General features: G+C 59.8%; 59 protein-coding genes, 2 pseudogenes and 1 riboswitch (1 of these 62 cut by a window edge). Of the genes and pseudogenes, 29 read left to right on the top strand and 32 right to left on the bottom strand.

Annotated elements, in window-relative coordinates; translation table 11 throughout:
• From purL to RGCCGE502_RS10445, 3 genes and pseudogenes are all read right to left on the bottom strand, one after another.
• Positions 1 to 498: the start of a phosphoribosylformylglycinamidine synthase subunit PurL gene (purL, locus tag RGCCGE502_RS10455; RefSeq protein WP_016554132.1), read on the bottom strand. It extends 1,737 nt beyond the left edge of the window; 498 of the gene's 2,235 nt are visible here — the first part of the coding sequence; its start codon is at positions 496 to 498; the stop codon falls past the left edge of the window.
• A 125-nt stretch (positions 499 to 623) separates the two neighbouring features.
• A pseudogene (locus RGCCGE502_RS35265) lies at positions 624 to 845 on the bottom strand (acyloxyacyl hydrolase); the annotation flags it as partial.
• Between the two features lie 192 nt (positions 846 to 1,037).
• Positions 1,038 to 2,456, bottom strand: coding sequence for an aminotransferase-like domain-containing protein (locus RGCCGE502_RS10445; RefSeq protein ID WP_016554130.1), 1,419 nt, complete (start codon positions 2,454 to 2,456; stop codon positions 1,038 to 1,040).
• A 78-nt stretch (positions 2,457 to 2,534) separates the two neighbouring features.
• Here RGCCGE502_RS10445 and RGCCGE502_RS10440 point away from each other — a divergent pair, with 78 nt between their 5' ends.
• Complete coding sequence (locus RGCCGE502_RS10440; RefSeq protein ID WP_016554129.1) at positions 2,535 to 2,792, top strand: YjiS-like domain-containing protein; 258 nt, start codon at positions 2,535 to 2,537, stop codon at positions 2,790 to 2,792.
• Here RGCCGE502_RS10440 and RGCCGE502_RS10435 read toward each other — a convergent pair whose 3' ends face one another.
• From RGCCGE502_RS10435 to RGCCGE502_RS10405, 7 genes are all read right to left on the bottom strand, one after another.
• Entirely contained in the window at positions 2,793 to 3,191 is a 399-nt protein-coding gene (locus RGCCGE502_RS10435; protein ID WP_016554128.1) for a hypothetical protein, read from the bottom strand.
• 46 nt (positions 3,192 to 3,237) lie between these two features.
• Positions 3,238 to 3,909, bottom strand: coding sequence for a phosphoribosylformylglycinamidine synthase subunit PurQ (purQ, locus tag RGCCGE502_RS10430; protein ID WP_016554127.1), 672 nt, complete (start codon positions 3,907 to 3,909; stop codon positions 3,238 to 3,240).
• An 8-nt stretch (positions 3,910 to 3,917) separates the two neighbouring features.
• Positions 3,918 to 4,163, bottom strand: coding sequence for a hypothetical protein (locus RGCCGE502_RS10425; RefSeq protein ID WP_016554126.1), 246 nt, complete (start codon positions 4,161 to 4,163; stop codon positions 3,918 to 3,920).
• Between the two features lie 21 nt (positions 4,164 to 4,184).
• Positions 4,185 to 4,427 (bottom strand): phosphoribosylformylglycinamidine synthase subunit PurS, encoded by a 243-nt coding sequence (gene purS, locus RGCCGE502_RS10420; RefSeq protein ID WP_007789552.1) that lies wholly within the window; start codon positions 4,425 to 4,427, stop codon positions 4,185 to 4,187.
• Positions 4,428 to 4,461: 34 nt separating this feature from the next.
• Positions 4,462 to 5,226 (bottom strand): phosphoribosylaminoimidazolesuccinocarboxamide synthase, encoded by a 765-nt coding sequence (gene purC / locus RGCCGE502_RS10415; RefSeq protein ID WP_007532892.1) that lies wholly within the window; start codon positions 5,224 to 5,226, stop codon positions 4,462 to 4,464.
• Positions 5,227 to 5,455: 229 nt separating this feature from the next.
• Positions 5,456 to 7,750 carry a putative bifunctional diguanylate cyclase/phosphodiesterase gene (locus RGCCGE502_RS10410; protein WP_016554125.1) on the bottom strand — a complete coding sequence of 765 codons (2,295 nt, stop codon included), beginning with the start codon at positions 7,748 to 7,750 and terminating at the stop codon, positions 5,456 to 5,458.
• A 389-nt stretch (positions 7,751 to 8,139) separates the two neighbouring features.
• Positions 8,140 to 8,694: an RBBP9/YdeN family alpha/beta hydrolase gene (locus RGCCGE502_RS10405; RefSeq protein ID WP_016554124.1), complete on the bottom strand. Its 555-nt coding sequence runs from the start codon at positions 8,692 to 8,694 to the stop codon at positions 8,140 to 8,142.
• Between the two features lie 159 nt (positions 8,695 to 8,853).
• Between RGCCGE502_RS10405 and RGCCGE502_RS10400 the strand changes: the two genes are divergently transcribed.
• Both RGCCGE502_RS10400 and RGCCGE502_RS10395 read left to right on the top strand, forming a co-directional pair.
• Positions 8,854 to 9,657, top strand: coding sequence for a DUF2189 domain-containing protein (locus RGCCGE502_RS10400; protein WP_016554123.1), 804 nt, complete (start codon positions 8,854 to 8,856; stop codon positions 9,655 to 9,657).
• Between the two features lie 70 nt (positions 9,658 to 9,727).
• Positions 9,728 to 10,222: a low affinity iron permease family protein gene (locus tag RGCCGE502_RS10395; protein ID WP_016554122.1), complete on the top strand. Its 495-nt coding sequence runs from the start codon at positions 9,728 to 9,730 to the stop codon at positions 10,220 to 10,222.
• Between the two features lie 6 nt (positions 10,223 to 10,228).
• Here the strand turns inward: RGCCGE502_RS10395 and purB are convergent, their stop codons facing one another.
• From purB to RGCCGE502_RS10375, 4 genes are all read right to left on the bottom strand, one after another.
• Positions 10,229 to 11,536: an adenylosuccinate lyase gene (gene purB, locus RGCCGE502_RS10390; RefSeq protein WP_016554121.1), complete on the bottom strand. Its 1,308-nt coding sequence runs from the start codon at positions 11,534 to 11,536 to the stop codon at positions 10,229 to 10,231.
• Between the two features lie 63 nt (positions 11,537 to 11,599).
• Entirely contained in the window at positions 11,600 to 12,091 is a 492-nt protein-coding gene (locus tag RGCCGE502_RS10385) for a hypothetical protein (RefSeq protein ID WP_016554120.1), read from the bottom strand.
• 16 nt (positions 12,092 to 12,107) lie between these two features.
• The gene (rpe, locus tag RGCCGE502_RS10380) at positions 12,108 to 12,788 is read right to left on the bottom strand and encodes a ribulose-phosphate 3-epimerase (RefSeq protein ID WP_016554119.1); all 681 of its coding nucleotides are present in this window, start codon (positions 12,786 to 12,788) and stop codon (positions 12,108 to 12,110) included.
• A 39-nt stretch (positions 12,789 to 12,827) separates the two neighbouring features.
• Entirely contained in the window at positions 12,828 to 13,910 is a 1,083-nt protein-coding gene (locus RGCCGE502_RS10375; RefSeq protein ID WP_019279852.1) for a branched-chain amino acid ABC transporter substrate-binding protein, read from the bottom strand.
• A 169-nt stretch (positions 13,911 to 14,079) separates the two neighbouring features.
• On the opposite strand from RGCCGE502_RS10375, the gene RGCCGE502_RS10370 reads away from it, so the two are divergent.
• The 7 genes from RGCCGE502_RS10370 to RGCCGE502_RS10340 are packed head-to-tail and all read left to right on the top strand — an operon-like array spanning position 14,080 to position 19,773.
• Positions 14,080 to 14,574 carry a flavin reductase gene (locus tag RGCCGE502_RS10370; protein ID WP_016554117.1) on the top strand — a complete coding sequence of 165 codons (495 nt, stop codon included), beginning with the start codon at positions 14,080 to 14,082 and terminating at the stop codon, positions 14,572 to 14,574.
• A gap of 21 nt (positions 14,575 to 14,595) precedes the next feature.
• Positions 14,596 to 15,525 (top strand): AAA family ATPase, encoded by a 930-nt coding sequence (locus tag RGCCGE502_RS10365; RefSeq protein ID WP_016554116.1) that lies wholly within the window; start codon positions 14,596 to 14,598, stop codon positions 15,523 to 15,525.
• A gap of 3 nt (positions 15,526 to 15,528) precedes the next feature.
• Complete coding sequence (locus tag RGCCGE502_RS10360; protein ID WP_016554115.1) at positions 15,529 to 16,791, top strand: vWA domain-containing protein; 1,263 nt, start codon at positions 15,529 to 15,531, stop codon at positions 16,789 to 16,791.
• Entirely contained in the window at positions 16,788 to 17,117 is a 330-nt protein-coding gene (locus tag RGCCGE502_RS10355; RefSeq protein ID WP_016554114.1) for an XdhC family protein, read from the top strand. Before RGCCGE502_RS10360 ends, RGCCGE502_RS10355 begins: the two co-directional genes overlap by 4 nt.
• Positions 17,117 to 17,821: an XdhC family protein gene (locus RGCCGE502_RS10350; RefSeq protein WP_016554113.1), complete on the top strand. Its 705-nt coding sequence runs from the start codon at positions 17,117 to 17,119 to the stop codon at positions 17,819 to 17,821. The genes RGCCGE502_RS10355 and RGCCGE502_RS10350 overlap by 1 nt, the downstream gene beginning before the upstream one ends.
• Positions 17,818 to 19,452, top strand: a complete 1,635-nt coding sequence (locus RGCCGE502_RS10345) for an NTP transferase domain-containing protein (RefSeq protein ID WP_016554112.1) — start codon at positions 17,818 to 17,820, stop codon at positions 19,450 to 19,452. The genes RGCCGE502_RS10350 and RGCCGE502_RS10345 overlap by 4 nt, the downstream gene beginning before the upstream one ends.
• A gap of 3 nt (positions 19,453 to 19,455) precedes the next feature.
• Positions 19,456 to 19,773 carry a TfoX/Sxy family protein gene (locus tag RGCCGE502_RS10340; RefSeq protein WP_016554111.1) on the top strand — a complete coding sequence of 106 codons (318 nt, stop codon included), beginning with the start codon at positions 19,456 to 19,458 and terminating at the stop codon, positions 19,771 to 19,773.
• A gap of 3 nt (positions 19,774 to 19,776) precedes the next feature.
• On the opposite strand, the gene RGCCGE502_RS10335 is transcribed toward RGCCGE502_RS10340, so the two are convergent.
• The 5 genes from RGCCGE502_RS10335 to RGCCGE502_RS10315 form a co-directional block, all read right to left on the bottom strand.
• Complete coding sequence (locus tag RGCCGE502_RS10335; RefSeq protein ID WP_016554110.1) at positions 19,777 to 20,199, bottom strand: NUDIX domain-containing protein; 423 nt, start codon at positions 20,197 to 20,199, stop codon at positions 19,777 to 19,779.
• Positions 20,200 to 20,206: 7 nt separating this feature from the next.
• The gene (locus RGCCGE502_RS10330) at positions 20,207 to 21,694 is read right to left on the bottom strand and encodes a DEAD/DEAH box helicase (protein WP_016554109.1); all 1,488 of its coding nucleotides are present in this window, start codon (positions 21,692 to 21,694) and stop codon (positions 20,207 to 20,209) included.
• A 157-nt stretch (positions 21,695 to 21,851) separates the two neighbouring features.
• Complete coding sequence (locus RGCCGE502_RS10325; protein WP_016554108.1) at positions 21,852 to 23,150, bottom strand: M23 family metallopeptidase; 1,299 nt, start codon at positions 23,148 to 23,150, stop codon at positions 21,852 to 21,854.
• Positions 23,151 to 23,246: 96 nt separating this feature from the next.
• Positions 23,247 to 24,071 (bottom strand): ferritin-like domain-containing protein, encoded by an 825-nt coding sequence (locus tag RGCCGE502_RS10320; protein ID WP_016554107.1) that lies wholly within the window; start codon positions 24,069 to 24,071, stop codon positions 23,247 to 23,249.
• On the bottom strand, positions 24,068 to 24,541 hold the full coding sequence (locus tag RGCCGE502_RS10315) for a peroxiredoxin (RefSeq protein WP_016554106.1): 474 nt from the start codon (positions 24,539 to 24,541) through the stop codon (positions 24,068 to 24,070). Before RGCCGE502_RS10315 ends, RGCCGE502_RS10320 begins: the two co-directional genes overlap by 4 nt.
• Positions 24,542 to 24,660: 119 nt before the next feature.
• Between RGCCGE502_RS10315 and RGCCGE502_RS10310 the strand changes: the two genes are divergently transcribed.
• A complete protein-coding gene (locus RGCCGE502_RS10310; protein WP_016554105.1) occupies positions 24,661 to 28,053 on the top strand; it encodes a YhdP family protein in 3,393 nt (1,130 codons plus the stop codon).
• A gap of 50 nt (positions 28,054 to 28,103) precedes the next feature.
• Here the strand turns inward: RGCCGE502_RS10310 and tyrS are convergent, their stop codons facing one another.
• Positions 28,104 to 29,360 (bottom strand): tyrosine--tRNA ligase, encoded by a 1,257-nt coding sequence (gene tyrS, locus RGCCGE502_RS10305; protein ID WP_016554104.1) that lies wholly within the window; start codon positions 29,358 to 29,360, stop codon positions 28,104 to 28,106.
• Positions 29,361 to 29,476: 116 nt separating this feature from the next.
• Between tyrS and RGCCGE502_RS10300 the strand changes: the two genes are divergently transcribed.
• Positions 29,477 to 30,595, top strand: a complete 1,119-nt coding sequence (locus RGCCGE502_RS10300; protein WP_016554103.1) for an anhydro-N-acetylmuramic acid kinase — start codon at positions 29,477 to 29,479, stop codon at positions 30,593 to 30,595.
• A 38-nt stretch (positions 30,596 to 30,633) separates the two neighbouring features.
• Positions 30,634 to 31,116, top strand: a complete 483-nt coding sequence (locus RGCCGE502_RS10295) for a GNAT family N-acetyltransferase (protein WP_051158674.1) — start codon at positions 30,634 to 30,636, stop codon at positions 31,114 to 31,116.
• Here the strand turns inward: RGCCGE502_RS10295 and RGCCGE502_RS10290 are convergent.
• Entirely contained in the window at positions 31,113 to 31,790 is a 678-nt protein-coding gene (locus RGCCGE502_RS10290) for an alpha/beta hydrolase (RefSeq protein WP_016554101.1), read from the bottom strand. The genes RGCCGE502_RS10295 and RGCCGE502_RS10290 overlap by 4 nt on opposite strands.
• A 203-nt stretch (positions 31,791 to 31,993) precedes the next feature.
• On the opposite strand from RGCCGE502_RS10290, the gene RGCCGE502_RS10285 reads away from it, so the two are divergent.
• The 9 genes from RGCCGE502_RS10285 to RGCCGE502_RS10245 all read left to right on the top strand — a co-directional run bounded on the left by RGCCGE502_RS10285 (position 31,994) and on the right by RGCCGE502_RS10245 (position 40,862).
• A complete protein-coding gene (locus tag RGCCGE502_RS10285) occupies positions 31,994 to 33,160 on the top strand; it encodes a cysteine desulfurase family protein (RefSeq protein WP_016554100.1) in 1,167 nt (388 codons plus the stop codon).
• Positions 33,161 to 33,304: 144 nt separating this feature from the next.
• Positions 33,305 to 34,774: a Fe-S cluster assembly protein SufB gene (sufB, locus tag RGCCGE502_RS10280; RefSeq protein WP_016554099.1), complete on the top strand. Its 1,470-nt coding sequence runs from the start codon at positions 33,305 to 33,307 to the stop codon at positions 34,772 to 34,774.
• 73 nt (positions 34,775 to 34,847) lie between these two features.
• Positions 34,848 to 35,603, top strand: a complete 756-nt coding sequence (gene sufC, locus RGCCGE502_RS10275) for a Fe-S cluster assembly ATPase SufC (protein ID WP_016554098.1) — start codon at positions 34,848 to 34,850, stop codon at positions 35,601 to 35,603.
• Positions 35,604 to 35,626: 23 nt separating this feature from the next.
• Complete coding sequence (gene sufD / locus RGCCGE502_RS10270) at positions 35,627 to 36,901, top strand: Fe-S cluster assembly protein SufD (protein ID WP_016554097.1); 1,275 nt, start codon at positions 35,627 to 35,629, stop codon at positions 36,899 to 36,901.
• A 12-nt stretch (positions 36,902 to 36,913) separates the two neighbouring features.
• Positions 36,914 to 38,155 carry a cysteine desulfurase gene (locus RGCCGE502_RS10265; protein ID WP_016554096.1) on the top strand — a complete coding sequence of 414 codons (1,242 nt, stop codon included), beginning with the start codon at positions 36,914 to 36,916 and terminating at the stop codon, positions 38,153 to 38,155.
• Between the two features lie 11 nt (positions 38,156 to 38,166).
• On the top strand, positions 38,167 to 38,547 hold the full coding sequence (locus tag RGCCGE502_RS10260; protein ID WP_016554095.1) for an SUF system Fe-S cluster assembly protein: 381 nt from the start codon (positions 38,167 to 38,169) through the stop codon (positions 38,545 to 38,547).
• A 77-nt stretch (positions 38,548 to 38,624) separates the two neighbouring features.
• On the top strand, positions 38,625 to 39,017 hold the full coding sequence (gene sufA, locus RGCCGE502_RS10255; protein WP_016554094.1) for a Fe-S cluster assembly scaffold SufA: 393 nt from the start codon (positions 38,625 to 38,627) through the stop codon (positions 39,015 to 39,017).
• Positions 39,018 to 39,152: 135 nt separating this feature from the next.
• A complete protein-coding gene (locus RGCCGE502_RS10250; protein WP_016554093.1) occupies positions 39,153 to 39,770 on the top strand; it encodes a LysE family transporter in 618 nt (205 codons plus the stop codon).
• 309 nt (positions 39,771 to 40,079) lie between these two features.
• Positions 40,080 to 40,862, top strand: a complete 783-nt coding sequence (locus RGCCGE502_RS10245; protein WP_016554092.1) for an alpha/beta fold hydrolase — start codon at positions 40,080 to 40,082, stop codon at positions 40,860 to 40,862.
• On the opposite strand, the gene RGCCGE502_RS10240 is transcribed toward RGCCGE502_RS10245, so the two are convergent.
• From RGCCGE502_RS10240 to RGCCGE502_RS10215, 6 genes are all read right to left on the bottom strand, one after another.
• The gene (locus RGCCGE502_RS10240; protein WP_040674392.1) at positions 40,794 to 41,117 is read right to left on the bottom strand and encodes an acyl carrier protein; all 324 of its coding nucleotides are present in this window, start codon (positions 41,115 to 41,117) and stop codon (positions 40,794 to 40,796) included. The two genes, RGCCGE502_RS10245 and RGCCGE502_RS10240, sit on opposite strands and share 69 nt — an antisense overlap.
• Before the next feature lie 96 nt (positions 41,118 to 41,213).
• On the bottom strand, positions 41,214 to 41,459 hold the full coding sequence (locus tag RGCCGE502_RS10235) for a DUF982 domain-containing protein (protein WP_040674420.1): 246 nt from the start codon (positions 41,457 to 41,459) through the stop codon (positions 41,214 to 41,216).
• A 96-nt stretch (positions 41,460 to 41,555) separates the two neighbouring features.
• Positions 41,556 to 44,420 carry an aminomethyl-transferring glycine dehydrogenase gene (gcvP, locus tag RGCCGE502_RS10230; RefSeq protein ID WP_016554089.1) on the bottom strand — a complete coding sequence of 955 codons (2,865 nt, stop codon included), beginning with the start codon at positions 44,418 to 44,420 and terminating at the stop codon, positions 41,556 to 41,558.
• On the bottom strand, positions 44,420 to 44,782 hold the full coding sequence (gene gcvH / locus RGCCGE502_RS10225; protein ID WP_016554088.1) for a glycine cleavage system protein GcvH: 363 nt from the start codon (positions 44,780 to 44,782) through the stop codon (positions 44,420 to 44,422). The genes gcvP and gcvH overlap by 1 nt, the downstream gene beginning before the upstream one ends.
• A 23-nt stretch (positions 44,783 to 44,805) precedes the next feature.
• Positions 44,806 to 45,942 carry a glycine cleavage system aminomethyltransferase GcvT gene (gcvT, locus tag RGCCGE502_RS10220; protein WP_016554087.1) on the bottom strand — a complete coding sequence of 379 codons (1,137 nt, stop codon included), beginning with the start codon at positions 45,940 to 45,942 and terminating at the stop codon, positions 44,806 to 44,808.
• Positions 45,943 to 46,097: 155 nt separating this feature from the next.
• Positions 46,098 to 46,189: riboswitch (glycine riboswitch) on the bottom strand.
• A 113-nt stretch (positions 46,190 to 46,302) separates the two neighbouring features.
• Entirely contained in the window at positions 46,303 to 46,572 is a 270-nt protein-coding gene (locus tag RGCCGE502_RS10215; protein ID WP_016554086.1) for a hypothetical protein, read from the bottom strand.
• A gap of 118 nt (positions 46,573 to 46,690) precedes the next feature.
• On the opposite strand from RGCCGE502_RS10215, the gene crcB reads away from it, so the two are divergent.
• From crcB to RGCCGE502_RS10180, 7 genes are all read left to right on the top strand, one after another.
• On the top strand, positions 46,691 to 47,068 hold the full coding sequence (crcB, locus tag RGCCGE502_RS10210; RefSeq protein WP_016554085.1) for a fluoride efflux transporter CrcB: 378 nt from the start codon (positions 46,691 to 46,693) through the stop codon (positions 47,066 to 47,068).
• An 89-nt stretch (positions 47,069 to 47,157) separates the two neighbouring features.
• Complete coding sequence (locus RGCCGE502_RS10205; protein ID WP_016554084.1) at positions 47,158 to 48,153, top strand: RluA family pseudouridine synthase; 996 nt, start codon at positions 47,158 to 47,160, stop codon at positions 48,151 to 48,153.
• A complete protein-coding gene (locus tag RGCCGE502_RS10200; RefSeq protein WP_016554083.1) occupies positions 48,150 to 48,803 on the top strand; it encodes an HAD-IA family hydrolase in 654 nt (217 codons plus the stop codon). Before RGCCGE502_RS10205 ends, RGCCGE502_RS10200 begins: the two co-directional genes overlap by 4 nt.
• A gap of 8 nt (positions 48,804 to 48,811) precedes the next feature.
• Positions 48,812 to 49,597 (top strand): ATP12 family chaperone protein, encoded by a 786-nt coding sequence (locus tag RGCCGE502_RS10195; protein WP_016554082.1) that lies wholly within the window; start codon positions 48,812 to 48,814, stop codon positions 49,595 to 49,597.
• Between the two features lie 69 nt (positions 49,598 to 49,666).
• Positions 49,667 to 50,122, top strand: coding sequence for a hypothetical protein (locus RGCCGE502_RS10190; RefSeq protein WP_016554081.1), 456 nt, complete (start codon positions 49,667 to 49,669; stop codon positions 50,120 to 50,122).
• Positions 50,123 to 50,154: 32 nt separating this feature from the next.
• Entirely contained in the window at positions 50,155 to 51,687 is a 1,533-nt protein-coding gene (locus tag RGCCGE502_RS10185) for an acyl-CoA carboxylase subunit beta (protein WP_016554080.1), read from the top strand.
• Positions 51,688 to 51,813: 126 nt separating this feature from the next.
• Positions 51,814 to 52,200 (top strand): DoxX family protein, encoded by a 387-nt coding sequence (locus tag RGCCGE502_RS10180; RefSeq protein ID WP_016554079.1) that lies wholly within the window; start codon positions 51,814 to 51,816, stop codon positions 52,198 to 52,200.
• A gap of 41 nt (positions 52,201 to 52,241) precedes the next feature.
• Here RGCCGE502_RS10180 and sugE read toward each other — a convergent pair whose 3' ends face one another.
• The 5 genes and pseudogenes from sugE to RGCCGE502_RS10155 all read right to left on the bottom strand — a co-directional run.
• A complete protein-coding gene (gene sugE / locus RGCCGE502_RS10175; protein ID WP_016554078.1) occupies positions 52,242 to 52,556 on the bottom strand; it encodes a quaternary ammonium compound efflux SMR transporter SugE in 315 nt (104 codons plus the stop codon).
• Between the two features lie 133 nt (positions 52,557 to 52,689).
• Complete coding sequence (gene fghA, locus RGCCGE502_RS10170) at positions 52,690 to 53,523, bottom strand: S-formylglutathione hydrolase (RefSeq protein ID WP_016554077.1); 834 nt, start codon at positions 53,521 to 53,523, stop codon at positions 52,690 to 52,692.
• A complete protein-coding gene (locus RGCCGE502_RS10165; RefSeq protein ID WP_016554076.1) occupies positions 53,520 to 53,987 on the bottom strand; it encodes a YaiI/YqxD family protein in 468 nt (155 codons plus the stop codon). Before RGCCGE502_RS10165 ends, fghA begins: the two co-directional genes overlap by 4 nt.
• A 103-nt stretch (positions 53,988 to 54,090) precedes the next feature.
• Positions 54,091 to 54,669, bottom strand: coding sequence for an S-(hydroxymethyl)glutathione synthase (gene gfa, locus RGCCGE502_RS10160; protein ID WP_016554075.1), 579 nt, complete (start codon positions 54,667 to 54,669; stop codon positions 54,091 to 54,093).
• A gap of 104 nt (positions 54,670 to 54,773) precedes the next feature.
• Positions 54,774 to 55,018, bottom strand: a pseudogene (locus RGCCGE502_RS10155) (S-(hydroxymethyl)glutathione dehydrogenase); the annotation flags it as partial.

The following is a 55,018-nucleotide window of genomic DNA, read 5'->3' as shown; positions in this document are numbered from 1 at the left end:
GACCGTGGGCACACCGAAGGAATTACCATAACCGCCGACGCCCGAGACGACACCGGAGACGAGGTGACGAGTCTTCGGATGGTCCGGCTCGCCGAAGCGCAGCGCATTCATTGCAGCGATCGGGCGGGCACCCATGGTGAATACATCGCGCAGAATGCCACCGACGCCGGTTGCCGCGCCCTGATACGGCTCGATGTAGGAGGGGTGGTTGTGACTCTCCATCTTGAAGACAACGCAGTCGCCATCATCGATATCGACCACACCGGCGTTCTCGCCAGGCCCCTGGATGACGCGCGGGCCTTTGGTCGGCAGGGTGCGCAGCCACTTCTTGGAGGATTTATAAGAGCAGTGCTCGTTCCACATCGCCGAAAAGATGCCGAGCTCCGTGAAGGTCGGTTCGCGGCCGATCAGGTCCAATATCCGCTGATACTCGTCTGGCTTCAGGCCATGGGCGGCAATCAGTTCGGGGGTGATCGGGCGGGTATTGGAAATGGTCATGAGCTCTCGGAAGTCCCTGCCGTTGCGCGATTGCGGTGTCTTTAGCCTAACTGGATGGAACGCGCGACAGGAAAATGCCCGCTGTTAACAGACAGCGGGCACCGAATGGTAACTATCATGGTAGCTTAGAACTTGTAGCCGACCTGAATACCGGCGCGCGTCATGCCGTTGTTCGGCCCATCGCAGAGATTGGCGTGGGACGAATGGGCAACCTGGGCGACCACGTCCCAGTGTTGGTCGAAGCGCTAGCCGGCATCCAGGGATTCCCGAAAGAGGAATCGACAGCCGAGGTTCGGGCCATCCGTGTTGCCTTCGAGCTCCCCATCGTGCCAGACGCCGCCGAAGCCGCCGTGGCCGCCACAAAAAACGCTACTGACGAACGCCCTACAACTTTCAGAAATTCGATCGCCATTCAGATTCCCTCATCCGACTAGCGTCAGGATCCGGCTGAATTCGTAGCATCGATCGGGGCTTGGTAAAGCGAGTTTGAGAGGGGCTGGGGCCTTTTACTTCGGACGTGCGGCCAATCTAGCGCAGTCTCAGATCTCACCGTCATAACCCGCGCCACCGCTTTCTAGCAGGCGTCGCAATGTCGTGAGGCCCGCAACCAAATCGTCGCGGTTCCGGGGCGAGGAGAAGCCTACTCGAACGCGATGATAGACTTTCTCGGCTCGCGCAGCCTTGAATTCGTCCTCGTCGTCGATCAGCACGCCCTCTCCGTAAGCAGCGTTCTTGAACGTTCCCGACAGCCAGGGATCCGGCAGCTTCAGCCACAGGAAGGGGACATGTGGATGCGATACGAAGTCGTATCCTTGCAACTGCTCCCGTGCGAGGCGCTCACGGACGGCGAGTTCCACTGTGCTGGCCTTACGGATTTCGTGTGCCTGACCGCTCTCGACGAGACGCGCGCAAGCCTCGGCCAGAATGAATGGCAGTCCGCCGGTGATCATCTTGTGTGTCACCTTGATCCGCTGAGCAAAATGCGGCGGGCAGGCGACCCAGCCGCCTCGCACGCCGGCAGCCACCGATTTCGAAAGGCCACTGATCAGGAACGTGCGATCGGGTGCGAGCGACGCAAGCAAGGGGTTTTCGTCGCCAGTCATACCGCCGTAGAGATCGTCTTCGATTAGCCAGACACCGTGGCGGCGTGCTATCTCGGCGACGCGTGCCCGGCGCTCGTGTGGCATCGTCGCCAGGGTGGGATTGTGCGCGGTCGGCATGAGGAATGCGAGCTTTGGGTGCTGCTGAAGGCACAGGCGCTCGAAGTCATCAGGAATCACGCCATTTTCGTCGGACTCGACGGTGATCGTGCGGCGGCCGAGAATACGTGCGCTGCGGCTCACCTGCGTATAGCTCAACTCTTCGAAGACGATCTTGTCACCGGGCGACGACACGGCTGAGATGACGGCGACAGCAGCCGCGTGGGCTCCAAGGGTAGGGACGATGTTTTCCGTCTCCGGCATCCAATCGTTTCTGGCGAGCCAACGCCGGCCGGCCGCGTACCAGTTCTTGGGAAACACACGCGAATAGGACGAAATCTCGGAGAGCTGCTCCTCGCCGATCGCGGCAAGAACACTGCCGATGATCTTGCCCTGGCCAAGATCCGGCGCGGCCGTGGTGTCGAAACGTATCTTGCCGGCGGGCGCATCGATCGGGCGTGTTCCGCCGAGCGCAACCGTTAGCGGGTCCGGTTGATTCCCGGGTGCTGTCTCGGCGCGATCGAGCACGTAAGTCCCGCGCCCAACTTCTCCGGCGACGAGACCGCGCTCGTGCACGAGCGCATAGGCTCGGCCGATTGTCCCAATTGTTACGCCGATATCATAGGCGAGGTTCCGTTGCGGCGGCAATTTGCTGCCAGCAGCCAAGGTGCCACTGGCTATGGCTGATTCAATGCTGTCCGCGATCCGGAGGTAAACCGGGCCGGAGCCGCGCGAAACATCTGGGAGCCAATTTGTCATCATGACAATTCTCTATATTGTCACCCTCCATGCGTCAACATTATCTGCACAACAGATACAATTCATTTGGAGAATGATATGTCTGTCGTTCCAGAAAGCGAGACCCGGATTGCATCTCTACTTTCCGGGGTGCAATCGATTCAATGCCGTGTTTCGCGAGAGTTGCCATTTGCCCGGGCAGTGCTTCAATCCGCATGGCGATGGCTCTTATATCGGCATGAGAAACGGCAGAGCCGTAGGGCTCTGCTCGATCTGACGGATGACGAGCTGTTGGATATTGGCGTCACGCGTGAGGATGCGCGCAAGGAAGCCGGCAAGTCGTTCTTCTGGGACTGATCAGCCGCAGGCCTTGTTGCCCGAAGCCCAGCGGGTGACATCGTTGACAATGCGCGGTCCGGTGGCGCTTTGCATCATCGGACCAAAGGCATCGAGCTTTGAGGGATTGCCTTCCGCTTGAACGACGAGCAACGGGCGACTCTCGGGGCTCCCCTTGTGCACGACGAGAATGCGAGGACGACCGGAGAAGGAATTCAATTCCGGCGCCAGCCTGTATGCGGCAAAGGCCGCGTCGCCGGATTTGAACCAGCAGGAATTCGCACCGAGAGCGACGCGCTCCATGGTGGACAGCGCGCTGCGATCAGGACCCTTCGCCGGCGTATTCGACTGGCAGGACGCGAGCAGCGCCGCCGTTGCGGCAATCGCGAAAACACGTGTCGTCGTAAGGCGAGGGCGCATCAACTTGCTCCAATGACCGGATGAATGGCCTCATACGTGCCGAAAGTTAAGCAGCGATTACCTCGAGAGCAGAAGCGAACAAACCACGGCCGTCGGAACCGCCATGTGCTGCTTCGATGAGGTTTTCCGGGTGCGGCATCATGCCGAGGATGTTGCCCTTGTCGTTCATGACGGCGGCAATATCGTTGAGGGAGCCGTTCGGATTGGTGCCTTCCGCATAGCGGAAAACGACCTGGCCGCTGCCTTCGATCCTCGCCAGGGTCTCGGCGTCGGCGAAGTAGTTGCCGTCGTGATGGGCGACTGGGCTACGAATGATCTGGCCCTTGGAATAGGCGCGGGTGAAATCGGTGTCTGCGTTGACAACTTCGAGCTTGATCTCACGGCAGACGAACTTGAGTGAGGCATTACGCATCAGCGCGCCGGGAAGCAGACCGGCCTCGAGAAGGATCTGGAAGCCGTTGCAGACGCCGAGAACCTTGACGCCCTTGTTTGCCTTTTCGATGATCGCCTGCATGACCGGCATGCGCGCAGCGATGGCACCGCAACGTAGGTAGTCGCCATAGGAAAAGCCGCCAGGGATGACGATCAGGTCGACGTCTGGAATGTCCGTCTCGGTTTGCCAGATGGTCACCGGCGCGTGACCGGAGATTTTCGTCAGTGCAGCGATCATGTCGCGATCGCGATTGAGACCCGGAAGTTGAACGACGGCTGATTTCATGAGTGCGACTAAAACCTTGTTTGTGCTTCTGCAAGTTCTCGAAGGACGAGACGCTTTTCAATTCGCTCCAGCCGGCCTTCATGCCGGCCGAGGACGCCGTAAATACTATGTATTTCCTGCTGCATCGAGGTCATCGTGTCGCGCATGCAGTGCATTTCGCTCCGGATTTCGTCAAGTGATGCATCCAGCGTATCGATGTGCTCGTGCATTTTCGTCAACAACTCAAGCATGAGCTCTTGCGTCAATTCAGCCATCGAGTGCGCTCCACGACTAGGTTAGTCGACGGAAATATTATAGTTCTCGATCACCGTATTTGCGAGGAGTTTTTCACACATTGCCTTGAGGTCACTCTCCGCTTTCGCCTTGTCAGCGCCTTCGAGTTCGACGTCAAAAACCTTGCCCTGACGAACATGGCCCACACCATCGAAGCCGAGCGCGCCAAGGGCGCCCTCGATTGCCTTGCCCTGCGGATCGAGAACGCCGTTCTTCAGCGTGACGGTTACACGAGCCTTGATCACTTTATCGTCCCTGTCTTTGCTTAGCCTGAAAGTCTTACTTCACGAGCACCGGACCAGTGCCACGCACAGGTTCGTTCTCGTTGATGATGCCGAGGCGGCGCGCAACTTCCGAATAGGCTTCGAGAAGTCCACCCATGTCGCGGCGGAAGCGGTCCTTGTCCATCTTTTCGCGGGTATCGATATCCCAAAGACGGCAGGAGTCCGGCGAGATCTCGTCGGCCAGGATAATGCGCATCATGTCGCCTTCATACAGGCGGCCGCATTCGATCTTGAAATCGACGAGCTGGATGCCGACGCCGAGAAAGAGACCGGTCATGAAGTCGTTGACGCGGATGGCGAGCGCCATAATGTCATCGAGCTCGGCGGGGTTGGCCCAGCCAAATGCCGTAATGTGCTCTTCAGAGACCATTGGATCGTCGAGCGCGTCGGACTTGTAGTAGAACTCGATGATCGAGCGCGGCAGCACTACGCCTTCTTCGATGCCGAGGCGCTTCGACAGCGAGCCGGCGGCAACGTTGCGGACGACGATCTCAAGCGGGATCATTTCCACTTCGCGGATCAACTGCTCGCGCATGTTGAGACGGCGAATAAAGTGTGTCGGAATCCCGATCTTGTTCAGATGGCTGAAGATGTATTCCGAAATGCGGTTGTTCAGGACGCCCTTGCCATCGATGACTTCGTGCTTTTTCTTGTTGAAGGCGGTGGCATCGTCTTTGAAGAACTGGATCAGCGTGCCCGGCTCCGGGCCCTCATACAGAATCTTTGCCTTGCCCTCGTAAATACGGCGGCGACGGTTCATTGCAATTGTTCTCTATCGTTGGCGCTCTTGGGATAGCGCGAGTGGATCGATCTCGTGGCGTCCCCTTAAAGGAAAAGCGAGGGTTTCACAATCCGCCTGTCACTCCTTCCCCGGAATCCGGATTGCCGGAGTTCCGCTAAGAGAATCGAAGACTTTCTGCAAAGAGTTTACAGGTTTTTTGCGATCAACGGAACGTGAGCCGTCCCCATCGAGGCCGTCATGCAGACCTTTATCTTTGGCCGGAGCCGTTGACCGACTTGCGCAGATCCTGCTGGAGGCCCCTAGCAGGGCCTTCCACGCCCCGCCAGGACGCCGCCCGTACGAAAGGCGCTATCTGCATCGCGGGCATCGGACGGGCCAGCGCATAGCCCTGAAGCATATCGCAGCCGAGGTCGTAGAGAATGCGGACGTGATCCATCGTCTCGACGCCCTCGGCAGTGACCAGAATATTCAGCGAGCGGCCGATATCGATGATCGAACGGACCAGTTTTCGCTGCTCTGCCGAATGCGGCAGCATGCGGATCAGTTCGCGGTCGATCTTCAAGGTCTTGGGGCTCAGCTTCAAAAGGCTGACGATCGACGCGTGGCCCGTGCCGAAGTCATCGATCTCGATATCAATGCCGAGCCGGCGCAGGTGCCGGAGGTTGGCGATCACAGCATCGTCGCAGTCGTCCAGCGAGATCGATTCCAGCAGTTCAAATGAAATCGTCCGAGGTTCGATCTTCAGGCCACGAAGCTTCTTCGCGAGGTTCGGATCTGCGAGGCGACGTGACGAGACGTTGACTGCGATCTTGGGGATGCGGAGGCCCTCATCCGCCCACCGCTTGCGATCAGCCAGCGCCTGCTCGAGGATAAGACCGTCGATCGTCGAGACAACATCCAGATCCTCGGCGATCGCGAGGAAGCGATCGGGCGCCAGCAAACCGTGCTCCCGATGCTGCCAGCGCGCCAGGGTCTCGACGCCAGCAACTTCGAGCGTTCGGGCATGGAACTGCAGCTGGTAAAACGGAACAAACTCGCCGCGTTCTAGGCCCAACAGGATTTCATCCGCCAAGCGCTTGCTGGCGATAATGCGTCGACGCTCATCGGTCGAGAAGAATTCGTGCCGGTTGCGCCCACCGCTCTTGGCCCGGTAGAGTGCAATATCCGCATTCAGCAGAAGCTGCTTGGCGTCGAGTGCCGGGCCGCTATCCGTCGCGATGCCGATGCTTGCGCCGAAACGGCAATCGTGACCCTCGTAGCGGATAGGCTTGCACAGTTCGCGAATAATGCGCTCAGCGAGATTGGAGATTTTCTTTGGGGTGACGTCCAGCGTGCAGAGGACGACGAATTCGTCGCCGCCGATACGAGCGACGAAATCGGTAGAGCGGACGTTTCTCTTCAAGACCTGCGCAACATGTTTCAACATCGCATCACCGGCCCGGTGACCGAGCGTGTCGTTGATCTGCTTGAAGCGATCGAGATCGATATGGAGGATTGCAAGTGTCAGGCCGGTACGTCGACATTCGGTGGAACGCTCGTCCAGCATACGGTCTAGGTATCGGCGATTGGGTAGCTCTGTGAGATAGTCATGCAGCGCCAGACGCTCGATGTCTTCCTTGGCGCTTTCGAGTTCCTTGTTGCGGGCTTCCGCCAGATCCTTGGCGCGCTGCAACTCGTTATTGAGCCGAACTTCGGCAGTAACATCCCAATTCGCACCGATCAGCTTGCGGCGTCCGTCGCTGTCGAAAAAGAAAGCAGCCTTTGCGCGAATGACGCGCTCGATGCCGTCCTGTCTGATGATGCGGAACTCGTGCTCGAAATCTGTGTTGTTCGTGACGCTGTCATTGATCGTTGCCAGCACGCGATCCCTGTCGTCGGCATGCAACGAGGCCTCCCAGGCATTGCCAGTGTCGGCCGGCGAAGTGTCGGTAATGCCATAGATCGCCAGAAGGCGGTCGTCCCAATCGACGGTGCCGTTTTCGATGTCCGCCTCAAAGACGCCGATGTTGGAGATATCAAGGGCAAGGTCAAGCCGCCGCGACACGTGCGCGAGCCGCTCTTCCGCCTCCTTGCGCTCGGTGATGTCCGTATCGGTGCCGACGAGCCGGGCAGGGGCACCGTTTTCGTCCCATTCAACACAGGCGCCACGGCACTCAATCCAGATCCAATGACCGTCCCTGTGCCGCTCTCGATACTCGAAAATCTGGTAGTTGGGATCGCCGGCATTCTGACGATCGATGGCCTTTACGACGAATTCCCGATCGTCCGGGTGGATGAGTTCGATCCACGCATCATAGTCGCCGTCGGCTTCCTCATCGGGCGCCATGCCGCGCATGACTTTCCAAGTGTCGGAGTAATAGCGCTTGCCAAGACGAAGGTTGTGATCCCAGACGCCGAGGCCTGATCCCACAAGAGCGTAGTTCCAGCGGCTCTCGCGCTCCGAAAGTTCAGCACCATTCTGCGGCGCCATGCTGCCGTCAAACGCTGCAGCTTTGACCTTCGTTTTCGATTTGGCCCGTTTATCGGGAGTTGCTTGCTTCAAACTGCATACTCGCTCTTTTAGCGTGTATATATTTTGCATTTATTGAATTAAACAGCCCTTAATGTCGCAAAAATAATAATAATGCGAAAACAAATGCTTAGTTGCACCTTGATCGCGCAGCTGCTGAGATGCGGGTAATTTTTCCGGAGTATGGCTACACTTGCCCGGCGGCACCCTATATCGCCCGGGTTGGGGAGGGGAAATGACATGTCTCCAGAATGGCCGATGTTCATACTGCAATGCATCGTTCTCGTCGGCTTGGCGGGCGTTCTCTTCATTCGCGGCGAGGGCGATTAGCCGACAATCAGCCGCCATGGTGCTTGTTTCCGCGACGCGTCTCCTCGGGCCGCTGCCGATCTCACTGATGCTACTCAGGCAGGGCGGCTAGGCTATGGCTTCAAACGGCTGAGGAACTGCGCAAACACCATGGTGCCTTCCGGCCAAGGACCGTGGCCGGACTCGCTGTTGATGTGGCCGGCTTCCCCGGCGTCGATGAGGAGTGATCCCCAGCTCGCAGCGATATCATCAGCATGTTCGTAACTGCCGAAGGGATCGTTGCGACTGGCGATCGTAAGAGTGGGAAATGGAAGGGGATCGCGCGGGTACGGGCCGAACGTCATCAGATGCTTTGGCCGTATGGCATGATTCGCGACGTCGGGCGGTGCGACGAAAAATGCCCCGGCAACCTTGTTGTGAAAATGCGGAATGGCGTGGATAGCCGACGGGATGCCGAGCGAATGCGCCACGAGAACCACCGGATGCGTCGCGGCATTGACTTCTTCGGCGATGCGGCGAACCCAATCGTCGCGGACCGGCTTCGACCATTCCGCCTGTTCGACGCGACGAGCCGTACTGAGCTTGGCCTCCCAGCGGCTTTGCCAGTGGTCGGGACCGGAGTTCGTGTAACCGGGGATGATGAGAATTTCGGCGTCAGAAGCTTTCATGATCGCCGGATTTGAGAAAGCTTGGCTGCTATGTCAAGGGAGGGTGGGACAAGGCCGTCGAAATTTGTTATGTTTTTTCGGCAGTGCCGGTTGCGTCTCGTATCGGCGTCGTCGCCGATCCTTTCGCTGCCGGCCATCTTGGCTGAGGAGGAGAAAGCCATGACGGCATTCCATGTTATGTCGGGTGCGAGCGATGTCTACACACGCCCGGTCGTCAACAAGATCAGCGTTGCAGATGTCTTCGATGCGCTACGGCGCGGGCTCGATGATTTTCGAGAAAAACCATCCCACTATGTCTTTCTATGCCTGATGTATCCTATCGCCGGGATTTTTCTTGCGCTCGCAACCTCGAGTGCCAACCTCCTGCCGATGATTTTTCCGCTTATCTCGGGTTTCGCGCTGATCGGTCCGATTGCCGCGATTGGCCTCTATGAGATCAGCCGCAGGCGTGAAGCCGGTATGGACACCTCCTGGACGCATGCGATCGAAGTAACGAGATCGCCGGCGTTCCCATCGATCATTGCCGGCGGATTGCTGCTGTTCGGCTTCTTCGTCGTCTGGCTGGTCGCAGCGCAGACACTTTATGCCAACGTCTTCGGCGACGTCTTTCCTCGTTCGATGTCGTTGTTCTTCTCGGAGATCTTCGGGACACCCGAGGGATTGCAATTGATCATCTGGGGACATGTTCTCGGTCTCGGCTTTGCCATTGTCGTGCTCGCCACGACCGTGGTGACCTTCCCATTGTTGCTGGATCGAGACGTCGGGCTCGTCTGCGCGATGGAAACTTCCGTCAGGGCAACTGTCGCCAATCCGATCCCTGTCTTGTGCTGGGGTCTGATCATCGCCGTTTCCCTCATCGTCGGAACGATCCCGTTGTTCGTTGGGCTGGCTCTGGTGATGCCGGTGCTCGGGCACGCCAGCTGGCACCTCTATCGGAAACTCGTCGCGCCGCCGGTTGTCTGACAGCGGCAAGACCGGGAACTGCAACACCTCCCTTGGAGTTTCGCTGAGGCGGATACCGAGGGAGGTAGATATGGCTAGACCGCAACATCTCTTTACCCGCTTTGCCAGCAAGACGTCCGAATGGGCGGGTAGGCCCGCGACATTCGTGCTTGCGGTTGTACTCGTCGCAGTCTGGGCGGGAACCGGCCCGGTTTTCGATTTCTCCGAGACGTGGCAACTCGTCATCAACACGGGAACGACCATCATCACCTTCTTGATGGTTTTCGTACTGCAGAATGCTCAGACGCGAGATGCGCGGGCGGTGCAGGCCAAACTGGACGAAATCATCCTCACCAGCCACGCGGAAAACCGCTTCATCGGCATCGAGCATCTTGATGAAGAGGACCTCCAGCATCTGGATCGCCTCGTCGCCAAGGCGGCGAAGGGGGTTCGCAACGAACGCTCTACTACAGCGTCGAACGAGAAGAATGGCAGCAGTGACAAGCCGAGCGGCAACGGCGCATCGGCAAAGCCCAAGAAGGCTAAACGGAAAACGGCGCCCCTCGCGAGGGCACCGTCTCAATGATCCAACTCAGGCGGCGCCGAAGACGCGCCGGAAGATCGTATCCACATGTTTTGTGTGGTATCCGAGGTCGAACTTTTCTCGGATTTCCTCTTCGGACAACGCTGCCCGGACCTCTGCGTCGGCCAACAGTTCCTCGAGGAAGTCCTTGCCCTGTTCCCAGACTTTCATCGCGTTGCGCTGGACGAGCCGGTAGGCATCTTCACGCGACACGCCGGCCTGCGTCAGCGCCAGAAGCACGCGCTGCGAATGCACGAGGCCGCGGAACTTGTCGAGATTCTTCATCATGTTGTCAGGATAGACGACGAGCTTCTCGATGACACCCGCCAGCCGGTTCAAGGCGAAGTCGAGCGTGATCGTCGTGTCGGGCCCAATGGCGCGCTCGACGCTGGAATGGCTGATATCGCGCTCGTGCCAGAGGGCAACGTTCTCCATCGCCGGAACAACTGACATCCGGACCAGCCGCGCCAGACCAGTGAGGTTCTCGGTCAATACCGGATTACGCTTGTGCGGCATCGCGGAAGAGCCCTTCTGGCCAGGCGAGAAGTATTCCTCAGCTTCCAGAACTTCCGTGCGCTGCATGTGACGAATCTCGATCGCGACGTTTTCTATGGAGGACGCGATCACGCCGAGCGTGGCGAAGAACATCGCGTGGCGATCACGCGGAATGACCTGCGTCGAAACGGGTTCCGGGATCAGGCCGAGCTTGGCGCAAACATGTTCCTCGACCCGCGGGTCGATATTGGCGAAGGTGCCGACGGCGCCAGAAACCGCGCCGGTGGCGATTTCGGCACGCGCGGCCACGAGACGCGCGCGGTTGCGGCTCATCTCGGCGTAGAAGCGCGCCAGGGTCAGCCCCATGGTCGTTGGCTCGGCATGAATGCCGTGGCTGCGCCCGATGCGAATGGTGTCCTTGTGTTCGAACGCACGTGCCTTCAGTGCGGCAAGCACCCGGTCCATGTCGGCGAGCAGAATGTCAGCCGCGCGCACGAGCTGGATATTCAGCGTGGTGTCGAGAACATCCGAAGAGGTCATACCCTGATGGACGAAGCGGGCATCAGGGCCGACGATTTCAGAAAGGTGCGTCAGGAAGGCGATGACGTCATGCTTGGTGACGGCTTCGATTTCATCGATGCGCGCAACATCGAACGTGGCGGCACCACCGCGTTCCCATATCGTCTTGGCGGCGGATTTCGGGATGACGCCCAGTACGGCGAGCGCATCGCAGGCGTGAGCCTCGATCTCGAACCAGATGCGGAATTTGGTCTCAGGGGACCAGATGGCGACCATCTCAGGTCGGGAGTAGCGCGGGATCATGGCTTCCTGCTTTCGTTCATAAAGGGAATGCTGGCGCCCCTGTAGCAAAGACAGGCGGCAATCTCAACGCATCCGTTTTGCAAGCGCAAAGCTGGTGCCGAAAAGGCAGAGGAGGCCGAGCGGAAGAAACAGGCGCAGCCCCAGCACCGCGAACTGATACACGGCGCTGGCTCCCGTAAAGGCGAACTGAAATACCCATGTCAGAGATCCAAAAGGAGCGTGCCATGCGGAGTAGAAGACACGGTAGTCCATGGCAAAGAGAAAGGCTGTCATCAGAATGGTGCCGGCGGCCAGTGCTACGAAGAATGCGGCAAAGCGTGTCTCCAGGGATCGTTGATGCGCAAAGAAACGACCCAGAGGCAGCATGAACGGCCATGCCAGCAAGCCGCCCACAAAATAGAGTATTGCGAGATCGCGTACATGTGCCGTCTCCATCCCGTTCCTGAGATAGAGGGCGGCCATTGCCGATGTCAGCATCTGCGCGCCCCACAGGAGGGCACCGATAAGGAGCTCGGAGAGGGATGGGCGAGCCGCCTTGAGCCGCTCGGAGATCAAAGACGGCCTGCTTTCGTCACGACTTCGATTGGCCTTCCGCGGCACTGCGCAGAGCGCTGATCGCGGTCTTGTAAGCCTCCACGGTGCCGCCCTTGAAAATCGCCGAACCGGCAACCAAAACGTTGCCACCGGCCCTGCCGATGATCGGGGCGGTTTCGACGGTTACACCGCCGTCGACCTCAAGATCGATTGGCCTGTCACCGATCAGTGACCGCGCGGCGGCAATCTTGTCCGCCATTGCTGGAATGAATTTCTGTCCACCGAAACCGGGGTTGACGGACATGATGAGGATCAGGTCAACGTCATCGAGTACGTTCTCGATCGCAGAAAGTGGCGTCGCTGGATTAATCGTCACGCCGACTTTCTTGCCGAGCCCTCGGATAGTCTGAAGCGAGCGGTGAAGATGTGGACCGGCCTCGGCGTGGACGGTGATGCGGTCGCAGCCAGCCTTGGCGAATGCCTCGAGATACGGGTCGGCCGGCGCGATCATCAGATGGCAATCGAACACAGCATCCGTGTAGGAGCGCAGCGACTTGATCACGTCGGGGCCGAAGGAGATGTTCGGGACGAAGTGGCCGTCCATAACATCGAGATGGATCCAGTCGGCTCCGGCCGCTGTCACGTCGCGCACTTCCTGGCCGAGCTTGGCGAAGTCGGCAGCAAGGACGGATGGCGCGATCCGAATGGGCGTGGTCATTGTAATCTCTCCCTAAAACTCATGCCGAAGCGCACGACGCTACTCGATCGGTGGACTCGGCGGGACGAACGAACCGGCATGCCACTGCAGCAAGCGGTATGGGTTATCCGCCAGTTCGTGGCCGGCATTGAAAGCAACTTTTCCGATGACCGTTTCGAACGACGTCCCGCCGATATGCTGGGCAATGGGCCTGTCATCCGCGCCGGCATCAAGCGCCGCTTTCGCCGCGATTTCTACTGCGGCATAGGCAGGCAACACATAGCCTTCGGGCTCGGCACCATTGGTGCGGAACGCGTCAACCACAGCCTTGGCCTCCGGGCGCGCAGCATAGTCTGGGAGGACAACGGCCAAAACGCCGTCCGCGAGTTGGAGTGGCTGGTCGGCAGCGCGCATGGCGTCCCCACCGAGTATATCGAGATGGATTTTCTCCGCCGCAGCATCTCGTGCGATGACGGCAACATCGCTGCGATCTCCACCGACGAAGACCTTTGTCGCCCCGGCCTTCCTCAGCCGTCGCACGAGAGCGACCTGTTGTTCCTGGCCCGGTCGATAAGTGTCGGTAAACACGGGTTTGAGGCCCTTTTCCTCGAGCGCATTGCGGATTGCTTCCGTAAGCTCGCGACCATGGATGGTGCCGTCCTCGATCAGAGCGATCGGAGAGGCCGCCCACTCACGCAGGATCAGGTCGATGATCTTTTCCGCTTCGGCACCATCGGCCGGCGCAAGCCGGTAGAGCGGCCAGCCATTCTTCAGCGCATCTTCCATGAGGATGCGCGAACGCACCGAGACAGTGATTGCCGGGATATTTGCGTCCTTCAGCTTCGGCAGCGCTCCTTCGAGCGTCTCGCTGCAGAGAAAGCCCACGGCAACCTGAACCTTGGCATTGATAAGGGCATCGGCGATCGCTGCACCGCTATTTTCCGCGCAAGTCTCGTCGATCGTGACGATCGTATCGCCGTCCTGCTGGACCTTGGCACTCGCACCGGCGATGATCTGGGCACCAATTGGCGCGAGATTGCCATTCTGCGGCGCTACGATACCAACGATTAGGCCGGCAGCATGGCATTCTCCGGCCGCAAGGAGCAGCATCGGCAGAAGTGCTAGGCCACGCAAAGTATTCATAAAAGATGCCGGTCCCAATCGTTTGTCTGCTCTTTTATCCGTCCGGCATCGATCGTCAAAGAAAAACGCACAATGAGGAAGCTTTTCGCCCGGCTTTTGTAGAAAACGTAAGAGATCACCTTCATATTAAAGGAAACGACAACCCGGCGATGCCGGATGGAGAATGCATTTGTTGAACAAACAACCGATCGATCCGCGCCTCTACCGGGATGCGATGAGCCGCTTTGGGGGCCATGTGCAACTCGTGACGACGGCAATCGGCGAGGAGCGCCGCGGCGTGACGATCACCGCCGCTTGCTCCGTATCGGATGACCCTGCGACCATTCTGGTATGCTTGAACAACAGCAATCCAAAGAATGACATCTTCTTCCGGAGCGGCATCTTTGCGTTGAATACGCTGGCGGCGCACCATCAGGCGCTTGCTGATGCCTTTTCCGGCCGCGCCCAACTGACAAACGACCAACGGTTCCAGACGGGCGCCTTCGATAGGCTCGTGACCGGGGCGCCCGTTCTTCGCGATGCGCTTGCCTCCTTCGATTGCCGCGTAAGCGAGATCAAGGAAATGTCGACGCACCACATCATTTTCGGTGAGGTCGTCGCCATCCGCTACAACGAGGCGAAGCCCGCGCTTGTCTATATGAACCGCGACTATCACACGCTATAACTTCCCGAAACGGGAGGAAACATGTCGGATCAAGCTCATCCGCCGCTGCCGTCGTCGATCGACGAAACGATCGCGATGCTGGGCAATCAGAATTATCTGGCGGGGCGGCCCCTCGGTACAGTCCTTTTCCTGGCCCTGAAAATGAAGCGCCCCCTGTTCCTGGAGGGCGAGGCGGGCGTTGGAAAGACGGAGATCGCCAAGGTCCTGTCGAAGGCCTTGGGACGGCCGCTGATCCGCCTGCAGTGCTACGAGGGGCTGGATATCGCCTCAGCCGTCTATGAGTGGAACTATCCGGCGCAGATGCTGGAAATCCGTCTCGCTGAAGCGTCCGGGCTTACCGACCGAGACAGGATCGAATCGGATATCTTTTCCGAGCGTTACCTGATCCGCCGGCCCGTGCTGCAGGCTCTATCCAGCGCGAATGGTCGGGCACCGGTTTTCCTCATCGATGAACTCGACCGGACCGATGAGGCCTTCGAGGCCTTTCTGCTAGAGGTTCTTTCCGACTTTCAGGTTACGATCCCTGAGCTTGGCACCATCAGAGCCGCCGAACCGCCGATTGTCATCATCACCACGAACCGGACGCGCGAGGTCCACGACGCCCTGAAGAGGCGCTGCCTTTACCATTGGGTTGATTATCCCGATGCCCCGCAGGAACTCGAGATCATTCGCCGGAAGGTGCCAAGCTGTAATGCTGCTCTGTCCGCCCAGATCGTCGCCTATGTGCAGCGGCTTCGGACGCTGGACCTCTTCAAGAATCCGGGGGTTGCCGAGACGATCGATTGGGCGACTGCGCTAACCGAACTCGATCGCTTGGCGCTCGATCCGGAAACGATCTCCGACACCATCGGGACGCTGTTGAAGTACCAGGATGATATCGCTCGAATCCAAGGCAGCGACGGTGCGCGGGTACTCGAAGACATCAAAAGCGAACTGCAGGCGGCTGGATAACAAATGGATCCGAGAAGCGGACAGGATCAGACCGTCGCTCCGCCATCTCCAGCAAGCGGAGGTCGATTTGCAGACAACATCGTTTTCTTCGCCAGAGCACTCCGCAAGGCGGGCCTGAAGATCGGACCGGCCGCGATCGTCGATGCGATCGAGGCGGTTGAGGTGATCGGCGTGGGATCGCGGGAGGAATTTCACGCCGCGCTCTTTGCCGTTTTCGTCAAGCGCCACGAAGACAAGCCTGTCTTCGACGAGGCGTTTCGCCTCTTCTGGCACTCGCGAGATCTCGTCGCGAAGATGATCGCGATGATGTCGCCGCGCGCACCCGACACCCGTGACAGGGAGAAGGCAAAACCCGGCGCGAGCCGCGCTGCGGACGCACTCCTTGGCGAACGAGAGAATGAGAAGCCGCCACGCGATGAACCTGACATCGAGATCGATGCGCGCTTCACGATGTCGGGCAGCGAGGTCTTCCGACGTATGGACTTTGCCCAGATGTCCGCGATGGAGATTGCCGCTGCCAAGAAGGCGCTCGGGAAACTGCAGTTACCCCTGGACACGGTACGGACCAGGCGCTTCCGACCGTCGCATGTTCATTCGCACGTCGATCCCCGCGCGACGATGCGGGCTGCCCTGCGCAGCGGAGCAGGGCTGATTTTGCCGCGCTATCGAGAGATTCGGGAGGTGCAGCCACCGTTGGTGGTTCTCGCCGATATTTCCGGCTCCATGAGCCAGTACACCCGCATTTTTTTGCACTTTCTGCATGTGCTGACGGAGAAGCGCAGACGGGTTCACACCTTTCTATTCGGCACGCGGCTCACGAACGTTACCCGCCAGATGCGACACAAGGATCCTGACGAGGCGATGGACGAATGCGCAGCCGCTGTCAAGGATTGGTCTGGAGGAACGCGGATCGGCGAAACGCTGCAGGAATTCAATCGGCTATGGGCTCGGCGCGTGCTCGGGCAGGGCGCTGTCGTTCTCTTGATCACGGACGGCCTGGAACGCGAAGGAACCGATTTGCTCACGGCTGAGATGGATCGCCTGCACCGTTCCTGCCGGCGATTGATCTGGCTCAATCCTCTGTTGCGTTTCGACGGCTTCGAGCCAAGGGCGCGCGGCGTGCGCGCAATGATGCCGCATGTTGACGAATTCCGACCGGTCCACAATCTATCATCCTTGAACGATCTCGCAGCAGCACTCGGTGCAACCAAGTCGACAATATACGATCCGCGCCGGTACCTCGGAACATTGAAAGGCATCGCATGACAGGGACATCATTTGACCTTGATCCGTTGATGATGGCGGAAGCCTGGAGGAAGGCGGGGCGAGACGTCGCGGTAGCGACGGTGATCGAGACCTGGGGATCGGCCCCGCGGCCCGCCGGCAGCCATTTGGTGATCGACCGCGACGGCAATTTCGAGGGGTCTGTTTCAGGAGGATGTGTCGAAGGCGCTGTCATTGCTGAGGCCTTGGACGTTATTGCCGAGGGCAAGGCGAAGATGCTCGAGTTCGGCGTCGCTGACGAGACCGCGTGGCGCGTCGGCCTTTCCTGTGGTGGCCGGATCCGCGTCTATGTCGAAAGGCTCGATTGATGGATGCCACAAATCTTGGACGGCTCAACGATGCGCGCCGGGCGCGCCGGGCCGCCATCCTGCTCACCGACCTCGAGACCGGCGACGATAGCGTCGTCTTCGAGGGGGATTCCGTCTCCCTTTCCTTTGGTCTGGCCATCGAGGCTGCTTTTCGTTCGGGAAGGTCGACGTCGATCGAGGCCGATGGCCGCCGCTACTTTCTAAACGTGCATCTGCCGCCGGCGCACATCGTCGTTATCGGCGCGGTACACATCAGCCAGATTCTGTCACAGATGGCGTCTCTCGCCGGCTTCGATGTCCGGATTATCGATCCACGAACGGCTTTCGCCACGCCCGAGCGGTTCCTCGGCATCGATTTGACCGCTGATTGGCCGGTAGACGTGCTCAAGGAGCGTCCGCTGGATGCTTATACGGCGCTGGTTGCCGTCACGCATGATCCGAAGATCGATGATTTTCCGATCACCGAGGCGTTGCGAACTGGCTGCTTCTACGTCGGTGCGCTCGGCAGCCGCAAGACGCACGCGGCTCGCCTGGAAAGACTGCGTGCCGACGGCGTGGACGAGGCTGCACTTGCCAGGATCAGCGGACCCATTGGGCTCAATATCGGTGCAGCAAGCCCGGCGGAAATTGCGGTCGCCATTCTCGCCGAGATCATCCATACACTGCGGACCCGCGAAATATCACCTACCGGTGATAACAAATGAAATTCGGGTCGTTTTCCATCGACGTTGCTGAAGGCGTGATCCTCGCCCATGCGGTGAAGCTTGCAGGCGGCAACCTGCCCAAGGGGCACAAGATCGAATCTGCTGACATTGAACGGCTGATCGGCGAGGGTATCGAGCATGTGATTGCGGCACGCATTGAGCCGGGCGACATCGGTGAGGATGAGGCGGCAGGGCGACTTGCGGGAGCCGTCGCTCCCGATCACCTGCGCCTCTCGGAAGCGTCCACCGGGCGCGTGAATGTGTACTCGACCGTGGACGGCCTGTTCGTCGCGAACCGAAGCACCGTTGATCGGCTGAACAGGATCGATCCCGCCATCACGCTTGCCTGTCTGAATGACCACGTACCCGTCCGCAACGGGGACATGGTCGCAACGTTCAAGATCATTCCGCTCGCCGTTTCGGGAGAAAGGCTTGAAATGGCCTGCGAGGTGCTGCGGGCGACGTCCGCTTTCGAGGTCAAACCTTTTACGAGCCGATCGGTGTCATTGATCGCAACGGTACTGCCTTCGCTCAAGCCCACGGTCATGGACAAGACTGCGCGCGTGCTTTCTCGCCGACTTACCGCATCCGGAAGTCACCTTGTCAGAGAAGCACGGGTTGCGCACGACGTGGAGCCGGTCGCCGAGGCACTCCGGACAGCATCACGCTTGCCCGACGCCGCGGCGAAACTAATCATTCTTTTCGGTGCGTCTGCGGTCATTGATGATGAGGACGTGATTCCCGAAGCGATTCGACGGGCGGGAGGTGAGGTGGTGCAGGTTGGCATGCCTGTCGATCCAGGCAACTTGCTCGTTCTCGGACGTATAGGCGATGTGCCGGTGATCGGCGCGCCAGGTTGCGCACGCAGCCCCAAAGAGAATGGCTTTGACTGGGTGCTTGATCGGATACTCGCGGGTGAAAAGCCGAGCGCACTCGATATAAGTGGCATGGGGGTGGGAGGTCTTCTGATGGAAATCCAAGCGCGACCACGCTTGCGTGAAGCGGAAGCGCAAACGGCCCGGGTCGGCGAGGTCGTCACCGTCGTGCTCGCCGCCGGCAAGGCTAGCCGGATGGGCGAGGGCGGGCCGCACAAGTTGCTCGCTGAGTTTGATGGGGTGCCGCTCATTCGGAGATCCGTCATGACGGCGATCGGCAGTCAGGCATCGTCTGTCGTCGTAGTGACCGGCCACCGGAAGGACGCGCTGGAAACGGCAGTATCCGGGTTGAACATCACGACTGTTCACAATCCAGACTACGCCTCCGGCATGGCCTCGTCGCTCGCGACCGGATTTTCCGTCGAACAAGCGCGGAGCGCGGATGGTATCTTGGTCATGCTCGCTGATATGCCGGGTGTTTCCACTGGTGATCTCGATGCGTTAATCGGAGCATTCCGGCAATCGAACGGCCAGTCGATCATCCGTGCAGTGTCGGGCGGCAAGCGCGGAAATCCCGTAATCCTGCCTAAATCGCTATTTGCTGAGGTTCTCAAGCTGGAGGGTGATGTTGGTGCGAGGCATATCGTCGAGACATCGGGAGTGCCTGTGGTCGATGTCGACATAGGGGACGCGGCGCATCTGGACGTGGATACGCCAGAGGCCGTGATCTCCGCCGGCGGAATTTTGAAGGGTTAAGGAATGGATTCGGCGGCGATCGAAGAGATGTTTCAAGGGCTTGGCCCCGTTACCATCAAGCGGATGTTCGGTGGCAAGGGCATCTATCATATGGGCCGGATCGTTGCGGTCGAGGTACGCGGCGAAATGCTGCTCAAGGCCGACGAGCGGAGTGCTTCCGAGTTCGCGGCAGCGGGAGCCACGCAATGGGCCTATGAAGGGAAGAAGGGAAGCCCCGTGAAAATGCCATATTGGTCGATCCCGGACGATGCCTATGATGACCCTGATCTCATGGCGCGATGGGTGCGGCTTGCCTATGAAGCGGCGCTCCGTGCGGAATAAGTCTTAGAGAAATTCGTCCGCGTTCAACCGCTGCATGGCAGCGGTCGCAAATGCGGAAAGCGGCTGCGGGAGGTCGGAACGACCAAACCACCCGAAGTCCGAGAGCTTTTCCGGCTCAGTAAGCTGCGGTTCGCCGTCAAATTCGGACGCGATGTAGAGCAGAGAAACCCAATGCTGCTCGTCTGTCGTGCTGATAACTTCGGCAGGGCCGAGGAGATTGATACGGCCGATCGAAAGTCCCGTTTCTTCTTCCGCTTCCCGGCGTGCCGCCTGCTCGGCCGGTTCCATATGGTCGACCTTGCCGCCCACGATACTCCAGTGGCCGGCCTCAGGGGCCCGAATACGCTTGTAAAGCAGGATCTTGCGATCCCGCAAGATCACCAGGCCAACGCCGACGCCCGGAAAATCGATGCCCGGCGTACCCATGGGCTCGTCAGATCTTGGCGTTTGCCGTGATCAGCATGAAGGCGGGAATCTCATCGCCGAAGCCGACAGGTGTCGGGCCGTCATCGTGGTCACGGTAGCGGCGGCGGTCGCGATTGTCATCGTTTGCCGGATAAGGACGAGCGGCGCGCGTGTTGTGGTGCGGCTTGTTTTGTTCTGCTTTGCGCTCTTGCTTCACGCTTTCGACCTTTGCTGGTGCTGCTGTTTCCATCGTCTCGACGTCATTATCTGCGACGGCGATATCAGATTTATGACCTCCACGGCCCTTGCCGCGACCGCGGTCCTTGTCCCGGCCCTTGCGGCGCGAACGATCGTCGTCACGGCTCGGCTCGGGAGGGGGCAAGGAGGTGAGGTCACCGTTCAACCACTCGACCTTCTCGCCGATAAGTTTTTCGATCGAGTCGGCATGTTTCTGGTCATGGCGGGTGACGATGGTGAATGCAGCGCCGGAACGGCCTGCGCGGCCAGTGCGGCCGATGCGATGCACATAATCCTCGGAATGGATCGGAACATCGAAGTTGAAAACATGGCTGACGTCAGGAATGTCGAGACCGCGTGCGGCGACATCGGAAGCCACGAGAAGCTGGAGGTTGCCATCCTTGAAGTTCTGCAGCATGGCCATGCGCGAGCGCTGGTCCATGTCGCCGTGTAGGGCGCCGGCGGAAAAGCCGTGGCGGTCCAGCGAACGGAAGAGCTCGGAAACATCCTTCTTGCGATTGCAGAAGATGATTGCGTTCTTGAGATCGCTCTGTGCTTTGACGAGATCGCGAAGGACTGCACGCTTTTCGTAGTCCTTGCCATGCGACGCGACGAAGCGCTGCGTCACGGTCTTTGCCGTCGACGCCGGCTTGGCGACCTCGATGCGCTCCGGATTTTGCAGGAAGCGATCGGCGAGCTTCTGGATTTCAGGCGGCATGGTGGCCGAGAAAAACAGCGTCTGGCGGGTAAACGGAATGAGTTTGGCAATGCGCTCGATATCGGGGATGAAGCCCATGTCGAGCATGCGGTCAGCTTCGTCGATGACGAGAATTTCAACGCCGCTCATCAAGAGCTTGCCACGCTCAAAGTGGTCGAGCAGGCGGCCGGGGGTGCAGATTAGAACGTCGGCGCCACGCTCAAGCTTGCGGTCCTGATCTTCGAAGGAAACACCGCCGATCAAGAGGGCGACGTTCAGACGATGATTCTTGCCATACTTTTCGAAGTTTTCGGCAACCTGCGCAGCCAACTCGCGGGTTGGCTCGAGGATCAGCGTGCGTGGCATGCGGGCACGGGCGCGACCCTTTTCCAGCAGCGACAACATCGGCAGAACGAAGGACGCAGTCTTGCCCGTTCCGGTCTGCGCAATACCGCAAATATCGCGGCGCTCGAGCGCAAACGGAATCGCACCCGCCTGGATGGGGGTTGGCGTCGTGTAGCCCGCGTCAGTCACAGCGGAAAGCACTTTTTGGCTCAAGCCAAGATCAGCAAATGTCGTCAAAGGGAAAACTGTTTCCGTTCCGGTTCGGCCGTGCTCTGGTTGAGTCGGCGTGATTGCATGCCGCAATGCAGCGCGACATAAGCCGAAACTGTCCTTAAGTCAAGGAATACAGGCCTTGCAACCAGTGCAGAGGTAAAGACGTGGTTAGCACGCGTAGTTACTTCATGTAACTGGCAAGCTTCAAGCCGGCATTCATGAAGTAAATGGGGTCGATGGCACGACCATTCTGGCGGACTTCGTAGTGCAAATGCGTGCCGGTGGACCTGCCGGTGCTGCCGGCCAGGCCGATCACATCGTCGCGGTCAACCCTGTCGCCAATTTTCGCGAGAATTTCCGACATATGGCCGTAGCGGGTGGAAATGCCATTGCCATGATCCACTTCGACCATGTTGCCATAACCACCCGTCCAGCCAGCCGCGATCACCTTGCCGGGCGCTGTCGGGCGCACTTTCTCGCCGGGCGTAAAGCGGAAGTCGATGCCCGAGTGCAGCGCCAGGCGCCCAAGGAACGGATCACGCCTGTTGCCGAACGAACTCGTGATCTCCTTGCCAACGGCAGGGTTCTGGAACGGCAGCGATTCGGCAGTGCTTCTTACCGTCTCCAGACGGGTGAGGGCATCATCGAGCTGCGTAAGCGAGCTTTCGAAATCATCGGCGCTTTCGGGTTCAACATAGGGGCCGCCGACGGCGCTGTCGTCTTGCTTTGCGCGTTCTGCCGGCACCGAAATGCGGAAGCGCGTCAAGACCTTGGATATGGCATCGGCTGTACCGCCGGCATCGCTCGTCAGTTGGGCGATGCGATTGCGCTGCTTCTGTTCAATGTCCTTCAGCGACAGCGTCACTTTGGAGAAAACGCGATCGGCCCGATCGCCGACAGTCTCGTGCGCCGGGATATCTGTGGGCGAGGCATTGTCGATCGTCACGTCGGCCGATTCGTCAGTGCCGGCAAGTTGGTTTTCGATCGCCTGAACGGCACCCGAAAGCGACGCACGCTTGTTCTTCACCTCGGGAGCATACGACTGCAACGGCGTCGTCTCTTTGCCGCCCAGCCCGGAGTTTTCGGCGCGATCCAAAAGGGAGCCCAACTTGCCGTGGCGTGACGTCAGGGCCAACTGCTGCTCCATCAGCTTGTCTACCTTGTCTTCGACAACTTGCTGATCCAGCAATTGACGCGACGTGACACGATCCACTTGAGCACGCAAAGCGGCGATGCGGTCTTCGTAGTCATGCTGCATGCGCGCCTGCCTCGCCATCGTTGCGCCGATCAGGTCGTCACGCAGGACGAGGTAGGAGGTAGCCAGCAGATAGCCGATCGAGAAGACGCCGACAAAACAGAAGGCCAGCGCTGCCATCCACGGCCGGACCGTCAGGTGACGGACCCGATCGCCGCTTGCCAGGATTAGGATATGCTCTTGTTTTCTTTGGCCGAATACGCGGCTATGCTGTGCATGCGTCACGGAGAATCTCCCAATTGACGGCCAATGCCTCAATTGCCTTAATTACGCATGACTATGGTTAATATTTACTTAGGTCAGCATTGCTGTCGCTGCAGATCAGGCGTTGCTAGTCGATGTCAGCGAGCGATAGAAGGACGGCGTCAGGCCCGCCTCAGCCCGCGCAATGTCGTTGAAGGGCGGCTTCAGCGGACCGCGAAAATTCGCGCGCACCAATTCGTGGAACGTGCGGGCGGGATCTCGCCTTTCGCGCGCGCAGAGGAAACGGAACCATTTGGCACCAATAGCAACATGACCCTTCTCGTCGTTGTAGATGACGTCGAGTACCGCCGCACTCTGCAGGTCTCCAGTTTCGCGCATCTTGGCTTGCAACGAGGGCGTCACGTCCAGGCCGCGCGCCTCCAGGATGAGTGGAACAACGGCAAGCCGCGCCGTCAGGTCATTCCTAGTTGAATGCGCGGCTTGCCACAGGCCATCGTGGGCGGGCAGATCACCATAGTCCGCGCCGAGGTCGTTCAGGCGGGCGCGCACCATGCGGAAATGTTTCGCTTCCTCAAAGGCAACCTGCATCCACCCGTCAAAGAAAGAGTTCGGCACCGGTTCGGTCGCGAATCGCGCCACGATATCAAGTGCGAGGTCAACCGCGTTAAGCTCGATATGGGCAATGGCGTGCAGCAGCGCGATGCGTCCCTTTACCGTGTGCAGGGAGCGCCTTTCGACCTGCGTCGGCGGTATCAACTCCGGCTTGTCGGGACGGCCTGGTCGATCGGGTAGGGGCGCATCAAGCGGCGAACGCAGTGACAGCGTGCGGCCAAACCAACGCGAGGCAGTCTCCTGGGCAAGGGCAGTTTTCTCGTCGAGATCGGTCGCACGGATGGCGTTAATCGCACCACCCCGCAGGGATGTGACGGAGCCATGTGTCATCGTGACAGGTTTTGCACTGCTGCAAGCACGATTTCAGCGTGACCGGACACCTTCACCTTCTGCCAGATCGTGCCGATCGTCCCGTCGTCGCGAACGAGAAACGTGGTGCGTTCCACACCCATGAAATTGCGGCCGTACATGGTCTTCTGCTTCCACACGCCATAGGCCTGAAGCGTCGTCTTCTCTTCGTCTGACGCCAAGACAACCGCAAGATTGTGCTTCTTGATGAAGCGATCATGACATTTGACCGAATCGGGAGACATTCCGATGACGGCAGCGCCGGCTTTTTCAAAGTCGTCGGCCAGTGCCGTGAAGGCGAGCGATTCCGCCGTACATCCCGTCGTGTCGTCCTTGGGATAAAAGAAAAGCACCAGCGGCTTACCACGGAATTCACCGAGCGAAACGCGGCCTCCGCCGTCTCGCGGAAGATCAAAGTCCGGCGCTGCGGTGCCGATGCTTATATCCGCCATGGAGAAACCTTTCTTTTGCCGAGTTTGTGGATAACAGGTGATTTGCCAGATATATATTGGACGAACAATCGTCCAGCCAGTCTGGTCCAGACCACAAAATGAGGAGTTAGGCGAGGCGCATGTCGGCGATCCGCGGCGAAAAAGTTAGATTCCGCAAGAAAGATATCGTCGCACTGCATGAGCTTCCCTCCGCGCAGGCCGAGGATCCCATCATCGTCAGTTGCCCGCCGTCGCGTTCGCGTATGCGCCGAACCGCGGGCATCACTGGTGGTTGCGTTGCCGTTATTCTCTTTGTGCTCGCAGCGCTTGTCTTCACGGTGGAAAGCGGCATGTTCGACGCGCTGCTTTCGCGGCAGGCGCAGGTTGCATTGAACTCTGCCATCGGACCCCGCTATCGAGCGGAGGTCGGTTCGACCGTCATTCGCTTCACATCAAACCTGCGCCTTGCGCTCGAGGCGCGCGACGTCAGCATGATCGACGAGAAGAGCGGACAGCACCTCTCGACAACGCATGCGATGCGCATCGCGCTTGACCCGCTGCAACTCTTCCGTGGCCGCATCGCGATTGCACAGATCGAGGCGGAGGATATAGCGCTCGACACAGCGCTGCTACCATCCGGAAAGCCGCTCAAGCTCGACGATGTTCGCGTCGACCAGATTCCCGCTGCGATGGAAGCTGCGTTCGCTCAGCTCGATATGGTCGACGGTTTTGTCGAGCGGGGCGGAACACGCTCGGTAAAGCTCTCGGGTATCGACATCAAGCTTGCCGATACTGCAAACGGTCCGCTTTCGATCGTGGTCAACAACGTGGCTTTCTCACGAACACGCCAGGGGGCACTGGCGCTTGATGGCGAGGTTGCGATCAACGGCAAACCAGCAACGCTTAGCATCGTCACCGAAAGGACTGATGGGCGCACCTCGAAACTGACCGGCCAGATCGCGGGCGTCGATCTGGGGCCGTTCACGCTGAAGCGGAACGTTCAGGGTCAGATTCGACAAGGCATCGATGCCGCCAGTGATCTGACGATCTCTGCCGTTCGCACCGGCGATCAAGAGCCGCCGGCGCTCGCTGCCGCAATCGAACTGAGGCCGGGACAGTTCTACATGGACGGCGACCAGCAAGAACTGAACGGCGGTCGCATCAATCTCGCCTATGATTTCTCCAAGCAGACGCTCGAGATTGCAAAGTCGCGCGTTCAGTTCGGCGCCACATCCGTGCCGCTCAGCGGCGCCCTTATCGATCTGGACAAAGTCGATGCGTCGGCAGGAAAGGGTTTCGGGATTGATCTGCTTGTCAGCGGCGGCGCCGCGGCGCCGTCGGGGTCCGGCGAGCAACCTCTCGCCTTCGACATCCAGGCGACGGGTCGATACCTCGTTGCCAGCCGTGAGCTCCAATTTCCAAACATGCGGGTTTCAAGCCCGGCCGGCGGTCTCTTTGGCTCGCTCCATGTCCGTCTCGCAGATGTGTCACCGGAGATCAGTTTTGCTGGTCAGTCACAGCAGCTGCAGACCACGGCGGTCAAACAGCTATGGCCGTTCTGGATGGCGTCGAAGGGTCGCGAATGGGTCCTTCGCAACCTCTTCGGGGGCACAGTTACCGACGCATCAATCTCTGTCTTCATTCCATTCGGACGTCTTGATGAGGCGGTCGGCAAGGGGCTAAAACTCAATAAGGACCAGATCCGCATTGCGTTCGATATCGCCGATACGCGAATGAACGTCGCCGGTGACATCCCGCCGATACGCGATACGAGTGCTCACTTTGATCTCAGCGGTCCGCGCGCAACAATCTCCATCAAGGGCGGGACTGCATTCTTCCCTTCGGGACGATCTGTCAACGTCGGCGAGGGTACGTTTGTCATGCCGTCGACCTATGACAAGCCCCTCATGGCCGAGATCAATCTTCCCGTTTCCGGTGCGGCGGACGCCGTCGGCGAACTGCTGACCTACAAGCCGATCCAGGTACTCCAACGCGCTGGTTTCGTGCCTGAGGACCTCAAAGGCAAGGTGTCGGCAAAGGTGCAGGCACGCATCGGGCTGATCTCGTCGCAGAATCCTCCGCCAGCCGAGTGGAAGGCTGTGCTGCAGCTGCAGGATCTCGATATCGCCAAGCCAATTTCGGGCCGTAGGATCACCGGTCTCGACGGGGTTCTGAACGCCGACCCGAAACAGGTAAGCGTTGACGGCAAAGGGCTGATTGACGGGATTCCCGCTGGCATCAAACTCGTTGAGCCGACCGACAAATCATCGGACGTCCAACCGCAACAAACCATCACAGCCACGCTCAACAACGACCAGCGTGAAAAAGTGCTGCCCGGCCTCAACGACATCATCGATGGCAGCATCGATGTCGAGCTCAATCGTATCGATCAGGACCGGCAGGCGGTGTCGGTCGACCTTGGAAGGGCACGGCTGTCTCTTCCATGGATCGGCTGGTCGAAAGGAGGCGGAATCGGCGCGACGGCGACATTCGAGGCATCCGGCCCCGCCGACAATACCGAGTTGAAAAACTTCGTCCTCAAGGGCGACGGATTCGGGGCGAACGGCTCCCTTGTCATCGGCAAGGGCAACCTCATGAAAGCGGATTTCGACAGCGTCAAACTGTCGTCGCTAGACGATTTTGCGGTGTCGGTGAAGAGGAGCAAGGGAGGGCTTGATATCTCCGTATCCGGCGACAGCGCCGATGCGCGCCCGATCATCGCCCGGGTGAAGTCCGCCGGCGGAGGGGGTGGTGACTCCGACCGTAGCGGCAGCGTATCCGTCCGTGCCAAGCTCGGCCGCATCATCGGCTTCAATGACGAAAAGATGCGGAATGCCGACATGCTGTACGTCACCGCGGATGGCCGGCTGCAGTCATTGAACTTCACCGGCGTCACCGACAGCGGCGAGGCGTTCGTAGCCCAGACGAAGGGCAATGGCATTATCAACGTCACGAGCGGGGATGCCGGCTCGGTTTCGCGCTTCGCCGACCTCTATCAGCACATGATGGGCGGTCTGCTCAACATGCAGATCCGCCTTGGCGCTGGGGATCGCTGGGATGGCTCGATCGACATCAGGCGCTTCTCCCTCGTGAACGAGCAGCGGCTGCATTCAATTGTCTCGACGCCCGTCGGCCAGGAGCAACGAAGCCTGAATTCGGCGGTCAAGCGGAACATCGATACCTCCGCACAGCGCTTCCAGCGTGGCTTTGCCAGAATTGTTTCGCAGAACGGCGTGATCAGCATCGAGAACGGTGTTGTGCGTGGTGATCAGGTCGGCGCGGTATTCCAAGGCACGGTACGCGACCAGCGCGGCAATATGGACATGACCGGCACTTTCATGCCTGCGTACGGGCTCAATCGCCTGTTTGCCGAGTTGCCATTGATCGGATTCATCCTCGGCAATGGCACCGATCGTGGTCTGATCGGCATTACCTTCAAGCTGACGGGCAAGCTGGAATCGCCAGCCCTCATCATCAATCCGCTGTCGATCATTGCGCCTGGCGTCTTCCGCAACATCTTTGAATTCCAATAGGCACAAAAAAGCCGGCTCGAGGCCGGCTTTCCGTTTCGATGTCGTCGGCGCTATGCGGCGCGGCGGATCAGAATGTGCTTCTTCTTGCCAAGCGAAAGCTTGATGACGCCATCGGCGGTAACTTCGCCACTGCCGATCACCTTGCGCTCATCACTGACGGCCTGATCGTTGATGCGTACGGCGCCGCCCTGGACATGGCGGCGTGCCTCACCATTCGAAGCAGCAAGGCCGGCGCGGACGATCAGCGAGAGAAGGCCGATGCCGCCGTCGAGTTCGGCAGCCGGTACGTCGACCGACGGAAGGTTCTCAGCAAGGCCGCCTTCCTCGAAGGTCTTGCGGGCGGTCTCGGCGGCCTGTTCAGCGGCTGCACGGCCGTGCAGGATTGCGGTGACTTCCGTGGCGAGGATCTTCTTGACCTCGTTGATCTCGGAGCCGGCGAGCGCCGAAAGTCGTGCGATTTCGTCCATCGGCAGGGTTGTGTAGAGCTTCAGGAAGCGCGAAACGTCGGCATCTTCTGTATTGCGCCAATACTGCCAGAAATCATAGGCCGACAGCATGTCTGCGTTGAGCCAGACAGCGCCGGTGGCAGACTTGCCCATTTTCGCACCGGACCCGGTCGTCAGCAGCGGCGAGGTGAGGGCGTAGAGCTGCGGCGTCCCCATGCGGTGACCGAGGTCGATGCCATTGACGATGTTGCCCCACTGGTCCGAGCCACCCATCTGCAGACGGCAGTCATAGCGCTTGGCCAATTCGACGAAGTCGTAGGCCTGCAGGATCATGTAGTTGAATTCGAGGAACGACAGCGACTGTTCGCGATCGAGGCGCGTCTTGACGCTGTCGAAAGCCAGCATGCGATTGACCGAGAAGTGCCGGCCGACATCGCGCAGGAATTCGAGGTAGTTGAGCGAACGCAGCCATTCGGCGTTGTTGATCATCAACGCGTCCTTGGGCCCTTCGCCGTAGGTGAGGTAATTCGAGAAGACGCGCTTGATCGAAGCGATGTTGCTCTCGATGGTATCGACGGTCATCAGCTGCCGCGCTTCCTCCTTGAAGGAGGGGTCGCCGACCATGCCGGTGCCGCCGCCCATCAGGGAAATGGCGCGATGGCCGGTCGCCTGCATCCAGTGCAGCATCATGATCTGGATCAGCGAGCCGGCATGCAGGCTGGGAGCGGTGGGGTCGAAGCCGATATAGGCCGTTACCGTTTCCTTGGCGAAGAGTTCGTCGAGGCCCGATTCATCGGAAATCTGATGAATGAAGCCGCGCTCTTTCAGCGTGCGGAGGAAATCGGATTTGAACTCGGACATGACCTTTTGCTCTCGGATGCGGATTTTCGGATTGGCTATTGTTGAAGTGACGCGGCGCGTTTAGCACTGTTTTGCCGAACAGTCACCATTTGGCAGGAATCTTCCAGCGAGGCGCCATGGAGAAGATCAGAACCGCGATCGGTTTGATGAGCGGAACATCGATGGATGGCATCGATGTGGCGCTGCTGCGCACCGACGGCCGTGCCGTCGTCGAACGCGGCCCCTCCCTTGGTGTCGCGTATGAGCCTGCCTTTCGCGACCGGCTGAAGCTTGCGCTGGAGCAGGCGAAAATTATCACGCGGCGTGAGCAGCGGCCGGGCGAACTGGCATCAATCGAGCGAGAACTGACGTTACGTCATGCAATTGCCGTTAGGGAATTTCTGGCCGCGAACGCGCTGGATGCATCCGCGATTGACGTCATCGGCTTTCATGGGCAGACGGTGCTGCATCGGCCGGACGAGGCGCTGACGGTCCAGATCGGCGACGGGGCTCTTCTCGCACGCGAGACGGGGATACCAGTCGCCTATGACCTTCGCGCCAACGACATGGTCCACGGCGGCCAGGGTGCGCCGCTGGTCCCCGTCTATCACGCAGCGCTTGCCGTTAATGTCGCCGATGCGACCTTGCCGGTCTGCTTCGTCAATATCGGCGGGATTTCCAACCTGACCTATATCGGCGCTGACGGGGTCATCGTCGGATACGATAGCGGGCCGGGCAATACGTTGATCGACCAGTGGGTCGAGACGCATGCGGGGGTGCCGTTCGATCAAGGTGGCATGATTGCCTCGGAGGGGCGTGTCATCCAAGATCTCGCCGATCGCTATTTGAACAGCCCGGTCTTTACGGTGGAGAAGCGGCGTTCGCTTGACCGCAACGACTTTCCGGCGCCATCGGGTGCGGACGCAGAGCTTGCCGATGGTGCGCGCACCCTTGCCTATGTCGCCGCCGCGTCGATCATCAAATCATCAGGTCACCTTCCAGTGAGGCCGACGCTCTATGTCATCTGTGGCGGTGGTCGCCTCAATCGCGTGTTGATGCAGGATCTGAAGGATCTGGCGCAAAGCCAGGGTGCCAAAGTGATTGCGGCGGAAGAGGCGGGCTTCAATGGCGATTCCATGGAAGCGGAAGCCTGGGCTTATCTGGCAGTTCGATCGCTGGACGGCCTGCCTTTGACGTTTCCGGGAACGACCGGGGTCCGTGCACCTGTCAGCGGCGGTGTGGTGGTGAAGCCGTGACGCAGGTCATTCTTGAGACACTGCGGCTCGTCGCTGTCATGTGGGAACCGGGCGATGCGGGTATCATTCAGGAGCTTCACTCCACGATCGAGACGACTCGATATCTTTCCGGCGCCGCCCCATGGTCGCGGGAGAAGGCCGAGGAGCGGTTGCACACCTGGTTTGGCGAGCAGGCCCGGGACGGAACAACGAAATACAAGATCCTTAGTCGTGATGATGGCCGGTTCATCGGTCGCGCGGGCTTTTCGCTGTTCGGCGGCGACAGGCAGGATTTCGAACTCGGCTACTCGCTGCGCCAGCAGGAGTGGGGCAAGGGCTATGCGACGGAGATTGCCAGCGGCCTGATGGACTGGTTTTTTCGGCGGAACTTGGCGCTACAGTTCATCGCCTTCACCCATCCGAACAACGCCGCGTCCCAGCATGTCCTGACGAAAATAGGCATGCGAAGCCGCATGCCTATGATCATTGACGGATTGTCCTGTCCGACGTTCGAAATGACCGCCGAAATGCAGTCGGCCTAGCGGATCCGCTTCGCGGCCGGCTCAGGCACCAGTTCGCCGTTCAGGCGGCGATCGAGGTAATCCTCGCATTCGCCCATCAGCGTCTCGACCTGGCCGTTGAAGAAGTGATTGGCGCCCGGCACCGTGCGGTGTGTGATCAGGATACCCTTCTGCGTCTTAAGCTTCTCGACGAGGCCGTTAACGTCCTTCTCGGGCGCGACCTTGTCGGCTTCGCCGTTGATGATCAGGCCGGAAGACGGGCAGGGTGCGAGGAACGAGAAGTCGTAGGTGTTCGGCTGCGGCGCGATCGACATGAAGCCTTCGATCTCAGGACGACGCATCAGCAGCTGCATGCCGATCCACGAGCCGAAGGAATAGCCGGCAACCCAGCATGTCTTCGAATCGGGATGCAGGCTCTGCACCCAGTCGAGAGCCGAGGCTGCATCAGACAGCTCGCCGGCTCCGTGGTCGAACTCGCCCTGGCTGCGGCCGATTCCCCGGAAGTTGAAGCGCAGTGTCGTGAAACCGCGCTTCTGGAACATGTAGAAGAGCTGGTAGACGATCTGGTTGTTCATCGTGCCGCCGAACTGAGGGTGCGGGTGCAGAATGAGGGCAATCGGCGCGCTCTTTTCCTTGGAGGGCTGGTAGCGGCCTTCAAGGCGGCCTGCGGGGCCGTTGAAAATGACTTCGGGCATCGGTACTCCGGCGTTTATTTCTTCGCGTTCACGCTGCGCAGACTTGACGAACGTTGTCAGCTTTTCTAAAACGCAGTTTAGAACAATTCGAAACTTGCATGGCGATCCACGCATTGTGGGATGTGTCATAAGGCAAGCCCGGCCGAAATTTCAAGGAAAATGAGCCGAGGCGTCGTGCAAGCTTAAAGCGCAGGACAAAGATCATGGCGCCGCCACGCCTTTATCTCGATTGGAACGCGACTTCGCCGCTGCATCAAAATGCACGCGACGCGGTTCTGCGCGCCATGGATATGTTCGGCAATCCGAACTCGGTGCATGGCGAAGGCCGAAGCGTCCGGGCTGCGATCGAACAGGCACGGCGACAGCTCGCCGTCCTTACGGGTGCAGATCCCGCGCATGTGATCTTTACTAGCGGCGCTACGGAAGCAGCCAACATGGTGCTGACGCCTGATTTCAAGATGGGGCGGACGCCGCTCGCCATCGGTCGGCTGTATTATTCGGCGGTGGAGCATCCGGCCGTGCGCGAGGGTGGTCGGTTTTCGAAGGAGCAGACGACGGAAATTCCGGTGACAGAGGCCGGTGTCGTCGATCTTGACGCTCTTGGGGCTCTGCTTGCTGCTCACGATAAGTCGGCAGGGTTGCCGATGGTCGCGGTCATGCTCGTCAACAACGAGACCGGCATCGTTCAACCGATTAGCGATATTGCGAAGATCGTGCAGGCGCAGGGCGGGCTGGTTGTTGTCGATGCTGTACAGGCCGCGGGCCGACTGAAGCTCGATATCAACGAGCTTGGCGCCGATTTCCTGATCGTATCGTCGCACAAGATCGGCGGCCCCAAGGGCGCCGGCGCGCTCGTTACACGCGGGGAAGTGTTGATGCCACGGCCGTTGATCCATGGCGGTGGCCAGGAGAAGGGTCACCGCTCGGGGACAGAGAATTCCCTTGCTGTCATTGGCTTTGGCGCTGCTGCCGAAGCTGCGGTCGCGGAGTTCGACGCCCGCAACGCGGCGATTTCTGTGCTGCGTGACCGGCTGGAAAGCGGCATGCGCGGCGCAGCGCCCGATGTCATCGTCTACGGTGCCGAGGGTGAGCGTGTTTCGAACACGACCTTCTTCACGCTGCCGGGACTGAAAGCCGAAACGGGTCAGATCGCCTTCGATCTTGAAGGTGTGGCGCTCTCCGCGGGGTCCGCCTGCTCATCCGGCAAGGTCGGCGAGAGCCATGTTCTGGTTGCCATGGGGCGTGACCCAAAACTGGGTGCTCTGCGCATTTCGTTGGGCTTTGCCACGACCGAAGAGGAGATCGACAAGGCGATTTCCGTCTTTGCGAAAATAGCCGCCCGGCGCAAGCCGGCCGGAGAGGCGGCGTGACCGCTTCATAAATTTGCGGAAAGGCAATTTTCCGCTTGCCATTCGGGCTGAAAAGTCCCTTTTGGCCACCTACATACGGGGCAAACCTATACTGCCCGAACGACAAGCTGCCGGACCTTTTCTCCGGCGAGATTGGAGAATGACATGCCCGCCGTCCAGGAAACGGTTGATCGCGTCCGCGAGATTGACGTCGACCAGTACAAATACGGTTTCGAGACCATCATCGAAATGGACAAGGCACCCAAGGGCCTGTCCGAAGACATCATCCGTTTCATCTCCGCCAAGAAGCAGGAGCCGGAATGGATGCTGGAATGGCGTCTGGAAGCCTACAAGCGCTGGCTGACGCTGGAAGAGCCCACCTGGGCGCGCGTCGACTATCCTAAGATCGATTTCAACGACATCTACTACTATGCTGCTCCGAAGAGCACGCCTGGCCCGAAGTCGCTTGACGAAGTCGACCCTGAAATCCTCAAGGTCTACGAGAAGCTCGGTATTCCGCTCAAGGAGCAGGAAATCCTGGCTGGCGTCGAGAGGCCGAAGATTGCGGTTGATGCCGTTTTCGACTCCGTCTCCGTCGTCACCACCTTCAAGGAAGAGCTGAAGAAGGCCGGCGTGATCTTCATGTCGATCTCGGAAGCAATCCGCGAGCATCCGGAACTGGTGCAGAAGTACCTCGGTTCGGTCGTTCCGACTTCCGATAACTACTATGCAACGTTGAACTCGGCAGTCTTCACGGACGGGTCGTTCGTGTTCGTTCCGAAGGGCGTTCGCTGCCCGATGGAACTGTCCACCTACTTCCGCATCAACGAGAAGAACACCGGCCAGTTCGAGCGCACGCTGATCATCGCCGAAGAAGGCGCCTACGTCTCCTACCTCGAAGGCTGCACGGCGCCTCAGCGCGACGAAAACCAGCTGCATGCTGCTGTCGTTGAACTCGTTGCGCTCGACGATGCCGAGATCAAGTATTCGACTGTCCAGAACTGGTATCCCGGCGATGCACAGGGCAAGGGCGGCATCTACAACTTCGTCACCAAGCGCGGCGATTGCCGAGGCGACCGGTCGAAGATCTCCTGGACGCAGGTCGAGACCGGCTCGGCTATCACCTGGAAGTATCCGTCCTGCATCCTGCGCGGCGACGACTCCAGAGGCGAGTTCTACTCGATCGCCGTATCGAACGGTCACCAGCAGATCGACTCGGGCACCAAGATGATCCATCTCGGCAAGAACACGTCGAGCCGCATCGTCTCCAAGGGTATTGCCGCCGGCGTGTCGCAGAATACCTATCGCGGCCAGGTCTCGGCCCACCGTAAGGCGTCGAACGCGCGTAACTTCACTCAGTGCGACTCGCTGCTGATCGGCGACAAGTGCGGCGCGCATACGGTGCCGTACATCGAGGCGAAGAATTCGACGGCGCAGTTCGAGCACGAAGCGACGACCTCGAAAATTTCCGAGGACCAGCTGTTCTATTGCCTGCAGCGCGGTATTCCGACAGAAGCGGCGATCGCCCTGATCGTCAACGGCTTCGTCAAGGAAGTCCTGCAGGAACTGCCGATGGAATTTGCCGTCGAGGCGCAGAAGCTCATCAGCATCTCGCTTGAAGGCAGCGTCGGCTGACGCAACACGACAATGAATGCGCGAGGGCGCGTGGATCGCGCCTTTCTCCGATTGCTTTTTATGGGACAAGACCATGCTTGAGATTAAGAACCTGCACGCCCGCATCGCCGAAGACGGCACCGAGATCATCCGCGGCCTGAACCTCACCGTGAAGGCTGGCGAAGTCGCCGCCATCATGGGCCCGAACGGCTCCGGCAAGTCGACGCTCTCCTACATCCTGTCGGGCCGTGAAGACTACGAAGTCACCGAAGGAGATATCCTTTATAACGGCGAGAGCATCCTGGAGCTCGACGCTGCCGAGCGCGCCGCCAAGGGCATCTTCCTGGCCTTCCAGTATCCTGTCGAAATTCCGGGCGTAGCCACCATGCAGTTCCTGAAGGTCGCGATGAACGAGCAGCGCAAGGCTCGCGGCGAAGAAGAGCTGAAGACGCCTGACTTCATGCGTCTGGTCAAGGACGCTGCCGCCAAGCTGCAGATCAACACTGAAATGCTGAAGCGCCCGCTGAACGTCGGCTTCTCCGGCGGTGAGAAGAAGCGCGCCGAAATCCTGCAGATGGCGCTGCTGCAGCCGCAGCTTTGCGTCCTGGACGAAACCGATTCCGGTCTCGACATCGACGCGCTGAAGATCGTTGCAGATGGCGTCAATGCGCTGCGTTCGCCGGATCGCGCCGTCATCGTCATCACCCACTACCAGCGCCTGCTCGATTATATCGTCCCGGATACGGTTCACGTTCTCTACAAGGGCCAGGTGATCAAGTCGGGCGACAAGACGCTGGCGCATGATCTGGAAGCCAATGGCTACGCCGACATCATCGGTGCGGCAGCCTGATTACGGCGGAAAGGACGAGTCTCATGAACATGCAGACGACGAGCCGCCAGACCGCTGCGGAAGCGGCGCTCATCGAGGCTTTCAACAACCAGATCGGCGAACTGCCGGGCGACGGTTCGGTTATCGCAATCCGCGACCGCCTGCTCGACGACCTGAAGAAGGCCGGCCTGCCGACGCGTCGCGTCGAGGCCTGGCACTATACCGACCTCAAGACCCTGCTGCGCGCCATTCCTGATCAGGCTGGCGATGCCGGTTCCGAAGCCCGTGACCCGCTGGTCGAAGAATCCTCGGTTCTGTCGGTCATTCAGGGCGTTCCCGATCTCAAGCGCTCGGTCGATGGTCTTGCGGTATCCGGCTACGCGGCTCTGCTTTCCAGCGGTGCTGCTACCACCAGCCTCGGTGCGCTCGGCAGCGACGACGCGATCGGTCGCATCAACGGCAGCTTCGTGCGCGATGGCTATGTCCTCGACGTTCCCGCCGAGACTTCGCTTGAAGAGCCACTGGAGATCCAGTTCGTTCACGCTGGCGGCCAGGCGCATACGCGCCTTCCGGTCAGCTTCGGCGCCAACGTTAAGGGGACTGTCATCGAGCGTCACCTGGCGGCGACGTCGGATGCGGCATTCGTGTCGCATGTCAGTGACATCACGGTCGGAGAGGGCACCGAGCTTACCTGGATCATCGTCCAGCAGCAGGGTGTCGAGGATACGCACCTCGGCCAGATCCGTGTCGACCTCGGTGCCGATGCCAAGCTGAAGCTGTTCGTCATCAATGCCGGCGGCAAGCTGGTTCGTCAGGAACTGCACATCAAGGTGACGGGCGAGGGCGCCGATCTGACGCTGCGCGGCATCAATCTGCTTGGCGCCGAAACCCATACCGACGTGACCATGGTTCTCGGCCACAACGTTCCGCATACGGGTTCCACCGAAGTCATCCGCAACGTCGTCTTCGACCGCGCCAAGGGTGTCTTCCAGGGTATGATCCGGGTTGCGCCGGATGCGCAGAAGACCGACGCGAAGATGGCATGCAACACGCTGCTGATGTCCGACGACGCCGAATTCTCGGTGAAGCCGGAACTCGAGATTTTTGCTGACGACGTTCAGTGCGGTCACGGCGCAACCGTTGCCGACATCGATCACAACCATCTCTACTACCTGATGGCTCGCGGTATTCCGGAGAAGAAGGCGCGCGCCATGCTCGTCAACGCCTTCGTCGCCGAGATCGTCGAGGAACTGGAAGATGAAGCCCTGGTCGAGTCGCTGGAAGGCGTCATCTCGGCCTGGCTCGAAAAGCACGCCTGATCGGATAGCGTCATGGACAAGATAGTTCCGGCCACTGCATACGACGTCGAAGCCATTCGCAAGGATTTTCCGATCCTTGCGAAGGAAGTCTATGGCAAGCCTCTGGTCTATCTCGACAACGGTGCCTCCGCACAGAAGCCGCAGCTCGTCATCGACGCGATCTCGAACGCTTATTCGAACGAGTATGCGAACGTTCATCGCGGCCTGCATTTTCTCTCGAATGCGGCGACGGACGCCTACGAGGGTGCTCGCGAGAAGGTCCGGCGGTTCCTGAATGCGCCCGATGTCAACGACATCATCTTCACGAAGTCTTCGACTGAAGCGATCAACACCGTCGCCTATGGCTGGGGCATGCCCAATATCGGTGAGGGCGACGAGATCGTCATCTCGATCATGGAGCATCACTCCAACATCGTTCCGTGGCATCTCATCCGCGAGCGGCAGGGCGCCAAGCTGGTGTGGGTGCCTGTTGACGACGAGGGCGCGTTCCATATCGAGGATTTCGAAAAGAGCCTGACGGAACGGACGAAGCTCGTCGCCATCACGCATATGTCGAATGCGCTCGGCACGGTCGTTCCGGTCAAGGAAATCTGCCGGATCGCCCATGAGCGCGGTATTCCGGTGCTGGTCGATGGTTCGCAGGGCGCCGTCCATATGCCCGTCGACGTGCAGGACATCGATTGCGACTGGTACGTGATGACCGGCCACAAGCTCTATGGGCCGTCGGGAATCGGCGTGCTCTATGGCAAGAAGGACCGGCTAAAGGCGATGCGGCCCTTCCAGGGCGGCGGCGAGATGATCTTCGAGGTGACGGAGGATGCCGTGACCTACAACGATCCGCCGCATCGATTCGAAGCCGGAACGCCGCCGATCGTGCAGGCGATCGGGCTCGGCTATGCACTTGATTACATGGAGAAGGTCGGCCGCGAGGCGATTGCACACCATGAAGCGGATCTCGCGGCCTACGCCGCCGAGCGACTGCAGGCGGTCAATTCGTTGCGGGTGTTCGGTACGGCGCCAGGCAAGGGTGGCATCTTCTCCTTCGAGCTGGCCGGTCTGCACGCGCACGACGTGTCGATGGTGATCGACCGACAGGGCGTTGCGGTTCGCGCAGGCACACATTGCGCCATGCCGCTCTTGAAACGCTTCGGCGTCACCTCCACATGCCGCGCGTCCTTCGGGATGTATAATACACGGGCCGAGGTCGATGCCTTGGCCGATGCGCTTGATTATGCGCGCAAGTTCTTTGCCTAAGGAGTGTCCATATGAGCCTGGACGAAAGCGAACAGAAGATCGACGTGCGCGAAGGCATCGTGCATTCCAGCATTCCGGCCGATGAACTGGCACGGCTTAGCGACGATGTGATTTCAGCACTCAAGACGGTCTATGACCCGGAAATTCCCGCTGACATCTTCGAGCTAGGGCTGATCTACAAGATCGACATCGAAGACGACCGCATGGTGAAGATCATGATGACGTTGACGGCGCCTGGCTGCCCCGTTGCCGGCGAGATGCCCGGCTGGGTAGAGAATGCCGTTGGGGCGGTCGAGGGCGTGTCAGGTGTCGAGGTTGAGATGACCTTCGATCCGCCGTGGACGCCGGACCGTATGTCGGAAGAGGCGCAGGTCGCTGTCGGCTGGTATTGATCGGTTAAGCTGCTGGCACTACATTTGAATCATGAAACGCCGGACCTTTAATCCGAGCGCGGAAGGAGAAGAGGCCAATGGGCTTTGCAATAATGAGCATGACGGACGCTGCCGCGAACCGCGTGAAGGCGATCGTCGAAAACTCCGGACCGGAAGCCAAGGGCGTCCGCGTCGGAATCAAGAAGGGCGGTTGCGCAGGGATGGAATATACCATCGACCTCGTGACCGAGCCGAACGCGAAGGATGACCTGATCGAGCGCGATGGCGCCAAGGTCTGGGTAGAACCATCGGCTGTGCTCTACCTCCTCGGCACAGAAATGGGCTTCGAAAGCACGACGTTGCGCTCGGGCTTCATTTTTACCAACCCCAACCAGACATCGGCTTGTGGCTGTGGCGAATCCGTCGAGCTAAAGCCCGCGGACCTCGCAGCACTTGCCGCCCAAGGCAACGCTGTCGTGCCGGCCCACTGATTGTCACAATCGATCGAATTATCGACAAGGCTGCCGTCCCGGCAGCTTTTTTCGTTTTACCTCCCTGCGGCTGCTGTTTAAGGCCCGGTGTCGAGAGCTCGTGAAAGGCGCCAGCGAAAGGGAATCGGCGGAAGAATGCTACTACTGTTCCTGAAAGGCGCTTTGCTGGGTGTCATCATCACCGCGCCACTTGGGCCGATCGGGATGCTATGCATTAACCGCACGCTCGAGCGCGGCTTTCTGGCTGGCTTTTCTTGCGGGTTCGGGACGGCGGTCGGCGACGCCAGCTACGCTCTGGCGGCGGTAACGGGCATTGCCGTTTTTGAGGAGTTGATGTCGGCCGCTACCCTGCCATTGGCATTCGGCGGAGGACTACTGTTGCTGGCGTTCGGTTATCGCGGATTGACCCACGATCCAGTTCGCGCTGCAGATGTCAGGGCCGGTGGACTACTTGGCACGACGCTAGCGACCTTCCTGCTGACGATTTCCAATCCGGCGACCATTCTCTCCTTCGGCGCTCTCTTTGCCGGCTTTGGACTGACGGAGGAGACCCGCCGCTTCAGCTCGGCAGCCATCGTCGCTGGCGTATTCTGCGGATCGCTTGGCTGGTGGCTTTTTCTAAGCGGCACAGTGAACCTTGCAAGGGGAAAACTGCCCAAGGACTTCACGACGAAGGTCGCGCGAGGAACGAGCCATCTTTTGATCCTCTTCGGACTTCTTGCACTCGCCTCGGCGGTCTATTCGCTTCTTTAGAGCGTCATTGCAGTTGATCCTGCGTCGCCGCCCAGGTTGGTGTCGCGACCTATACCTATGTCTAGCGCAGGATAGATTGACCGGTTGCCGCTTCCTGAATAGCTTCATTGGCGAACGAGGTGCAGTGCGAGAGCGCTTGAGAGCTCTTCGCAAAGGTCGTTCCAAGGGAGCTACCCAGCGCCAACGGCGCCGGTCTAGCAGCGACAAGTAAAGCCACTTCGAACGAGTTTTTCAGGCCCACATGGTTGTGTGCGCAGCCACAGCTGCGCGCCCATTCTGCAGACAGTTCAACGTTTAGGGACATCGATCATGATGATGAACAGACGAACATTCTCAGCAGCACTCGTGGCAGGCGCTGCAGCTTCCCTCATCTCTCCGCGCAGCATGGCAGCGCCTGCCGCCCCGACGAGAGCACGAAACGTCGTATTGGCACACGGACTGTTCGCCGACGGTTCCTGTTGGACCGATGTCATTGCTCGACTGCAAGCTGCAGGGCTCAATGCGACGGCCGTGCAGAACCCGCTAACGACACTCCCCGAAGCCGCAGCCGCGGTGCAGCGCGTGCTCGACCGGCAAGATGGTCCGACGGTTCTGGTCGGTCATTCGTTCTCCGGCATGTTGGTTACCGAGACGGGGGTGCACCCGAGCGTATCGGCGCTCGTTTATGTCGCTGCGCGTGCACCTGACGCCGGCGAAGACTATACGGCCCTTGCCAAGACATTTCCAACACCGCCGGCGTCGACAGGCATCGTCTTCGATGGCGACGAGGGACGACTAACCGAAGTTGCGTTCCTGCGTGACTTTGCCGGAGATCTCCCCGAGGCGAAGGCTAAAGTGCTCTATGCGGTGCAGGAGCCATTCCACAAGGCGCTGCTCACGGGTAAGACGACACAGGCGGCATGGCGTTCGAAGCCCAGCTGGTATGCCGTTTCCACTGAAGACCGAACGATCAATCCCGACCTCGAGCGTTTCATGGCCAAGCGCATGGGCGCCAAGACCATCGAGCTGGAATCGAGCCATTTGTCACTGATTTCGCACCCGGACGCCATTGCAGGCTTGATTCTGGAAGCCGCGGGGCAGCAGAGAGCATAGGAGAAATCGTACGGAATAGTTGGCGCCAAGACCCTTCAGGTTTTGCGTTATGGAAGCAATCGTTTCGAACGTGCTCTTTTTCAGAGACTCATCAGGAAACTCGATGTCGAAGAGTTCCTCGAGCCGCATCATCAGTTGAACGCACGCGAACGACATCAAGCCAACATCAAACAAGTTCTGCGTAATGGAAATGGCGCCTGCGTCCACCTCCAGCTTCGCAGATGTCGCGAGAGCCTTTCGAATTTTCTGTTCCATCAGCGCAATTCCTCACAAGATACGCGTTCGTCGCGAAATCCATCAGAAATAGGCTAACGATTCCAACTAATCAAAAAGTCTGAAGTGCGCTGCGCATTAGCTCTTGATGTCAATGCCGGCCTCGACCGCGGCCGCGATGAAGGCCTTGCGAGCGTCGTCGTTGGTGCGCTTACCCTTGATGACGTCGGCGCAGACGAGCAGCGCCTTGTCGAGCGCCGGGCCGTCTTCGGTCGGCCAATCCTCGATCATCGCCCACGAAGCGGCCTGCGTCGTCGCTATCGTTACGTAGTTGCCCGGCTCTTCCAGAGCAAGCAGAACCGGCTTTGGCCAGGGAGCCTGCATCACAGAATCGCTATCGTCTTTTGGCATGCGCGGGGGCCTTAATCTCATCGCATTCGTGGAAAGGCCCTCCCCATCGAAGGGAGGGCCGTTTGCATATTATTCCGCCGCTTCAGCGTAGCTTTCGAGCGGCGGGCATGTGCAGATCAGGTTGCGGTCGCCGAAGACGTTGTCGACGCGGTTGACCGGGGACCAGTACTTGTCCACGCGGAAGGCGCCGGGGGGGAAGCAGGCCTGTTCGCGCGAATAGGGGCGATCCCATTCGCCGACGAGGTCTTCGACCGTGTGCGGGGCGTTCTTCAGCGGGTTGTTCTGCTTGTCGGAACGGCCTTCCTCGATGTCGCGTGCTTCCTGGCGGATCGCCAGCATGGCCTCGCAGAAGCGGTCGAGTTCGGCCTTGGTTTCCGATTCCGTCGGCTCGATCATCAGCGTGCCGGCAACCGGCCAGCTCATGGTCGGGGCGTGGAAGCCGCAGTCGATCAGGCGCTTGGCAACGTCGTCGACGGTCACGCCTGCGCTGTCGACCAGCGGACGGGTGTCGATGATGCATTCATGCGCCACGCGGCCGGCCTCGGACTTGTAGAGCACGTCGTAGGCGCCCTTCAGGCGGGCGGCGATGTAGTTGGCGTTGAGGATCGCCACCTTGGTCGCCTGCGTAAGGCCTTCGCCGCCCATCATCAGGCAGTAGCTCCAGGAGATCGGCAGGATGGAGGCCGAGCCGAAGGCTGCTGCCGATACCGCGCCCGAACGACCGTCGGTTTCCGGATGGCCGGGCAGGTGCGGGGCAAGGTGCGACTTGACCCCGATCGGGCCCATGCCGGGACCGCCGCCGCCATGCGGGATGCAGAAGGTCTTGTGCAGGTTGAGGTGGCTGACGTCGGAACCGATGTCACCAGGGCGGGACAGGCCGACCATGGCGTTCATGTTGGCGCCGTCGAGATAGACTTGGCCGCCGTGCTTGTGCACGAGATCGCAGATCTCCTTCACCGTTTCCTCGAACACGCCGTGGGTCGAGGGGTAGGTGATCATGCAGCAGGAGAGGTTGTCCGAATGCTGCTCGGCCTTGGCGCGGAAGTCGTCGAGGTCGATGTCGCCGTTCTCGCGAACCTTGACGACCACGACCTTCATGCCGACCATCTGGGCGGATGCCGGGTTGGTGCCGTGGGCCGAAGTCGGAATCAGGCAGACGTCGCGGTGACCGTTGCCGTTGGCGATGTGGTAGTTGCGGATCGTGAGCAGGCCCGCATATTCGCCCTGCGCGCCTGAGTTCGGCTGCATGGAGAAGGCGTCGTAGCCGGTGACGGCGCAGAGCTTTTCGGTCAGATCGTCGATCATCTCGCGATAGCCGAGCGCCTGATCGGCCGGCACGAAGGGATGGATATCCGAAAACTCGGGCCAGGTGATCGGCAGCATTTCCGCCGTGGCATTGAGTTTCATCGTGCAGGAGCCGAGCGGGATCATCGAGCGGTCGAGCGCCAGGTCGCGGTCCGAGAGACGACGGATATAGCGCGTCATCTCGCTTTCGGCGCGGTTCATGTGGAAGATCGGATGCGTCAGGTACTCGCTGGTGCGGGCGAGGCCCTTGGGCAGGCGATAGCTCGGCTCGAAATCGGCGACGGCGAAGTTGCCGCCGAAGGCGCGCCAGACGGCTTCCAGCGTCGCCGGGCGGGTGCGCTCGTCGAGGCTCATGCCGATCTTGGTGGCGCCGACCTTGCGCAGGTTGACACCCTCGGCGACCGCCGCGCGCAGGATGACACCCTGCATGTGGCCGACATCGACGGTGATGGTGTCGAAGAAGGTTTCAGGCTCGATGGTGTAGCCGAGCTTTTCCAGCCCCTTGGCCATCAGCACGGCCTTCTGGTGGACCTGCTGGGCGATCGCCTTGATGCCCTTCGGACCATGGAAGACGGCGTACATCGAAGCCATGACGGCGAGCAGAACCTGCGCGGTGCAGATGTTCGACGTCGCCTTTTCGCGGCGGATATGCTGTTCACGGGTCTGCAACGACAGGCGGTAGGCACGGTTGCCGCGGGCATCGACGGAGACGCCGACGAGGCGGCCGGGCATGGAGCGCTTGTGGGCGTCCTTGACCGACATGTAGGCCGCGTGCGGGCCGCCGTAACCGACGGGAACGCCGAAGCGCTGCGACGAGCCGATGGCGATGTCGGCGCCCATTTCGCCTGGCGACTTCAGAAGCGTCAGCGCCAGGATATCGGCGGCGACGATGGCGATTGCGCCGGTCTGGTGCAGGCGCGAGATCAGGCCGGTGAAATCATGCACATGGCCGTGCGTGCCCGGATACTGGAAGATTGCGCCGAAGACGTCGACCGGGTCGAGATCGGTGAAGGGGTTGCCGATGACGACGCTCCAGCCGAGCGGCTCGGCGCGGGTCTTGATCAGCTCGATCGTCTGCGGATGGCAGGCGGCATCGACGAAGAAGGCCTTGGCCTTCGACTTGGAGACGCGCTCGGCCATCGCCATGCCTTCGGCCGCAGCCGTCGCTTCATCGAGCAGCGAGGCGTTGGCGACATCGAGGCCGGTAAGGTCGCAGATCATCGTCTGGTAGTTCAGGAGCGCCTCAAGGCGACCCTGGGAGATTTCCGGCTGGTAGGGCGTGTAGGCGGTATACCAGGCCGGGTTTTCCAGGATGTTGCGTTGGATGACCGGCGGCGTGATCGTGCCGTAATAGCCCTGGCCGATCAGCGAGGTCAGGACCTTGTTCTTGTTGGCGGTCTCGCGCAGCTTGTCGAGCGCCTCGCGCTCCGTCATCGGCGCGCCCCAGAGGAGCGGCGCCTTCTGGCGGATGGCGGGCGGCACGGTGGCGTCGATCAGCCCGTCGAGGCTGCTGTAGCCGATAACCTTCAACATATCGGTCATTTCGGCCGGCGAGGGGCCGATGTGACGACGATTGGCGAAGTCGTAGGGCTGGTAGTCGGTGAACTGGAATTCTGTCGGCGTCGTCATTACGCGGTGAGCTCCTTGTAGGCCGCTTCGTCGAGCAGGCCATCAGCATCGGCTGAATTGGCAAGCTTCAGCTTGAAGAACCAGCCGGCACCCTGAGGATCGGAATTGACCAGCGACGGATCGGCGACGATCGCGGGGTTCACTTCGGTGATTTCGCCATCAAGCGGACAATAGACGTCAGAAGCAGCCTTTACGGACTCGACGGTGGACGCATTGTCGTTCTTGGAAAAGGTGGCGCCGACTTCCGGCAGTTCCACGAAAACGAGGTCGCCGAGTTGCTCGACGGCGTAGGTTGTAATCCCAACCGTTGCGACGCCGCCTTCGATCTTCAGCCACTCGTGTTCTTCGGTAAACTTCAGCATGATTGTTCTCTCCGGAAAATGGTTCAGCGTTTGTAGGTCGGTGTAATAAAAGGAAGGGCGCTAACAGTGACGGGCAGGTACTTGCCGCGCACTTCGGCATAGACTTGCGTTCCAACGGTTGCCTGAGCGACCGGGACGTAACCCATGGCGACAGGACCGTCGACAGAAGGGCCGAAGCCACCCGAGGTCACTTCCCCGATCTCAGTCTTGCCCTCAGAATCGGCAAACAGCTTGGCGTGGCCACGAACCGGGGCTTTGCCCTCGGGCTTCAGGCCGACGCGGCGGCGGGTGGCGCCGTTGTCGAGTTCGGCGAGGATGCGCGTGGCGCCGGGGAAACCGCCGGCGCGAGTGCCGCCCGACTTGCGGGCCTTCTGCATGCCCCATTCCAGCGCGGCCTCGACAGGCGAGGTGGTCGTGTCGATATCATTGCCATAAAGGCAAAGGCCAGCCTCGAGACGCAGGCTGTCGCGGGCACCGAGGCCGATCGGCTGCACGTCCGGATGCTCAAGCAACCGCTTGGTGACATCCTCGGCTTTGTCAGCGGGAATGGAGATTTCAAAGCCGTCTTCGCCGCTATAGCCGGAGCGTGAAACGAGACAGGAAACGTCGTGCAATCGGCAATGCCGGACGTCCATGAACTTCATCGCGGCGACATCGGCCCATAGTTCGGCCAGCACCTCCACGGCGCGAGGACCCTGCAACGCGATCAACGCCCGGTCGAGCACTGTGATGTCGCAGGTGTCGGCGAGATGCTTCTGGAGGTGCGCAAGGTCGGCATCCTTGCAGGCGGCGTTGACGACGACGAAGAGATGATCGTCGAGATGTGTGATCATCAGGTCGTCAAGAATGCAGCCATTGTCATCGGTGAAGAAACCGTAGCGTTGGCGACCTTCCGCGAGACCAAGAATGTCAACAGGAACGAGGCTTTCGAGCGCGAGCGCGGCGTCCTCGTACTTTCCCGATTTTGCCTTGATGACGACTTGGCCCATATGGGAGACATCGAAGATGCCGGCGGAGGTGCGGGTCTGGATGTGCTCCTTCATGACGCCGGCCGGATATTGGACCGGCATGTCATAGCCTGCGAAGGGCACCATGCGAGCGCCAAGCGACAGATGCAGCGCGTGAAGCGGAGTTTTCTTGAGGGCAGCAGTATCGTCCAACGACGCCTCCGGGGTTTGCGCCTGGAATTCCATGCGCGGGCTCAAATCTTCAGACGCGGTTGCGCCTTGTATTTTGAGCCCCCTCTGTCTCTTTGCCTGAGATTGTTATCCCTTCGGCGAGCGTTTCCGAGAACGCCTCTCTCCAGAGTTCCGTCTGCCCCTTGCTGGTCCTTTGGCCTGAGAGTTTCCGGGGCGGTTGCTCCTTCGGCACCGGTCGCAGACGACCAGCTTCTCCCAACAAGGTCGAGGGCAATTATCTGGCCAGGGCAGTACTTGGCAAGGGGGAATGTCGCCGCCGAGCAAATTTTTGTCGCGTGGTTTTGCGGGCGAGGGCTGCGGCCGAGAGGCGGCGGACGAAACTCAGTTGTCGCTGTAAAGGTCTAGGGCCTGCTGCAGACCTGCCTGCGGCTGCCGTTGCCCCATCGTCATCAGATCCAGCGCGACCTCCGTTGACTGGATGATATTGGCCGGTTCTTCGACGTCTTGACCGCTGGCGGCCCTGGTTTGACGGTCGGCGGCGCGGCGGGCTTCTTTGGCAGCCGTGCTTGCGGAGACGCGCTGCGGCACCCGGAGCGTTTCAAACGCTGCGGCAGCGGTGCTCGCGGATATGGTGCCTACCAAGACTGTCATCGTGCCAAAATAGGCGTCCGATATTCTTAACTGGCTAAATTAACCGCTGGCATTTTATGCATCTTGATCTTCACCGGAGATGGTTGGAATGTCCGGCGCGAGAAGAAAGAGACGACTCATGGTTCAGGCCCTCCTTGTCGCCGGCGGCGGCGCAATCGGTTCCCTCCTTAGATACTATGTCGGCCAGTGGGCTCTCAGGCTCGCCGGGCCGGCCTTTCCGTGGGGAACGCTAACCGTCAACGTCGTTGGCTGCTTCGTTATTGGCGTATTTGCGGAAATGATCGTTCGTCGCTTCGACGCGTCGCCGGAATTGCGCCTGCTGCTGATCACGGGCTTCCTTGGCGGGTTCACGACCTTCTCGGCGTTCTCGCTGGATGCGATCTCGCTGTTCGAACGTGGTGCGGCGGTCTCCGGCGCCGTTTACATTCTCGCCAGCGTCGGCCTATCGATGGCAGCGGTCATCGCCGGCCTGGCGCTCATGCGCGCAATCTTGTGAGATTACGGTTTCCGTTTTACCGAAAAATGCTCTAAAGGCACCCGCAAAGGCCGCGTTTGGCGCGAGCGACATTTTCCGAAAGAGCACGAATGGCTGGGATTGAACATATAACGGTGGAACCCGATGAGGCCGGCATGCGGCTGGATCGCTGGTTCAAGATTCATTACCCCGGTCTCGGTTTTGGCCCGCTTCAGAAACTCATGCGTTCCGGGCAAGTGCGTGTCGACGGCGGGCGTGTGAAAACGGATGCGCGGGTGCAGCCGGGGCAGGTGGTGCGCGTGCCGCCGCTCGATGTCGATGCCAAGTCGAAAAACACGCCGATCGCTGCCCACGATCTGAAGCACGGGGGCGACTATGAGCTTCTGCAGCGCATGGTCCTACATGAAGACGACAAGGTGATCGTCTTGAACAAGCCAGCCGGTCTTGCCGTGCAGGGCGGGTCCGGTGTGACGCGGAATGTCGACAAGATGCTCGAAGCATGGACCAATCCGAAAGGCGAGAAGCCGCGGCTCGTGCATCGCCTTGACCGCGACACTTCGGGCGTCCTCGTCATTGCCCGTACCCGAGGCGCTGCACAAAAGCTGACGGCAGCGTTTCGCGAGCGCGATACCAAGAAGACCTATTGGTCGCTGGTGAGAGGCGTTCCGCGCAAGCACGAGGACAAGATATCGACCTGGTTGGTCAAGGAGGCGACCGCCGATGGCGACCGGATGCGTGTCGCCAAACACGGCGAAGAGGGTGCCGATCACGCGGTGTCGTACTATCGCGTCTTAGAAACCGCCGCGCAGAACCTCGCGTGGCTTGAGATGGAACCCTACACCGGACGGACGCACCAACTGCGCGTCCACGCACTGCATATCGGCCACCCAATTATTGGCGACCCCAAATATTTCATCGAGGATCCGAACTGGGATTTCCCGGGCGGCATCCAAAAGCGGTTGCACCTGCATGCCCGCAAGATCGACATTCCTCACCCCAATGGTGGAAGACTTCGCATAAGCGCGCCCTTGCCACCTCATATGGTGCAGACGTGGAACCTCCTTGGCCTCGATCTCGCATCGCAGGAGAGGGAAGATGACGAATGAGGCTCGCACTTTTCGATTGTGATGGAACGCTGGTCGACAGCGCCGCGCTGATCCATGAGGTGATGGCACGAACGTTCGTGCACTTCGGCTACGAAAGGCCTGATGTTTCGTTGACGAAATCGATCATCGGACTGACGCTGGATATCGCGATAGCGCGGATGCAGGGAAAGCCTCACGTTGACGATGAGGCGATCGCGATGACGGCGCACTATAAGGCAATCTATGCTGGCGTTCGCGACGAACCCGGAATGGATGTGCCGCTTTTCAATGGCATCAAGCCGCTGATTCATGGGTTGGTGCAGAATGACGACATCCTGATCGGCGCGGTAACCGGCAAATCGCGTCGCGGCCTTGTCCATATTCTCGAAACGCACGGTTTTGCACCACATTTTATCGTATCGCGCACCGCAGACGACTGCCCATCGAAGCCACATCCAGCTATGGTGGTAGAGTGCTGCAGCGAGACGGGCATGAGTCCCGCCGATGCCATCGTCATCGGTGATGCCGTTTATGATATGCAGATGGCGAAGGCCGCCGGCGCGAAAGCCGTGGGCGTGAGTTGGGGCTATGCGAGCGTGGACGATTTGGTGGCTGCCGGCGCGGACAGCATTGTTCGGCACCCGAGCGATATTTTGAAGCACTTTTCCTGAGGTGAAGCATGCGTGATCTGTTAAACGACATAGCGGAAGGATTGAGCCATCCCGACCCGATCCGTCGCGCCCAGATCCAGATGAAGAAGCCATTGCCGAAGCGCTTTTACAAGGCCGTCACGATCGGGGAACTCGACGAGGGGTTTTCGATCGAGCTGGACGGAAAGGCAATCCGAACACCGGCCCGCAAACTGCTGATTGTGGCCACGAAGCCGCTCGCAGAGCTCGTCGCGCGTGAGTGGGAAGCGCAGGCCGAGCTCATCGACCCGTCGACCATGCCTGTGACACGGCTAGTCAACACGGCTATCGACGGGGTTGCGACCGACACCCAGGCCGTTTTCGAAGATATTCTGCGTTTTTCCTCGAGTGATCTTCTTTGCTATCGCGCAGACGGGCCGGAAGCGCTCGTAGAGCGTCAGAAAGAGCTTTGGGACCCTGTGCTTGATTGGGCCTCAGACGGTCTCGGCGCGCGGTTCATCCTGATCGAAGGCGTCATGCATCACGATCAACCGCCAGAGGCGATTTCTGCATTTTCATCGGCATTGAGGCGGCACGACAGCGCAACCGCACTGGCAGCCCTGCATACCATTACAACGTTGACCGGTTCCGCGCTGCTGGCGCTTGCCTTTGCGGAAGGCGTTCTGTCCGGAAAGAAGGTCTGGTCGCTCGCGCATCTCGACGAGGACTGGACGATCGAGCATTGGGGAAGTGACGAAGAGGCCGAGGAACGGCGCGAGAAGCGCTTCGAAGACTTCGAGGCCGCGACGGACGTTTTTTTAGCCTTGAAAGGCTGAAACCTGTTGCTTTGAGCCCGGTTATCGCGAAAATCTGCGAGTCTATGGGGGCGGATGCGGATTCTTTGAATGAACTGGCTCAAGTCGTGCTTTTTTCGGGTTGTGCTGATCTGTATCGCCCTTGCCTCGTGCTCGATTTTTGCGAAAGAGCAGCCTGCGCCCATCTATGACGTCCGCAGCGCGGTTGTCGTCAGCCCGCAGAAGATATCGCCGACAATCCTTGCCGGTGTAGGCGATCGAGTTAATGCCGCGATCAATGCCACGGTGCGGACGGAAGTCTATCCGCGCGTCGTGTTGACAATCCGAATCCTGTCTGTCGAAAAAGGCCAGGGCTTCGACAAGAGCCGAAATGTCGCCAAGGTCAGCATCGATGCCGCGTCCGTTGACGACGGATCGGTCATTGCCGTCAGTTCGTTCGAGGTGACAAGCTTCTCCGGCAACCCGGTCGCAGCAGACGAGATCCTTGCCGAAGATATTGCTGCTCGCATCCGTTCCGCTTTCTCGCTGCGCGCTGGACGCGCCTGAACCGGCCGCGTGATCCGCGGCGAGGAGTATCCATGAAGGAAATTCTCGAAGAACTCGAACGTCGCCGCGGCATCGCACGGCTTGGCGGAGGCAAGGCGCGTATCGATGCCCAGCACCAGCGTGGCAAACTGACGGCGCGAGAGCGCATTGATCTATTCCTCGATGAGGACTCCTTTGAGGAGTTCGACATGTTCGTCGAGCATCGATCGAGCGACTTCGGAATGGAGAAGTCGCGCATTGCAGGCGATGGCGTCGTAACCGGTTGGGGAACGGTCAACGGGCGGACGGTCTTCGTTTTCGCCAAGGATTTCACGGTATTCGGAGGCTCACTGTCCGAGGCTCATGCCGAGAAGATCATGAAAGTGCAGGACATGGCACTCAAGAACAGGGCGCCGATCGTCGGCATCTACGACGCCGGCGGCGCTCGCATCCAGGAGGGGGTGGCCGCGCTGGGCGGTTATGCCGAGGTGTTCCAGCGCAATGTGCTCGCATCCGGCGTCATTCCTCAGATTTCCGTCATCATGGGACCGTGCGCCGGCGGCGATGTCTATTCGCCTGCGATGACCGACTTCATCTTCATGGTCCGCGACACGTCCTACATGTTCGTGACCGGTCCCGACGTGGTGAAGACGGTGACCAACGAGACCGTCACCGCCGAGGAGCTTGGTGGCGCCTCCGTGCACACGACCAAATCCTCGATCGCCGATGGTGCCTACGACAATGATGTCGAGGCATTGCTGCAGGTTCGACGGCTGATCGATCTCCTGCCGCAGTCGAACACCTCGCCGGTGCCGGAAATCGAATGTTACCAGTCGGCGACAGATGTCGATGCGTCGCTGGACACTCTGGTGCCAGCGAATGCGAACAAGCCCTACGACATCAAGGAGCTGATCCTGAAGACGGTGGATGAGGGCGATTTCTTCGAGATCCAATCGAGCTTCGCCAGGAATATCGTCTGCGGCTTCGGTCGCATCGAGGGATCGACGGTCGGCTTCGTCGCAAACCAGCCGATGGTGCTCGCCGGCGTGCTCGACAGCGATGCCTCACGAAAGGCGGCGCGGTTCGTCCGCTTCTGTGATTGCTTCAACATACCTGTTGTAACCTTCGTCGACGTGCCGGGCTTCCTACCGGGAACCGCACAGGAATATGGTGGCCTCATCAAGCACGGCGCCAAGCTGTTGTTCGCCTATGCGGAGGCGACGGTGCCGAAGCTCACGGTGATCACACGCAAGGCGTTCGGCGGTGCCTACGACGTCATGGCATCGAAGCATCTGAGGGGCGACTTGAATTATGCCTGGCCGACAGCTCAGATCGCCGTCATGGGCGCGAAGGGCGCCGTCGAGATCATTTTCCGCAAGGACATTGCAGATCCCGAAAAGATCGCCGCGCATACCAAGATGTACGAAGACCGGTTCCTATCGCCGTTCGTTGCCGCCGAGCGCGGCTATGTCGATGAGGTGATCATGCCGCATTCGACCCGCAGGCGGCTGGCGCGGGGTCTCAAGATGCTCCGCAACAAAGATCTGAGCAATCCCTGGAAGAAGCACGACAACATTCCGCTTTGAGGAGACTAAAGTGGGGAAAGTCAAGGAAAATCAACAGGAAGTGATCACCTGTCAGCGATCCGTGTCTTCTTTCCTTTTGGCGAAGCAGCTAACGCTCCGCTGTCTTTACTCAAAAGGAGAGTCTACATGGAACGATTGAGCGCATTTCAGCCCTACGCGCTTGCCGCTCTGCGCATCATTGCAGCGCTGCTGTTTATCGAACACGGAACAATGAAACTTTTCGCGTTCCCGGCCGCACAGATGGAAGGACCATTGCCGCCTTTGCTCCTGGCCGCCGCGCTGATTGAAGTGGTCGGTGGGCTGCTTGTGCTGATTGGCCTGTTCACGCGACCAGTCGCCTTCATCCTGTCCGGCCAGATGGCCGTTGCCTATTTCATGGCACACGGATCGAAGGCGTTCTGGCCCGCACTGAATGGCGGCGAAGCAGCCATTCTGTTCTGCTTCATCTTCCTGTTCATCTTCTTCGCCGGCCCCGGCGCTTTGTCGGTTGACCAGCGCAAAGCCGCTGCGTGATTTTTTGAGGGCTGTGGCCGGTCACCCGGCCACAGCCTAGGTCATGCCGTCAACTTCAAGCCACCGATCCCGGCGACGATTAGCGCGATGCAGAGCAATCGCGGTGCCGTCGCGGGATCGCCCAGCAGCCAAACCCCCAGCAGTACGGTGCCGACGCTGCCGATGCCCGTCCAAACAGCGTAAGCCGTTCCGATTGGCAGCGTCTTTACCGCAAGACCGAGAAGCGCGACACTTGCCACCATGCAAATGGCCGTCAGCGTTGTCGGCACAAAACGCGTGAATCCGTCGGTATATTTCAGACCGATCGCCCAGCCGCACTCGAATAGTCCGGCGAGAAAAAGCAGAAGCCAAGCCATCATATTTTCCTTGTCGAGAACAGAGCCCACGCCCTACACGGTCGGGATCCAGATGGAATCCGTTCCGTGACGGAAGCGGTTCAACTCAGGTAGGAATCCATGCCTTGGCCATACCACCCGTTTCTTGCTTGCTTCAGACAAGTCGCTCGGCATGCCACTTCAAATGATCGTCCATAAAGGTGGAGATGAAGTAGTAGGAATGGTCGTAGCGCTCGTGTAGGCGCAGGGTAAGCTTGATGTCGGTTTCCTTGACAACATCTTCAAACAGCCAGGGGCGAAGGCCATTCTCGAGGAAGCCATCCGCTTTGCCTTGGTCAATCAGAAACTCGGGAAAACGTGTGCCGTCGCTTACCAAGGCGCAGGCGTCGTATTTGCGCCAGGCTGCACGATCCGGACCCAGGTACTTTTCGAACGCCGGAGCCGACCAGTCCGCAGTCGAGGGCTCGACTATGGGGGCGAACGCCGAGCAACTCTTGAAGCGCTCGGGGTTCCTGAGTGCGATCGTCATGGCGCCATGGCCGCCCATCGAATGGCCGAAGATGCCTTGGCGGCTCATGTCCATCCGGAAGTGTTGGCTGACATAGGCCGGAAGCTCTTCGGTGATGTAGCTATACATCTGATAGTTTTCCGACCACGGCATCTCGGTGGCATCGAGGTAGAAACCAGCGCCCTTGCCCATCTGCCAGTTGGTAAGCTCGTCGGGAACATCATTGCCGCGCGGGCTTGTGTCCGGGCAGACGACGATCAGGCCGAGCTCAGCAGCCATCCGCCGATATTCCCCCTTTTCCATCACGTTCGCATGCGTGCAAGTTAGGCCCGAGAGATACCAGACAACAGGGCAGGGCTCCTTGATTGCCTTTGGCGGAACGAAAACTGCGAAGGTCATGTCGCACTTACAGGCGTTGGATTCGTGCGTGAAAACACCCTGCATGCCGCCGAAGGCGGTCGTCTGGGAAATGATGTTCATTCTTTGTCGTCCGTTCTTGGGGTAAGCGCCTTGGCCCGGCGGCACAGGCGATCGAAAGTTTCGAGGAAGCGGGAGCGATCCTTGGGGCCAAAGGCGGCGTTGTAGCCCTTGCTTTCGCCGGTCTCCCGCAAGTGGGCACCGAGGTCGCGCATGGCACTGGCCATGCCGATATTCGTATCGTCGAAGACGCGACCGGTCGGACCGGTGACAAGCGCGCCGGTCGCCACGCAGCGGACCGCGAGCGGGACATCGGCAGTGATGACAACGTCACCGGCGCCGGCACGCTCGGCAATCCAGTTGTCGGCGGCATCGAAGGAGGCCGAGACGATGACATTGTGGACCATCGGGTCGCGGGAAGGGCGCAAGCCGGAATTGGCCACGAAGGTCACTTCGATGCCGTGGCGTTCGGCGACCTTGAGGATTTCCGGCTTCACCGGGCAGGCGTCTGCATCGACATAAATCATGAATTTCAATCTGCTTTGACGGAAACGCTACGCGACTCCAGCGGGCGCGTAGCGACGGTTCGTTCAGGTCTCTTAGGCCAACGACTGTCATTCGTTCAAGACGTCAGGCTTCCCTGAGCGTACCTGCCTTTTTCGCAACCCAAGTTGCGATGACATCCATCAGCGTCGGGTTTAGGCAGTCGTAGGGCGTGAGGCCGAGTTCGTTCAGGCGAGCACGCACACTTGTCATCGCCGAAGGCGGCGTACCGGATTCAATAATCGACGAGACGAAAGCGGCGAACGTCGGCTCCGCCCAGCCGCCTTCTTGAAAGCGTTCCGGATGAATGAAATCAAGGCCCTTGAACGCATGATCCCTCTCAACGGGTCCATACATGTGGACGCCGCATGCCTTGCAGGCGTGGCGCAGGATCAGCGCGTCCGCATCCACGACCTGCAGCTTGTCGCCATTTTCCAGCACGCTGACGTTTGCATGCGGGGTAACCGCGACAACTGAAAAAGCCGCCCCCTTAGGCTTCCAGCATTTCGTGCAGCCGCAGGCGTGATTGTGGGCGACGTTGCCCTTGATCGCGACCTTCACGGGGCGGTCGGTGCAGGCACAGACCAGTGTGCCGCCATTGAAATTCGCCTGGCCCTTCGTCACGCCGCCGTCGAGGACGGGGTGTATCGGTACTTGACTTGGCATGTTCAGCTCCTCCTCTTTAGCTGCCCACAGCTCCCAAATCAGGATCAATTTGCGAAAAAGCCGCAGGCCATTTCAAAGTCGCGCCGCATTCCCTCGTCCTCGTCTCAATAGAGTACCACGCTTCGGATGCTTTCGCCGGAATGCATGAGCTCGAAGCCCTTGTTGATGTCCTCGAGCGGCATGGTGTGGGTGATCATCGGATCGATCTCGATCTTGCCCTGCATGTACCAGTCGACGATCTTCGGGACGTCGGTGCGACCGCGGGCGCCGCCGAAGGCGGTGCCCATCCAGGAGCGGCCGGTGACCAGCTGGAACGGCCGGGTGGAGATCTCCTGGCCGGCCCCGGCAA

Source organism: Rhizobium grahamii CCGE 502, from assembly GCF_000298315.2.
Taxonomy (GTDB): Bacteria; Pseudomonadota; Alphaproteobacteria; order Rhizobiales; family Rhizobiaceae; genus Rhizobium; species Rhizobium grahamii.
Note: the sequence above shows the minus strand (reverse complement) of the source record. Positions and strands in the feature narration are given on the sequence as shown.

Bases quoted from the DNA above. Each gene is read 5' to 3' on its own strand.
- RGCCGE502_RS10345 (WP_016554112.1), top strand. From the start codon at position 17,818: ATGAAATTCGGGTCGTTTTCCATCGACGTTGCTGAAGGCGTGATCCTC.
- gcvH (WP_016554088.1), bottom strand. From the start codon at position 44,782: ATGCTGAAGTTTACCGAAGAACACGAGTGGCTGAAGATCGAAGGCGGC.
- RGCCGE502_RS10200 (WP_016554083.1), top strand. From the start codon at position 48,150: ATGAGGCTCGCACTTTTCGATTGTGATGGAACGCTGGTCGACAGCGCC.
- RGCCGE502_RS10185 (WP_016554080.1), top strand. From the start codon at position 50,155: ATGAAGGAAATTCTCGAAGAACTCGAACGTCGCCGCGGCATCGCACGG.
- RGCCGE502_RS10435 (WP_016554128.1), bottom strand. From the start codon at position 3,191: ATGCGCCCTCGCCTTACGACGACACGTGTTTTCGCGATTGCCGCAACG.
- RGCCGE502_RS10440 (WP_016554129.1), top strand. From the start codon at position 2,535: ATGTCTGTCGTTCCAGAAAGCGAGACCCGGATTGCATCTCTACTTTCC.
- purC (WP_007532892.1), bottom strand. From the start codon at position 5,226: ATGAACCGTCGCCGCCGTATTTACGAGGGCAAGGCAAAGATTCTGTAT.
- RGCCGE502_RS10240 (WP_040674392.1), bottom strand. From the start codon at position 41,117: ATGGAACAGAAAATTCGAAAGGCTCTCGCGACATCTGCGAAGCTGGAG.
- RGCCGE502_RS10425 (WP_016554126.1), bottom strand. From the start codon at position 4,163: ATGGCTGAATTGACGCAAGAGCTCATGCTTGAGTTGTTGACGAAAATG.
- RGCCGE502_RS10180 (WP_016554079.1), top strand. From the start codon at position 51,814: ATGGAACGATTGAGCGCATTTCAGCCCTACGCGCTTGCCGCTCTGCGC.
- RGCCGE502_RS10395 (WP_016554122.1), top strand. From the start codon at position 9,728: ATGGCTAGACCGCAACATCTCTTTACCCGCTTTGCCAGCAAGACGTCC.
- RGCCGE502_RS10295 (WP_051158674.1), top strand. From the start codon at position 30,634: ATGTGGGAACCGGGCGATGCGGGTATCATTCAGGAGCTTCACTCCACG.
- RGCCGE502_RS10400 (WP_016554123.1), top strand. From the start codon at position 8,854: ATGACGGCATTCCATGTTATGTCGGGTGCGAGCGATGTCTACACACGC.
- RGCCGE502_RS10375 (WP_019279852.1), bottom strand. From the start codon at position 13,910: ATGAATACTTTGCGTGGCCTAGCACTTCTGCCGATGCTGCTCCTTGCG.
- gcvP (WP_016554089.1), bottom strand. From the start codon at position 44,420: ATGACGACGCCGACAGAATTCCAGTTCACCGACTACCAGCCCTACGAC.
- fghA (WP_016554077.1), bottom strand. From the start codon at position 53,523: ATGAACATCATTTCCCAGACGACCGCCTTCGGCGGCATGCAGGGTGTT.
- RGCCGE502_RS10190 (WP_016554081.1), top strand. From the start codon at position 49,667: ATGAACTGGCTCAAGTCGTGCTTTTTTCGGGTTGTGCTGATCTGTATC.
- RGCCGE502_RS10205 (WP_016554084.1), top strand. From the start codon at position 47,158: ATGGCTGGGATTGAACATATAACGGTGGAACCCGATGAGGCCGGCATG.
- rpe (WP_016554119.1), bottom strand. From the start codon at position 12,788: ATGACCACGCCCATTCGGATCGCGCCATCCGTCCTTGCTGCCGACTTC.
- RGCCGE502_RS10195 (WP_016554082.1), top strand. From the start codon at position 48,812: ATGCGTGATCTGTTAAACGACATAGCGGAAGGATTGAGCCATCCCGAC.
- RGCCGE502_RS10445 (WP_016554130.1), bottom strand. From the start codon at position 2,456: ATGACAAATTGGCTCCCAGATGTTTCGCGCGGCTCCGGCCCGGTTTAC.
- RGCCGE502_RS10250 (WP_016554093.1), top strand. From the start codon at position 39,153: ATGCTACTACTGTTCCTGAAAGGCGCTTTGCTGGGTGTCATCATCACC.
- RGCCGE502_RS10215 (WP_016554086.1), bottom strand. From the start codon at position 46,572: ATGACAGTCTTGGTAGGCACCATATCCGCGAGCACCGCTGCCGCAGCG.
- sugE (WP_016554078.1), bottom strand. From the start codon at position 52,556: ATGGCTTGGCTTCTGCTTTTTCTCGCCGGACTATTCGAGTGCGGCTGG.
- RGCCGE502_RS10245 (WP_016554092.1), top strand. From the start codon at position 40,080: ATGATGATGAACAGACGAACATTCTCAGCAGCACTCGTGGCAGGCGCT.
- gfa (WP_016554075.1), bottom strand. From the start codon at position 54,669: ATGCCAAGTCAAGTACCGATACACCCCGTCCTCGACGGCGGCGTGACG.
- RGCCGE502_RS10405 (WP_016554124.1), bottom strand. From the start codon at position 8,694: ATGAAAGCTTCTGACGCCGAAATTCTCATCATCCCCGGTTACACGAAC.
- RGCCGE502_RS10300 (WP_016554103.1), top strand. From the start codon at position 29,477: ATGGAGAAGATCAGAACCGCGATCGGTTTGATGAGCGGAACATCGATG.
- RGCCGE502_RS10320 (WP_016554107.1), bottom strand. From the start codon at position 24,071: ATGACACATGGCTCCGTCACATCCCTGCGGGGTGGTGCGATTAACGCC.
- RGCCGE502_RS10265 (WP_016554096.1), top strand. From the start codon at position 36,914: ATGGACAAGATAGTTCCGGCCACTGCATACGACGTCGAAGCCATTCGC.
- purQ (WP_016554127.1), bottom strand. From the start codon at position 3,909: ATGAAATCAGCCGTCGTTCAACTTCCGGGTCTCAATCGCGATCGCGAC.
- RGCCGE502_RS10350 (WP_016554113.1), top strand. From the start codon at position 17,117: ATGGATGCCACAAATCTTGGACGGCTCAACGATGCGCGCCGGGCGCGC.
- crcB (WP_016554085.1), top strand. From the start codon at position 46,691: ATGGTTCAGGCCCTCCTTGTCGCCGGCGGCGGCGCAATCGGTTCCCTC.
- sufA (WP_016554094.1), top strand. From the start codon at position 38,625: ATGGGCTTTGCAATAATGAGCATGACGGACGCTGCCGCGAACCGCGTG.
- purB (WP_016554121.1), bottom strand. From the start codon at position 11,536: ATGATCCCGCGCTACTCCCGACCTGAGATGGTCGCCATCTGGTCCCCT.
- RGCCGE502_RS10335 (WP_016554110.1), bottom strand. From the start codon at position 20,199: ATGGGTACGCCGGGCATCGATTTTCCGGGCGTCGGCGTTGGCCTGGTG.
- RGCCGE502_RS10310 (WP_016554105.1), top strand. From the start codon at position 24,661: ATGTCGGCGATCCGCGGCGAAAAAGTTAGATTCCGCAAGAAAGATATC.
- RGCCGE502_RS10285 (WP_016554100.1), top strand. From the start codon at position 31,994: ATGGCGCCGCCACGCCTTTATCTCGATTGGAACGCGACTTCGCCGCTG.
- sufC (WP_016554098.1), top strand. From the start codon at position 34,848: ATGCTTGAGATTAAGAACCTGCACGCCCGCATCGCCGAAGACGGCACC.
- RGCCGE502_RS10315 (WP_016554106.1), bottom strand. From the start codon at position 24,541: ATGGCGGATATAAGCATCGGCACCGCAGCGCCGGACTTTGATCTTCCG.
- RGCCGE502_RS10355 (WP_016554114.1), top strand. From the start codon at position 16,788: ATGACAGGGACATCATTTGACCTTGATCCGTTGATGATGGCGGAAGCC.
- sufB (WP_016554099.1), top strand. From the start codon at position 33,305: ATGCCCGCCGTCCAGGAAACGGTTGATCGCGTCCGCGAGATTGACGTC.
- sufD (WP_016554097.1), top strand. From the start codon at position 35,627: ATGAACATGCAGACGACGAGCCGCCAGACCGCTGCGGAAGCGGCGCTC.
- RGCCGE502_RS10365 (WP_016554116.1), top strand. From the start codon at position 14,596: ATGTCGGATCAAGCTCATCCGCCGCTGCCGTCGTCGATCGACGAAACG.
- RGCCGE502_RS10165 (WP_016554076.1), bottom strand. From the start codon at position 53,987: ATGATTTATGTCGATGCAGACGCCTGCCCGGTGAAGCCGGAAATCCTC.
- RGCCGE502_RS10340 (WP_016554111.1), top strand. From the start codon at position 19,456: ATGGATTCGGCGGCGATCGAAGAGATGTTTCAAGGGCTTGGCCCCGTT.
- RGCCGE502_RS10360 (WP_016554115.1), top strand. From the start codon at position 15,529: ATGGATCCGAGAAGCGGACAGGATCAGACCGTCGCTCCGCCATCTCCA.
- RGCCGE502_RS10290 (WP_016554101.1), bottom strand. From the start codon at position 31,790: ATGCCCGAAGTCATTTTCAACGGCCCCGCAGGCCGCCTTGAAGGCCGC.
- RGCCGE502_RS10235 (WP_040674420.1), bottom strand. From the start codon at position 41,459: ATGCAGGCTCCCTGGCCAAAGCCGGTTCTGCTTGCTCTGGAAGAGCCG.
- RGCCGE502_RS10260 (WP_016554095.1), top strand. From the start codon at position 38,167: ATGAGCCTGGACGAAAGCGAACAGAAGATCGACGTGCGCGAAGGCATC.
- tyrS (WP_016554104.1), bottom strand. From the start codon at position 29,360: ATGTCCGAGTTCAAATCCGATTTCCTCCGCACGCTGAAAGAGCGCGGC.